The following is a 57,671-nucleotide window of genomic DNA, read 5'->3' as shown; positions in this document are numbered from 1 at the left end:
TTATGAAACGTTTGTTATTAATAAAACATCGAGTGGATATGAATCTCATATTGAGGCGAAAGAAGTCTACTTTCAATATAACTACGCACAAGCCACTATCCATTCCAACTTCTGGAATGCTGCATCTCAAGCAGGGCTAACACCAAATCAAATCATGCAATTGGCGGGGATATTTGGCTGGGATATCGACTTTGCTCTGGATATTCGCTCAGGCGATCACTTTCAATTACTGTATCAAGAAAAAGTCGTTGAAGGCGAAGTCATGGAAAGAGGAGATATTATTGCAGCCACCTTCACCAACCAAGGTAAAACGTTTACCGCAATCCGTGATGATGAATCCGGTAATTATTACGATGAAAACGGTAGAGCAATGAAAAAAGCGTTTTTACGCTCACCGGTGGATTTTCGTCGCGTATCGTCGAATTTCAATCCTCGTCGACTTCATCCCGTTACAGGACGAGTTCGTCCTCACAGAGGTACTGATTATGTAGCCCCTGTCGGAACACCTATATGGGCTGCAGGTGATGGTATCGTACAAAAAGCGGGCTATAACCAATTCAATGGTAACTACGTGTTCATTCGTCACAGCAACACGTACGTTACCAAATATTTGCATTTAAGTCGCCGGATGGTGAAAACCGGACAGAGAGTCAAACAAGGGCAGACAATTGGCACGCTAGGTGGAACAGGACGAGTAACCGGCCCTCATTTGCATTACGAATTCCTAGTTCACGGTATTCATAAAAATCCACGTACTGTTGATTTACCACTTTCCAAATCTTTGACCGGTAAAACACGTGATACTTTTATTGCTAATGCCAAATTGCGCCTTGCAAAACTGTCGCGATACAGTGAATTACTATTTGCTACCAGCCCTTCACAATAATTAATCCGTGGACGGTGCGAAAAGGAAATAAAAAAGCAGAACATCATCGATGTTCTGCTTTTTATAAATCCGGAGTAATGATTCACTGTTACTAAACGCTAAATGACGCACCACAACCGCAGGTTGTTTTAGCATTTGGGTTATTCACAAAGAATCGCGAACCTTCCAAACCTTCAGTGTAATCGACTTCACCACCAATCAAATATTGCAGACTCATTGGATCAACAACCAAAGTTACGCCTTCTTTTTCAATGGTCATGTCACCTTCGTTAACACTTTCATCAAAAGTAAAGCCGTACTGGAATCCACTACAACCACCACCAGTGATATAAACACGTAATTTTAGTGCTGGGTTATCTTCTTCTTCAATCAGAACTTTTACTCGTTTAGCTGCTGATTCAGAGAAGGTTAATGGTACATTAATTTCGCTCACGACGACCTCTCCCATTCGTGTCATCGCTTCATTACAGTTCACGTTTCAGAAGAGAACCAGCGATGATTATGATTCTTTTTACAACGGGTCATTATCTAATACCTGACTTAACCGTTCAAGTATTAGATATCCGTTATTAGCTTGCAGTGTAACCTAGCAGGAGTATTTCGCTCGTTGATTTCAGACAACTCCCACGACAGAGCTAACAAATACCAACATTACATTGATGAAAGTGATATCAAAATTTAGCCAATGCACATACTCACCTTAGCACATAACAAACCAGGTTTTCGCATCGTATAATCAGCGAATATCGTTTTTTAGCGGCACTATCTCCTTAAAAATATCGATTTTTAGTCTAACCATTTCGCATCATAGCAGAGAAGCGTACAATGCTCGCCAAGTTGGTCCAGACATTCAAAAGAGGATATATCCATGACCAAATCAGCCGATCTTTATCAACAAGCACAAAGCAAAATTCCTGGTGGTGTTAACTCACCAGTTCGTGCCTTCAACGGTGTTGGTGGTTCCCCTTTATTTATTGACCGTGCTGACGGTGCATTTATCTTTGATGCTGATGGTAAAGCGTATATCGACTATGTTGGATCATGGGGTCCAATGATTTTGGGTCACAACCATGCAGCTATTCGTGAAGCCGTTATCGACACAGCCCAAAAAGGCTTAAGTTTTGGTGCGCCAACTTCGCTTGAAATTGAAATGGCAGAGCTTGTTTCTGAGTTAGTCCCCTCTATGGAACAAGTACGGATGGTAAACTCAGGTACAGAAGCAACCATGAGTGCGATTCGTCTAGCTCGTGGATTTACTGGACGCGATAAAATTGTCAAATTTGAGGGCTGTTACCATGGTCACTCTGACGGCCTATTAGTTAAAGCAGGCTCTGGCGCACTGACCCTTGGTCAACCAAGTTCACCAGGTGTTCCCGCAGATTTTGCTAAATATACTCTCACAGCTCGCTACAATGATCTGGAATCTGTAAAAGCTCTATTTGAAGCAAACAAAGGTGAAATCGCGTGTATTATCGTGGAACCTGTTGCTGGTAATATGAACTGTATTCCTCCTATCGAGGGATTCCACGAAGGACTACGTGAACTTTGTGATCAAGAAGGCGCGTTACTGATTTTTGATGAAGTCATGACAGGTTTCCGAGTTGCTCTTGGTGGGGCTCAAGCTCATTATAATATCAAGCCTGATTTAACCACCTTAGGTAAAGTTATTGGTGGCGGCATGCCAGTGGGCGCGTTTGGTGGTCGTAAAGACATCATGCAATACATCGCTCCAACAGGGCCTGTGTATCAAGCAGGTACATTATCCGGAAACCCAATTGCGATGGCCGCAGGCCGTGCCTGTTTGTCATTACTCAAAGAAGAAGGCAATGAAAAACGTCTGGCTAACAAAGCCAAAACCTTAACTGATGGCCTTAAATCTCTTGCTACCAAGCACGGGATTGATCTCGTTGTTCATCAAGTAGGCGGGATGTTTGGGTTCTTCTTTACCGATCAAGAAAGTGTTAGTTGCTATGAAGATGTCGCAAAATGTGATGTGGAAAAATTCAAACGCTTCTTTAATCTCATGCTAGATCACGGGGTTTACTTAGCGCCTTCAGCTTTTGAAGCCGGTTTTATCTCTTTAGCACATAACGCAGAAGAAATTGATGCCACTCTTGAAGCAGCTGACCGCGCGTTTGCTCAAATGGCAAATAACTAATTATTACAAATAAAGCTAAAGCAAAATAGGCAGTCATCTGACTGCCTATTTTATTTATATACCAATAAAAAACTCTAATGCCAATTCACAACCACTAGAACGGCTAAAATGGCAATGGCTGTGCCTAACCACGGAATACGACGCTTGGGTCCGTTTTTCCCTTCACAACATTTTTTGTTGTCACTACATCCCATAGCCCCTCCTTGCACATTGCTTCATGATCAATTTATGTCCATTATATACATTATTTTTAATAGATAACTGCTCTACATCAACGTCGTTGAATGAAAACCCATTGGGATACCTATCGTGCCAGAAAAAATAAGAATATCCTCCAGCCATTGGTTGCTAATTATCGCTCTATTGGCGGCCGCGTTTGCTTGTTATTTACTTATTGAACCTTATATTAACTCTATCGTGATGGCTTTTATCATTTCGATGTTAATGTTCCCCATTCATAACCGTATCGCGACAAAACTCCCGAAACATCAAAATATCGCGGCCTTGATATCATGTTTCATTTTAACTGTTATCGTCGTATTACCTTTACTCACGGTATTTGGAGCCATTGTTCAGCAAGGCTCAAAATTTTCGCAAAGCTTGTATCACTGGGTAACACATGGCGGTATTCAAGCTTTCTTCAATCACCCGCTCGTTGATAAAGCATTCAACTTTGCTAACCACTATCTCCCTTTTGACTCATTAACACCGCAACAAATAAGTGAAAAATTAGCCAATTTCTCGACGTCTTTTGGTACTAAATTAGTGGGAATCAGTGCCAAAGTGTTAGGTGATGCAACAAATTTCATCATGGACTTCTTCCTGATGCTATTTGTGCTGTTTTTTGTTTTGCGAGATAACGACAAAATTATTGGCTCTTTGCGCCATATCATCCCGCTATCGCGTAGCCAAGAAGATCGCTTACTTACTGAAATAGAACAAGTATCTAAATCTGCGGTCATGGGATCGTTCCTTACTGCTATCGCGCAAGGATTCGCTGGCGGTATAGGAATGTGGCTTGCAGGTTTCCCTGGGCTATTTTGGGGAACAATCATGGGATTTGCCTCGTTTATTCCTGTCATCGGGACCGCGTTAGTCTGGGTGCCAGCAACCATTTACCTTTTGGTCACTGGGGACATTAATTGGGCAATCTTCCTCGCTATTTGGAGTATTGCCATTGTCGGTTCCATCGACAACCTATTACGCCCATTCTTAATGCAAGGAAGTGGCGGAATGAATACTCTGATGATCTTCTTTTCACTCTTAGGTGGTATTCAGCTATTTGGTTTAATTGGTTTAATATATGGTCCACTCATTTTTGCCATCACGGTTGTTCTGTTCAATATGTACGATGAAGAGTTTCGATCATTTCTTAGCTGGCAAGACAAAAACTAATCTATTTTGAAGGGCGCATGATGCGCCCTTTTCTTTTCAATCAACGCTTCAAGCGTTGATTGCTTTATGCGAAAATCGGCCACTTCTGAATAACACTGGAATCACCATGTCTCAATACACAGCACCAAGCCAAATTGCTCAGCGCCAGATTGAATATTTCGCAGGTAAACATGTTTTAGTCGCCGGTGAAGCTGAAGATCGCTTCCCTGCTGAACTAGAAAAACATTGTGAATCCGTACAGATTTTTACGACCAATTATGGCTATCATCGCCAATGGTTGGGCCATAAATCTATTACTAGTTTTTTTGGTGCTGAACTCACCCAAGACACACCTGCTGATTTAGTTCTTCTGTATTGGCCCAAAGCCAAACAAGAGGCACAATACTTATTGGCTATGTTATTTGCCAAATTAGGTGTTAATACTGAAATTGTTGTCGTAGGTGAAAATCGTTCTGGGGTCAAAAGTATTGAGAAGATGTTTCAACCCTATGGCATCGTGAATAAGTATGATTCTGCCCGCCGCTGCTCGTTTTACTGGGGCCAGTGTACTCAGGAAATACCCGCATTTTCATTAGATGATTGGTTTAAATCTTATCAAGTTAGCTATCAAGAACATGAGATCACCATTCGTAGTTTGCCCGGCGTATTTAGTCATGGCGAATTTGATATTGGCAGTCGCCTATTACTCGATACGCTCCCAACTCTGAGCGGTAAAGTACTGGATTTTGGATGTGGTGCAGGAGTCATTGGCACGGTCATGGCGACCTTAAATCCTAATATTGAATTACACCAATGCGATATTAGTGCCTTAGCCATTCGTTCATCCCAAGAAACCCTGAAGGTTAATCATTTGCAAGGCCATGTTTTTGCATCAGATGTTTACTCCGATACCGAACAAGATTATCGCTACCTAGTGACAAACCCTCCATTTCATTCTGGGTTAGATACCAGTTATCGTGCAACTGAAACGCTGCTGGCACAAGCTCCATCTGTATTAACAGACCGAGGAGAACTCTTTGTTGTTGCTAATAGTTTCTTAAAGTACCCACCAATTATCGAACAGAGCTTTGGGCATTGTGAAATGCCAGCTAAAACCAATAAATTCACTATCTATCATGCGAAGAAAAAGTAAGGTTAAACATTACCTTACTTTCTGGTAACAACGAATAGACATAAAAAAAACCTGCCAACATGGCAGGTTTTTTATTGTAGAAGCTTATATTACTTAACAGTAACAAACTCTGGGTAAGCATCGACACCACAGTCGTGAATATCCATACCTTCCATCTCTTCTTCTTCAGAAACGCGGATACCCATTGTTGCTTTTAGGATGCCCCAAACTACCAAGCTAGCAATAAATACCCAAGCAAAGATAACAACAGCACCTAGGATTTGCGAACCAAATGAAGCATCAGCATTACTTAGTGGTACCGCAAGAAGACCTAGTAGACCACATACACCGTGTACTGAAATCGCACCCACTGGATCATCAATTTTTAGTTTATCTAAAGTGATGATGCTAAACACAACAAGAACACCAGCAACCACACCAATCGCAACAGACATCAATGGTGATGGTGATAGAGGATCCGCAGTGATTGCAACTAGACCAGCTAACGCACCGTTAAGAATCATAGTTAGGTCAGCTTTACCCCAAGTAGTCTTACATACAAGCATTGCAGCAATTGCACCAGCCGCCGCAGCCGCATTGGTATTTAGGAAGATTTGACCAACAGCAGTGGCATTCTCAAAGTTAGAAAGAGCAAGTTGAGAACCACCATTAAAACCAAACCAGCCAAACCATAGGATAAAGGTACCTAATGTTGCTAATGGCATGTTTGAACCAGGAATTGGGTAAACTTCACCGTTTTTACCGAATTTACCTTTACGAGCACCCAGTAAAATCACACCAGCTAATGCTGCGGCAGCACCTGCCATGTGCACAATACCAGAACCAGCAAAGTCACTAAAACCAGCTTCTGAAAGGAAACCACCGCCCCAAGTCCAGTAGCCTTCTAGTGGGTAAATAAATGCGGTCAAAATAACTGAGAAAATGAGGAATGACCAAAGTTTCATACGTTCAGCAACTGCACCAGAAACTACTGACATAGAAGTCGCAACGAACACAACTTGGAAGAAGAAATCAGATTCCAATGAGTGATCAGCACCGTCAGCTTGAGTCCCAATTAATGAACCGAATGATGGCCACCAACCACCGCTAGTATTATCAACGTACATGATGTTGTAACCAACAAACAAGTACATGGTGCACGCTATCGCATAAAGTACAAAGTTTTTAGTTAAGATTTCTGTGGTGTTTTTAGAACGAACTAGACCAGCTTCAAGCATTGCAAAACCTGCTGCCATCCACATCACTAATGCGCCAGAAATCAAGAAAAAGAAAGTGTCTAATGCGTAACGTAATTCTGTTACTGTAACCGACAGTTCCATATAAGCTTCTCCGTCCTAGAAAATAACTATTAAAGGGCTTCCGTGTCCGTCTCGCCTGTGCGAATACGAACTGCGTGGCTCAAATCATAAACAAAAATTTTGCCGTCACCGATTTTACCGGTATGTGCGGCTTTAATTATCGCTTCAACTACTCGATCTACGTTTTCAGCTTGAGTAGCGATTTCTATTTTTACCTTAGGTAAGAAGTCCACTTGGTACTCCGCACCGCGGTAAAGTTCTGTATGACCTTTTTGACGACCGAAGCCTTTCACTTCAGAAACAGTCATACCTTCAATGCCCACATCAGCAAGTGCTTCGCGAACATCGTCAAGTTTAAATGGTTTAATGATTGCATTAATCAGTTTCATCGCGTCCTCTCCAAAATCCAAAATTCTGTCATCCACTTTCAGACTTTCTAATCCAAGGTGCGTGCCAACTTTTTAAGTCATTGATATATATAAAATTTAAAAAGGAAATAGCCTAAAAAACAAAAAAGCCGCACCACTAAGGTGCAGCTTTTTCCCTATAATAAAGCGCTATACCGACCACTCACCATCTGAGTGCATCATCTTGGACAGCGTGATTTAATATCGAGCAATGAACGTTTTCCACTGTTCGAGAAGGGACTCAAAATCTTCCAAACCACATTGTGCGCTACTTTCACTTTCATAAAGTGAAAACTCGCTATCAATATCTTCTTCAAAGCCAGCCATCATGGTATTTTCCTGCACAGTGACTTCAGAGTCACACAGCAGTAAGGAAATCTCTTTTCCAGACCATTTAAGCTCATTTGCTGGATATTGGTGCGCTTGTTCGATCAACTGAAAAATATGATCGATCTTTGTGCAATCGCGACCGATCTCCTCTTGAAGCCACCTTCCGACTATTTGATGTTCCATTGAACATTTAACTTGGTACTCGCCGAGTAAGGTATTTTTTGTAAATTCGAATTCCATAATTGCTGTTATTAGTAATAAATCGCGGAGAGTATATACCGAAAAGGCAGCAAGATGCAGTGTCATTCACTCAGCCATACACATTATGCTCCTACAAAAAGAGGCCGCTCAATGCGACCTCTTTACTCGTTTGAAGATAACGCTCTATTAGGCAGATGCTTGGAAAATAACAGTATCGGCTTTATCGGTATATTGTCCCATTAGATGGAAGTTGAGATATCGATAAGTATCAGCGGCGGTTGCATCTATCTGTTTCGCATATTCCATATATTCTTGTGCCGTTGGGATACGCCCCAAAATAGCGCCAACAGCAGAAAGTTCTGCTGATGCCAAGAATACATTGGCCCCATTACCTAAACGGTTCGGGAAGTTACGCGTTGATGTCGACATTACCGTTGATTTATCCGCAACACGGGCTTGGTTACCCATGCATAACGAACATCCTGGAGTTTCAATACGAACCCCAGCACGACCAAAGATACCGTAATAACCTTCTTCAATCAGTTGGTCTTTATCCATTTTAGTTGGCGGAGCAACCCATAAACGAGTGGTTAACTGACCTTTGAATTTATCCAATAGTTTGCCAGCAGCACGGAAATGACCAATGTTTGTCATACAAGAACCAATGAACACTTCATCAATGCCTGTACCTGCAACATCAGACAATGTGCGAGCATCATCAGGATCGTTCGGTGCACATAGGATAGGCTCTTTAATTTCGTTCATATCGATTTCAAGAACATGAGCGTAATCAGCATTTTCATCGGCTTCCATCAAGCTTGGGTTATCTAACCAATCTTGCATCGCCTTAACTCGTCGTTCAATGGTACGACGATCGCCATACCCTTCTGAGATCATCCACTTCAACATAGTGATATTAGAGTTTAGATACTCAGAGATGGATTTTTTAGACAATTTCACCGTACAACCGGCCGCTGAACGTTCAGCTGAAGCATCGGATAATTCAAATGCTTGCTCTACTGTTAGATGTTCTAGGCCTTCAATCTCAACGACACGACCAGAGAACTCATTAATTTTGCCTGCTTTTTCAACAGTCAAAAGGCCATTTTTAATCCCGTAATAAGGAATTGCATGCACAAGATCGCGCAAGGTAATTCCTGGCTGCATTTTACCTTTAAAACGGACTAATACAGACTCAGGCATATCTAAAGGCATTACACCGGTTGCAGCGGCAAACGCAACAAGGCCTGAGCCAGCAGGGAAAGAAATCCCTAATGGGAAACGCGTATGTGAGTCACCACCAGTACCCACCGTATCTGGGAGTAACATACGGTTGAGCCACGAGTGGATAATACCGTCACCAGGGCGTAGCGATACCCCACCTCGGTTCATAATAAAATCGGGCAAAGTATGGTGGGTTTCAACATCAACCGGTTTTGGATAAGCCGACGTATGACAGAAAGACTGCATCACCAAATCAGCAGAGAAACCTAAACACGCTAAATCTTTCAACTCGTCACGAGTCATTGGCCCTGTGGTATCTTGTGAGCCAACTGTGGTCATTTTCGGTTCGCAGTAAGTTCCCGGGCGGATACCTTCAACACCACAGGCTTTACCCACCATTTTTTGAGCCAAACTGAAACCTTTCCCGTTATCAGAAACAGGGACAGGACGAGTGAATACGGTAGAAGGTTCTAAACCTAATGATTCTCGTGCACGATCAGTCAAACCACGACCAATGATCAAAGGAATTCGACCACCCGCACGTACTTCATCAAGAATAACGTCAGTTTTTAATTTAAACGTAGAAAGTACATCACCCGTTTCATGGTTACATACCTTTCCTTCATATGGATAAACATCAATGACATCACCCATATTTAATTTGGAAACATCAAGCTCAACGGGCAAGGCTCCCGCATCTTCCATGGTGTTGAAAAAGATGGGTGCAATTTTTCCACCAAGGACATAGCCACCAGCGCGTTTATTAGGGACATAAGGAATATCTTCGCCCATAAACCACAACACAGAGTTAGTCGCTGATTTACGTGATGACCCCGTACCAACGACATCACCCACATAAGCGAGTTGATGACCTTTTGCTTTAAGAGCTTCGATCTGTTTAATCGGGCCAATATTGCCAGGATCATCAGGATTAATACCTTCACGCTCATTTTTTAACATCGCGAGGGCATGAAGAGGAATGTCGGGACGAGACCAAGCGTCAGGTGCTGGAGATAAGTCATCGGTGTTCGTTTCACCAGTCACTTTAAAAACGGTAAGAGTCACTTTATCGGCCAGTTTTGGTTTTTCTAAAAACCATTCGGCATCAGCCCAAGACTGCATGACCGTTTTAGCCGCAGAGTTGCCTGCTTTTGCTTTTTCTTCAACATCGAAGAAAGCATCGAACATAAGCAGAGTGTGCGATAACGCTTTTACTGCGATGGGAGCCAATTTATCGTTATCTAATAAATCGACGAGTGGGGCAATATTATAACCACCTTGCATTGTTCCAAGCAGCTGCGCCGCTTTTTCTGGACTAATCAAAGGCGAAGTCACTTCACCTTTTGTCACAGCAGCAAGAAATCCTGCTTTTACATAGGCCGCTTCATCAACACCTGGTGGAATGCGATTTTCAAGTAAATCAACAATAAACGCTTCTTCACCTCTGGGAGGGTTTTTCAGCAATTCAACAAGTCCTGCAACTTGTTCTGCATCTAAAGGTTTTGACACAACTCCTTCAGCGGCACGCTCTGCGACGTGTTTACGGTAGGCTTCAAGCACGACATATTCCTCTCATTGCGGTCCACTCTGGTTATTTTTGAATAGAGAGTGGACATCCTTGGAAACTTAGACTCCCTATCAGATTGAGCGTGTTCTTCATCCATTTTTGCAGAAAAACAGCACTCTAGAGAGGCTAAACTTTGGTCGACAGACTAGCAAAACTAACTATATTTTAAAATCTACTCACATTGATCAACATATCAAGTTACGCCTAAACATGCATAATACATGTGGATTTTAGACTTGGATCGCTACTCAAAGCTTGAACCAATGATTAAGTAGACTGAGCTATAATCTTGCTCTGTACGTCCATATCCGAACATTATCGGTCCAATGGGCGAGTCAACACCAGTAAACAGCGAGCCGGCTGCATACAGAGGCGCTGAACTCACATCTTCATCTGGGTCTGACCAAACTCCACCATATTCTAACGAAGCGCCCAGATAGACGGGCGACGTGAACAGGCCAAAGTCATTATCAAACCAACGATAACGATAGACTAAACTAGCAAACGCTTTATTCTGCCCAATCAGGCTATTACGCGGAATACCCGACAGGTTCAAAAAACCACCTATGGTTTTAGGGTCAATCGGGGTTGAAGTGTTTTTACTCTTCACTTGCCCGTAATCGATATGGCCAACTAACGTATGCCGATCAAAGCTATGAGCTAAGATCAGTTTAGTCGACAATTCGTTGACCGTATCAATACTATCTGAAATTAGACGCTGATCCCCATCGTAAATCTCATCATGTGAGAATAAGTATTCTAAATTAAAGTAAATACCGTCGGTTGGAAGTGCATAATTATCTAAAGTATCAATCCGGTAGTTTAAAAATATGCCCGCACGTTTAAAATTAGCATGCCCATAAGAAGGTAAAGTGGAATACTCCGCGTTTCCTTGAATCAATCGCCCACCAATCTGAGCTTCCTGCCATAAATTGCGTTGATAACCGAAAGCAACCTCACCACGCCACTCCGTGTATTCTAAGGCATAGTAGTTTTCGGTCGCTTGCAAGGAGGTATCGTCAAACCCCGTTAAAGGTACACTTCGTTTATCAATGCTATAGCGTACAGATGAGGTAAAGAAAGTCTTCTGTCCAGAAAAAAGCGGCGAGTAAAATTCTGCCTCAATGAGTTTGTCGGTTCCCATATTAAAATTCAGCGTCAACTCTGCGCCTTGTTTATTAATATCGGTGAAGTTAGTCGACATACCGATTGAATATTGACTATCACTATTAAAGTCATCTTCTAAAAAGAAACGAAAGTTGGCGTAATTAGGCCCCCAAGATTTCTCTTTAACATTAACAATCAAATCATTTTCATCATTACTGTCATCATATTCGTAACTGACTTGTTCAAAACGATCGAGTGCATATAAGCTTTCAACGCTCTGCTCAACTTGATCTTGCGGAATAACTTTACCTGATTTTAGGTCTAACCGGTTTTCTAGAAGTTCATTACTATAGTGAGACATATTATTGATAACGACTTTATCTACCTTCATGTCACTGCCGCGTTTCAGGAGCTTTCGTCGTTTCATTTTCTCCGCCACATAAGCCTGATAAGCTTTAGGGGATAACTCAAAAGACTTAAATTTTTCTTTGTTAGCCATGACCGCCTGATACCCTTTTTTAAAGGCTTGCGGCATTTTATTGAATTCTGTTGTTTCCATCATGCCGACATCTGGATGCAACAACACATCTACATCGGTCAGTGTGTCGGCTTGTTTTTGAGTCGAGCTGCGAACCAAATAATTAGATAGCTGGTCAGCGATGGAGAAAAAATTGGTAAAATCTTCAGAATCTTTATAGTCAGTACTGATATCAACAGCAATGACCTTATCTGCGCCCATTTTACGAGCAACATCGACCGGCATATTGTTAGTGACCCCACCGTCAACTAACCAATGACCATCGAGTTCATAGGGCGGCAATGCACCAGGTACAGACATACTTGCCATCATCGCATCAACCAAATAACCATGATCAAGCACCACTGGCTGCAATTTGGTTATGTCAGTAGCAACCGCACGATACGGAATCACTAAATTATCAAAGGATTTAAACGGCAATAAATTATGGGTGCTTTGGCGCAAAATTTTCAGCATGTTTTGTCCCTGCACTACGCCTTTCGGAGCACGGATCTCTCCCCAGCGAATACCTAAATCTGTATACAGTTGATAACGGTCTTCATGTTCTTTGTCCCTAACCCGACGTTCACTTCGGTCAACACGATCGCGATAACCTTCGTTCCAATCAATCGAATTAACCATAGTTTCAATTTGATCAGCATCCATACCTATCGCATAGAGGCCTGCGACATAAGCGCCCATGCTTGTGCCGGTGACAATATCAACCGGTACATGTAATTCTTCTAAGGCTTTCAGTACCCCAATATGCGCTGCACCTTTTGCTCCTCCCCCCGCTAATACCAAAGCAATTTTAGGGCGCGAACTATGCTGAACATGGTCAGTAGCTGCTAGATCGGCTGACCAAACTGAAAAAGCGGGTAATAAACACATTGCAGCCAACACATAGCGGTTCAACAACTTCACTGAAAATCCTTAGAATAATTAGAATATAAGGTGGGATATTACCCGTTGAGGTATGACTGTAGTCAGTCATACCTCAAACAATATTAAAAATTACCACTGAAATAAACGCTTAAGCCAATTAGAGGAACCTTGCTGGCACTGCTCTTTCCATTGACCTTTATCATCCCAAACCGGTAATTTCAGTTCACTGGCACAATCGACACGTAAATCACCATCAGAGGTTTTATCAAACCCTATCGTGCTGATTTCATTTGGCCAAGGCAAGACTAATTTCTGCGGGATACGACGATCGAGATAATCCGCATAAATTCGTAAAGCACCGCTTGCACCAGTTAAATAAGTGGGCTTATTGTCATCTCGTCCAACCCAAATGGTTGTCACCTCGCGACCATCAACGCCGACAAACCAACTGTCTCGAGTATCACTACTGGTGCCCGTTTTTCCAGCTAACGCAGCCCAAGAAAAATGATTCTGTAAATAGCGGCCAGTTCCTTCCAGCACGCCTCGTTTCATCGCGTACGTCGTTAACCATGCAGCCTGTTGTGGTACCGCCTGTGAAACTTTAGGGATAGATTGATACAGAACATTGCCTTTCAAATCCAATACAGAACGCAATGCCGATAGTGGTGCTTTTCGCCCTGAGTTAGTAATGGTCTGGTACATCTGGGCTACTTCCATTGGTGTTAACGTAAATGAGCCTAGGAACATACTTGGCACTGGACGAATCTCATGGTGAGGTACACCTAATTTCACTAAGGTATCCACAACATTTTCGATACCGAGAGACATACCCAGTTCGACTGTTGGTACATTCAATGACTTCGCTAACGCTAAATAAAGAGGCACATCACCGCGATAACGACGATCAAAGTTACGTGGCGACCATACGCTGCCTTCATTACCTTTCAACGTCAACGGTTTATCATGCAATGTTGTCGCTAAGCTGAATTTATCAGGTTGAGCTAACGCGGTTAAATACACAGCCCCCTTTGCCAAAGAGCCAATTTGCCGGCTCGCATTTAACGCTCGGTTAAACCCGTCATAACCTACCCGTTTTCCGCCAACCATAGCGCGAATTTCGCCGGTATTACGATCAACGGCAACAGCAGCGGCCTCTAATTCTTTGCCACCATGACGAGTTAACTGAGGAACCTTATGCTTTATTGCTCTTTCCAAATCCACCTGTGAAACAGGGTCTAAGGAAGTAAATACACGTAAGCCTGTTTCAGATTTAAAGGCATCCCCCACCTTATCATGCAATTCAATCGACAACTGCTGGAAGTAGGCAGGCTGACGGCTAGCAATATGCGGATGTTTCTGTACATCCAGTGGACGAGAAACGGTTTCTTCATATTGCTTAGCGGTAAGAATATCTCTTTCCATCATAAGCTTGAGTACTAGATTACGTCGTTCTCGCGCACGTTCAGGATAACGAACAGGATTATAATAAGAGGGACCTTTCACCATCCCGACCAAAAGAGCGATTTGATCAATACGCAGCTCCTGCAGAGGTTGCCCAAAATAGAGTCGCGAGGCTAACCCAAAACCATGTACTGCTTCACTGCCATTTTGCCCCATATACACTTCATTCATATACGCCTGCAAAATGCGATCTTTGCTATAACGATAATCAATGATCAAAGCCATATAGGCTTCACGCAATTTACGCCAGATGGTCCGATTATTAGATAAGAATATATTCTTAGCCAATTGCTGGGTTAAGGTACTGCCACCCTGCACTGTATGGCCTGCACGTAAGTTAACTAGCATTGCACGCAAGATTGCTAATGGTGCAATACCATCGTGCTGATAAAAATGGCGGTCTTCTGTGGTCAGTAGAGCATCGACCATAATTTCTGGGAACTGATCCCGGCGCAGGAATAAACGTGTTTCCGGAGTATTTTTCTCCAACATACCAAGCATCTTAGGGTCAAGACGCAAATAACCAAGTTCCCCACGTTTTTCTAGTGATTGAATATGGGTTAAACCACCATCATCAAACGTTAGCATCACGTGGCGATCAGGCTCGGGGCCATCAGCAAATTCAAAGGGACGACGAATTAATTCAATACGGCTAGAAGAAGCGGAATATTCTCCTGGATAGTGTGGTTGACGAACCTTACGGTATTTCAATACATCCAGTTCATTGCGGACCTCTTCCAAACTGATGTCCATACCGGGTTCCAGTTGCAAGATACGAGCATATACCACCGTAGGTAACTGAAAAAGTTGTCCGTCAAATCTCTGCTTGATGACACTGTTTAGATAAATACCAACAAACAAAAGCACCGCTGCTACGGCAATCGAAAGTTTCCACCCGATGCTCCATAACTTACGCCATATTCCTTTTTTTACCGGTTGCTTGTGGCTGGCAGCTTTGTCTTTTGACTGCTTTTTGCTGTTTTTCGGTGTTGTTTTTTTAGTCATGAATTCAATTGTCGTTTTGTTTTCGTTGTCGCTACGTGATTCGCCGGATCATCAGGCCAAACATGTTTGGGATAACGTCCTTTCATCTCCTTTTGCACTTCGCGATATGCACCATGCCAAAATCCCGCGAGATCTTGCGTGACTTGCAAAGGTCTTTGCGCCGGAGACAGTAATTCCATTACAACAGTTTGTGTTCCTTGAGCAATCACTGGTGATTGTTTTTCACCAAAAACTTCCTGCATTCGAACTGAAAGTACGGGTGACATGCCTTGCTGATAGCGAATCTTTTTCTTTGTTCCTGTCGGCATTTGATGATGAGTAGGCAGCCATTCATCAATCTTTTGATTAAGAGGCCAACCTAAGCGAGCACTTAACGCTTCTAGAACCGATACTTTGTGCAATTGCTTGGCTGAAGTACACCCCAGTAAATAAGGCGCTAACCAGTCGTCGACGCTAGAGCGTAGGCTATCATCATCCATCGCAGGCCATCCCTCGTGTGGTAACCACTCAATACCACACCTCACTCGCTCTAACCATGCCAAGGTATCCTGTGTCCAATTTAATACGCCTAATCCTTTGCGTGAGACATAATTGAGCAAAGCTTGCGTCATTTTTTCCTTACTGGGCTCAGGGAGCGCAATGCGCTGAATGACGAGTTGACCCATTTTGGTCTGTTTCTCAGCGGTAAGTCTGCCTGATTTATCATCCCAATCAACCACTTCACTAGTTTTAAATAAAGCGCCAAAGGTATTTTCTAGCTGTTGAATATCCAGTGCTATTGCTGAAAAAATTTGACTAGCCTGCTGTTGATGACGCATTAACTCAGTCACCACTAAATAGTGCTCATTAGCTAATGGCTCACTTTCATGAATCCACGCACCGTGGCCGTTACTTAAACGGAATTGGCCTAATGAATTATCGCGTAACTGAGCAATGCGATCAGGATAAGCCATCGCCACTACCAGCGAGAGTTGACTAGCCGTCACCGTTGCAAGGTTAAATTCGTTATCACAGGCAAAACACAATTGTTGGGCCCGTTTATACAACCATGATGATTTAGGATGGCGTTTTTCCTGCCAGCGATACAAACTATGGCTGATATCAAGACTATTTTTTTCCGGCTCTTCTAATAAGACAGCCGCAGCCACAGCGGCAGAGAAATACAGGGGATCATCTTGAACCTGCAGCAGCATCGCCGCAGTGCGCGGAGGCAAACCGAGTTGATGAGCATCTTGCCCCATAGCCGTTAATTGATAATCTGAACGCATCAAGCATAATTGCTGAAGTAACTCTCTTCCCTGCTGTAACGACGCTTTAGGTGGCGTATCTAGCCAAGATAAACTGGTTTCATCCGTTGTTCCCCATGCAGCTAATTCCATCGCTAACGGAGCCAAATCACTTTGCAAAATTTCAGGCGTGGGAACTTTCGGTTGCTGCTGATACTGACTTTCACTGTAGAGCCTAACACACAGGCCGGGTTCCAAACGTCCAGCCCGCCCTGCTCTTTGTTGTGCAGAAGATTGAGCTATCTTAGTTTCTTGAAGGCGGGTAATGCCTGTTTTTAAATCAAAACTGGCGGTACGTTCTAAGCCGGAATCAACGACTAAACGAATGCCTTCTATAGTTAATGAGGTCTCTGCAATATTGGTCGCCAATACCACTTTTCGCCGACCATCTTTAGCCGGTGAAATCGCTTTTTGCTGTTGCTTGAAATCGAGCTGCCCATAAAGAGGACATACATCGACAACATCATCTAATGTTCCTAACAGTTGCTCTTCTACCTGCTTAATCGCACTAACCCCGGGCAAAAAGGCCAATAGCGACCCTTGCTCAGAATTGAGCAGAGAGCGAATCAACTTGACCATAGCTGGCGCTAAACGCTCCCCCTGCTTGATAGGGTTATAACGCAGTTCGACTGGATATTGCCGTCCTGATGATTCCACATAAGCTGACTCAGGGAGCAACCGACCTAATGACTGTTGATCTAACGTTGCAGACATGACAACGATTTTTAGATCGTCTCTTAATACCGATTGAGCTTCAAGACTCAACGCTAACGCAGTATCTGCATGAATACTTCGCTCGTGAAATTCATCAAAAATGACCATGTCCACGCCATCAAGCTCAGGGTCATTCTGAATGATGCGTGTCATGATGCCTTCTGTCACAATTTCAAGCTGAGTCGCAGATGATACCTTTGTTTCACCACGGACTCGAAAACCAACACGTTGCCCGACAGGTTCATTGAGTTGCTTTGCTAAATAAGCAGCAATATTTCTGGCCGCCAAACGTCTTGGCTCCAACATGATAATTCTTCCAGAAATACAACCCGATAAAAGTAATTGCAATGGAAAATAAGTGGATTTACCTGCGCCAGGCTCCGCTTTTAAAATGACTTGAGGACGATGTGTTATCTGTTCAATTAACAACGGTAATACATCGGCGATAGGCAATTGTGACAAGTCACGCTCCTTATGCTTAAATGACCAGACTATTGTACAGAAAAACAGTATATACCCAAACTTTCGCAAAATAAGCGGGGGATATGTCATCCCATATATCCGTATCAGGCTACTGAAATGAAATTTATTCCACCATTAAAAAAAGCCAAATTAATCAAACGCTATAAACGATTTTTGGCGGATGTTGAAACGGAAAGTGGCGAGCAGTTTACGCTTCATTGCGCCAATACCGGCGCAATGACTGGCTGTGCGGAGCCAGGTTCGACGATTTGGTACTCCACCTCAGACAATCCAAAACGAAAATATCCACATAGTTGGGAAATAACCCAAACCGCCCAAGGCGATAAAATTGGCATCAATACCTCTCGTGCAAATCAATTAGCAGTGGAAGCTATTGAAAATGGAACTATTCTAGAACTACAAAACTATGATCAGCTCCACACTGAGGTGAAGTACGGGATTGAAAATAGTCGGATAGATATACTACTGACCTCTCAAACTGAACCAAAATGTTACATCGAAGTAAAAAGTGTTACTCTGCTAGACGATAATGTGTTGGCAGTAGAAGAAAATTCGGAGTTAAGAGGACAAGGCTTCTTTCCCGATGCTAAAACGCTTCGCGGACAAAAACACCTTAGAGAACTGACTGAGATGGTTAAAAATGAGAGCAGGGCCGTACTTTTATACGTTGTTTTGCATTCAGGGATTGAAAAAGTCTCTCCTGCTCTCCATATAGACGCGGAATATTCGCGATTGTTAACAATGGCGCAAGAAGCTGGAGTAGAAGTACTATGCTACAAGGCAGCGTTTTCTGAAAATGAGATTCAACTAGAGTCTCGTGTCGAATTCGTCCCTCATACAGCAAAAAACTGTTGATATCTTCACATTGACGATAAGTTTGCTAATGAATGATTGCCACTCTGTCTTCTTTTTGCTATAGATACCCGCCTTAATTTAACTGCTATCGCAGTTGACTAGGTGTTAGTAGGAGATGCTGTATGCTTGAGTCCAAAAAGAAAACGCTAGGCATCCTAGCCATTGCTGGTGTTGAACCATATCAAGAAAAACCGGGTGAAGAGTACATGTCACCTGGCCAAGTTGAACATTTTACTAAAATTCTTGAAGCATGGCGTGACCAGCTCAGGGCCGAAGTAAACCGTACCGTTCACCACATGCAAGACGAAGCGTCAAACTTCCCCGATCCTGTTGACCGTGCGTCACAGGAAGAAGAGTTTAGCTTAGAACTGCGTAACCGTGACCGTGAGCGTCGCCTGATCAAAAAAATTGAGAAAACACTCGATAAGATCAAGGATGAAGATTTCGGGTACTGTGAATCATGTGGCGTCGAGATTGGTGTTCGTCGCTTAGAAGCTCGCCCTACAGCTGATTTATGTATCGACTGTAAAACGCTAGCTGAGATGAAAGAAAAGCAAATGCTAGGATAAAATCCAATTGAAAAGGGAGCGTAATGCTCCCTTTTTTATTACTAAAGCGGTGGTGCCAAGCAAAACTTTAGTAATGTCCTCTTAGCTTCTCCCATCAGGGCAGAAGCCAGGCTCTCTGCACCCTCAAAGATTTCTCTTCTCTGTATATCGCGATAGATACATTCCCCAAGCTATCAGGTCAATGGGTTTTATAGCTGCATCATGGTCTTCATTTCGCTACAATGGCGCGTCATTATAAAGGTGTAAGTTACAAACATGAGTTATATTGGTCGCTTTGCTCCCTCTCCATCAGGGCTATTACACTTTGGCTCTTTGGTAGCAGCACTGGGTAGCTACTTCCAAGCACGTTCACAGCAAGGAAAATGGCTGGTAAGAATTGAAGACCTCGACCCACCAAGAGAAATGCCTGGGGCAGCGGATAAAATTCTTCGAACGCTTGAACGTTATCAGCTGCATTGGGATGGTGAAGTGGTATATCAAAGCCAACGGCATCACTTATACCAGCAACAAATTGATACTTGGTTAGAAGAAGGGCAAGCCTATTTTTGCGAATGTACACGCAAACAAATTAAGGCGTCTGGAGGATATTATTTAGGAACCTGCAGAAATAAGCGTTTAACTCACAGTGATCATTGTTCTGTGCGACTGCGTATGGATAACCCGGTTGAGTCATTTATCGATTTAAGACAAGGGGAAATTCACATCCCTAAAGCACTCGCGCATGAAGATTTCATTATCAAACGACGTGATGGCTTGTTTGCTTATAACTTAGCGGTAGTGATTGACGATATTACTCAAGGTGTCACAGAAGTAGTACGCGGCGCAGATTTGATAGAACCAACGGGTCGTCAAATCAGTCTCTATCATACACTTCATCAGACACCGATTAGCTACTTACATCTACCTTTGGCTGTCGATGAACATGGGAATAAGTTTTCCAAACAGAATCATGCGACAGCAATAAGTGATGACCATCCTAAACAGGATCTACAACGGGCCATGAAGTTTTTAGGTTTTGATTTACCTGAAGATTTTTCAGATTTAACCGTAGAAAACATGATCGACTGGGGATGTAGAACGTGGTGCCTACAACAGTTACCATCAGAGATCAAGATCATCGCATGATTCTCAAATGGCACCGTCTAGGCTATTATTAGCCGCAAATTCGTCCTGTTCCCCCTCGTGTCACGTGAAGTTCACGAACGAAATGGGTAACACCAATCATTGTCAGATGCACATGAATAACAACGATTTACAACAACGCGGACACCGCGTATACCCAAACTTAGCTTTGAACATTATCACGCGCCAAGAGCACTCTGTTTCTCGCCAGTTGATCAGTGAAAATGCGCTAAAAGTGTTGTATCGCTTACATGGTGCTGGGTACGAAGCCTACCTTGTTGGAGGCGGTGTTCGTGATTTAATGCTCGGCGGTACACCAAAAGATTTTGATGTAGCGACAAATGCGACTCCAGAACAAATTCGTCAGTTATTTCGTAACTGTCGCTTAATCGGTCGCCGCTTTCGTCTTGCCCACATCATGTTCGGTCGCGATATTATAGAAGTGGCGACCTTCCGTGGACACCATCAAGAGCAAAATACTCAGTTATCCGTACAATCCGATCAGGGTATGTTATTACGTGATAACGTATACGGCACCAAAGATGAAGACGCAGAGCGTCGTGATTTCACTATCAATGCAATGTATTACAACATTGCCGATTACAGCATTCACGATTACGCAGGTGGCGTCGAAGATTTAGAAGATCGCTTGGTTCGACTTATTGGCGATCCCAAGACTCGCTATCGTGAAGATCCGGTACGCATGCTGCGTGCAATTCGTTTTGCAGTAAAACTAGATTTTGATATCGAAGAAGATACTGCAGAGCCTATCGAACGCCTCGCTTATCTATTAAGTGATATTCCAGCGGCACGCCTTTACGAAGAATCCTTAAAGATGCTGCAATCGGGATACGGTTTAGAAACCTATCACTTGATGCGCGAATACAATGTTTTTGAACAGTTGTTCCCTGTAATTAGTGAGCATTTCACTCCTGATTACAGCTCAAATACCGAACATATACTGGATCTCTCATTGGATTCCACCGATATTCGCGTTGAAGAAAACAAACGCATTAATCCCGCTTTTATGTTCGCAGCGATACTCTGGTATCCAATGATCGAACGTGCTAATAAATTGGTAGAAGAAACCAATATCAATTTCTATGATGCCGTGATGGAAGCGAGTAACCAAGTACTTGATCGAGTAGTAAAACGTATTGCGATTCCACGTCGTCATACGGCAACAATTCGCGAAATTTGGCAGTTACAACTGCGCTTACCTCGTCGTAATGGTAAACGTGCTTTTCGTTTAATGGAGCTAAATAAATTCCGTGCAGGCTTTGACTTCCTAAAAATGCGAGGTGAAGTCGAAGGGGGCGAAATTAAAGAACTGGCCTTGTGGTGGGATACATTCCAATCAGCAGGACGCAATATGCGTCAAGCGATGGTAAATGACCTCAATCAGGCTAGCACGCAAAAGCCACGAGCTCGTCGTCGCAAACCTGCGAACAAAAAAAAGAGCAAAACTGAGTCATGATCACAGTATATATTGCGGTAGGCAGTAATCTTGGCGAACCTGTTGCACAAGCAAACGAAGCCATCGAAGCACTAAAATCGTTGCCTCGCTCAACGTTTATTGCCACATCCTCTTTGTATAGTAGTACGCCAATGGGGCCACAGGATCAACCAGACTACATCAATGCCGTGGTGAAAATTACAACTGAGCTTTCACCACTGGAACTATTAGATTGCACACAGTCAATCGAACAACAACATGGTAGAGTACGTAAAAAAGAGCGCTGGGGTCCTCGTACGCTTGATCTCGATATCATACTCTACGGTCAGGAAGTGATTGAAAACGAACGCCTGACGCTCCCTCACTATGGAATGAAAGTACGGGAATTTGTCCTTTATCCTCTGGCAGAAATAGCGTCTGAGTTGTGTCTACCAGATGGAACCGCACTAAAGGATCTACTGGAAGCAGTACCGCTAAATGGGCTTAAAATCTGGCAATAGTCAGCGCCTTATCTAGTAAGGAACAGTAATGAAAAAAATCACAATAAACGACCTAATGAAATGGAAACAAGAAGGTCGTAAATTTGCGAGCGTCACGGCCTACGATGCCAGCTTCGCTCAACTATTTGAAAGCCAGGAAATGCCGGTTCTTCTTGTCGGCGATTCTTTAGGCATGGTTTTGCAGGGTGAAAATGATACCCTGCCCGTCACAGTAGAAGATATTGCCTACCATACAAAAGCTGTGCGTAAAGGTAGCCCAAATGCCTTACTCATGGCCGATATGCCGTTTATGAGTTATGCAACGCCAGAGCAAGCTTGCCAAGAAGCAGCTAAGCTCATGCGTGCTGGTGCTAACATGGTAAAAATTGAAGGTGGAGGTTGGTTAGCAGATACCATAACGATGTTAACTGAACGCTCTGTACCTGTCTGCGCTCATTTGGGGCTAACCCCTCAAGCAGTGAATATTTTTGGTGGTTATAAAGTACAAGGCCGAGAACAAGATCAAGCTGAAAAAATGCTTAATGATGCTCTGGCACTCCAACAAGCTGGCGCACAAATTGTGGTACTTGAATGTGTACCAGCCGCTTTGGCTGAAACGATCACAAAAGTGTTAGATATTCCTGTCATCGGTATTGGTGCTGGTAATCAAACTGATGGTCAAATTTTGGTAATGCACGACATGTTTGGCATTTCCGCAAATTATATGCCTAAGTTCTCTAAGAATTTCTTAGTTGAAACTGGGGATATGCGCCAAGCTGTCGCAAAATACATCGCCGATGTTGCCAGTGGAGAATTCCCTGGTTTAGCACATACCATTGCTTAAGGAGTCATTCATGCAAACATTTTCTGACATTGCGTCACTACGTGAGCAAATCAAACAATATAAGCGTGAAGGCCGTAATATCGCGTTTGTACCAACAATGGGTAACTTACACGAAGGACACTTAACTTTAATGCGTAAAGCACACGAAGAAGGTGACATCGTTGTAGCCAGTATTTTTGTAAACCCACTACAATTCGATCGAGCGGATGACTTAAATAGCTATCCACGCACATTAGATGATGATCTGAATAAACTCAATGGTGAGGGCGTTGATCTCGTATTTACCCCTACCCCTGAGATCATTTACCCTAACGGCTTAGATAAACAGACATTTGTTGAGGTTCCTGGCTTATCTCATATGTTAGAAGGCGCTGCTCGCCCAGGGCACTTTCGCGGTGTTGCTACCATTCTGACTAAGCTGTTTAATATCGTTCAACCGGACGTGGCTTGTTTTGGCGAAAAAGACTTTCAGCAATTAGCTGTGATTCGTCAAATGGTCGAAGATCTGGCAATGGATATTGAAATTATTGGGGTACCAATCGTACGTGAATTAGATGGCTTAGCCATGAGCTCGCGTAATAATCTATTAACAGTGGCTGAGCGCCAACTCGCCCCTGTATTGGCAAGAACGATGCGCTGGATGAGCAGTGCGATGCGTAATGGTCGCGATGATTATGCCTCTATCGCAGAAGATGCCAGCGATCAACTCCGCGCTGCTGATCTTATTCCTGATCAGATCTTTATTCGTGATGCCAAAACGCTCCAACCAATTAGCGAAACCACCACACAAGCCGTTATTCTTATTTCGGCTTACTTGGGACATGTTCGTTTAATCGATAACCAAGTTCTAGACTTCTCGGTTGAAAGTAAACCGAGTCAAGAAGAAGAATAATCCAGTTCTTCACGGTGATAACAATAAGGGCAGCACACAGTGCTGCCCTTTTTTTCACGGTAATATACTAATTAGGCTCTTAGACCTTTGCCACTAGTAATCAGATAGTGCGCAACACAATATAAACCCACGACAAAAATTCCCAGCACACCAAATGACGTACCAATCCCCACGTCAGAAACACCAAGGAACCCATAACGGAAGGCATTTACCATGTACACAATTGGGTTGATTTTAGATACTCCTTGCCAAAATTCAGGCAACAGACTGATCGAGTAGAAAACACCACCTAAATAAGTCAGCGGCGTTAAAACAAAGGTAGGCACGATAGAGATATCATCAAAACTTTTCGCGAATACGGCATTGATTAAGCCGCCTAAAGCAAACACGACGGAAGTCAGAAATACCGTAGCGACCACAATCCACCAGTGCTGAACTTGCAAATCAACGAAAAATAGCGACACACCAGTAACCATAGCGCCAACTAATAAACCTCGTGAAACTCCGCCCATCACATAACCCGCAATAATTACGTAATTAGGCACAGGAGCAACTAATAACTCTTCAATGTTTTTTTGAAATTTGGCGCTAAAAAAAGACGATGCAACATTGGAATAAGAGTTAGTAATGACTGACATCATAATCAGGCCAGGAACTATGTACTCCATGTAGGTAAAGCCGTTCATTTGGCCAATTCGAGAACCAATCAGATTACCAAATATGATGAAATACAACGTCATGGTAATCGCTGGTGGAACGACAGTTTGTACCCAAATGCGAGTAAATCGTTTCACTTCTTTGTGCAGCAAACTACAAAATGCTGTCCAGTAAATCTGATACATGTTTATCCTCAATCTGCTTGGTGAATAATGCTGACAAACAGCTCTTCAAGACGGTTAGCTTTATTACGCATTGATAGCACTTTAACGCCATGTTCACTCAATTGAGCAAATACGTGATTAAGCCCTTGTTCTTTATCCAATTCAATTTCAAGTGAACCGTCTACAATGTCCTGTGAACGCACACCTTCTAGCTGAGGAATCGTCTCTGTTTCATTGACATCCAAAATAAACGTCTCAACCGCTAACTTACCTAATAGACCTTTCATCGTGGTATTTTCAATTAATTCGCCATGATTGATGATGCCTATATGACGACATAACATCTCAGCTTCTTCGAGATAGTGAGTTGTTAAAATAATCGTAATGCCATCTTCACGATTAATTCGCTCTAAAAACTCCCACATCGAACGACGCAGTTCGATATCTACCCCAGCGGTAGGTTCATCAAGAATCAACAAATGAGGCTCATGCATAAGCGCACGTGCAATCATCAAACGACGCTTCATACCACCAGAAAGATTACGCGCCCGTTCATGACGTTTACCCCATAAATCCAACTGAGATAAATATTTCTTCGCGCGTTCTTTAGCTAGCGCTTTTTTCACCCCGTAATAACCGGCTTGCTGCATCACAATCTGCTCAACGGTTTCAAACGGGTTGAAGTTAAATTCTTGAGGCACCAGGCCCAAGTTTTGTTTAGCTAATTCTAAATCTTTATCAATATCGTAGCCAAAGACCTTCACGGAACCTGAGGTCTTATTCACTAAAGAAGAAATAATCCCTATTGTGGTTGATTTCCCTGCCCCATTAGGACCAAGTAATGCGTAAAAATCGCCTTTTTTAACGGACAGACTGATCCCTTTCAATGCTTCAAAACCACCGGAATAGGTCTTGCGTAATTGATCTAATTCTAAAGCGTACATAACATTCTCATATCGTCTAAAAGAACAACATTGAGATAACAATATCTCAATCGCCAAGGCTATTCGCCTAACGAGTATATGGTTTAATAATGAACTTAAATAGTAGAGTATTTACTCTGCTGTTTTATTGATATACCCAAATGACCTCAAGATACAGGATTCAGAGCTTCATCAACGAGCCTAGGTCAAGCTCAACCACGGCAGGAATGGTCATTCCCTTTCAACGTGATTGAGCGCAGAAATAGGTTTGTTGATGAGCTCCCGAAGGGCGAGTTTTATTCGCTCCTAGGCTGTGTTACTGATTTTCAACGTAGAATGACTATGTCCTCAAATCAGTGCCTTGCCTATGAGCGAATACATTCTCGCTGAAACCGCATCTTGAGGTTACTTGGGTATAACAACGAAGAATAATCCCGTCACCTTATCACTGAGCCCAAAAGAGACAAGAGGTAACAATGAATTCTTTGTAAAAAACACTTTTGCGTATATTGTGGGTGACCGCCGACAAAATAACCGCAAAAAGATTAAGTATAATATCTGTGCTTGGCGCCTATCATTGTGTATAGTTGGCATCGTTAATGAAGGGAATTAGAATGCCAGAATTAAAACAATTATTCGATAATAACTCGAAATGGTCAGCTTCCATAAAAGCTGAACGCCCTGAGTATTTTACTAAGTTAGCCAAAGGACAAAATCCTGATTTTCTATGGATTGGGTGTTCAGATAGTCGAGTTCCCGCAGAACGACTAACTGGACTATATTCTGGTGAACTATTCGTGCATCGTAATGTTGCCAACCAAGTGGTTCATACCGACCTTAACTGCTTGTCGGTTGTTCAGTATGCAGTCGACGTTCTTAAAGTCAAACACATCATCATTTGTGGCCACTATGGATGTGGTGGTATTACTGCCGCTATCGATAATCCTAAACTCGGACTCATCAATAACTGGTTGCTGCACATCCGCGATCTCTATTTCAAACATCGCACATATCTAGACAAGATGTCGGGAATAAATCAATCGGACAAACTCGCTGAGATCAACGTAGCAGAGCAAGTGTATAACATCGGTAATTCTACGGTATTACAAAATGCGTGGGAACGTGGTCAAGATGTCGAACTACATGGTGTGGTCTATGGTATTGAAGATGGCCATTTAGAATACCTTGGTGAGCGTTGTACGTCTCCAGAAACGGTTGATACAAGCTACCAAAAATCCATGGAAAGTATTTTGAATCCCGACTATGCCCTATTATGTCGGTAATCCATTAACCAAGATCCAAGAAAGGAGCGTTTTCACGCTCCTTTCTTATTTCACTCTCGATTACATAAGATATTATGCAAGAGGAACCACTTTACCGATATAAGGTAAATGACGATATTTCTGCGCGTAATCGATCCCGACACCCACGACAAATTCGTCAGGAATTGAGAAACCAATCCATTGCACATCCACTTCTACTTCACGACGAGAAGGTTTGTCTAGTAAAGTACAGATTTCAATCGAGTTAGGCTCACGTAGTGCCAGAACTTCTTTCACACGACTTAATGTATTACCCGTATCGATAATATCTTCAACAAGCAGCACATCTTTACCTTTGATGTCATCATCAAGGTCTTTCAAAATACGTACATCACGAGAGCTTTCCATGCTATTGCCGTAGCTAGAAGCGGTCATAAAATCGACTTGGTGAGTAACATCAATAGCACGGGCAAGATCGGCCATAAAGACAAAGGAACCGCGCAGTAAACCTACTAATACTAGATTTTCACTTTCTTTATAGTGCTGCGAAATTTGTTTCCCTAATTCACGAACTCGCTCTTGAACTTCCTGCTCAGAGATCATCACTTCAACTTTATGTTTCATACCGCTCTCGTTGTTTTTGAGCCATTACCATAAGCATCTTATGGAAAACTGCTTAAAATTACTCCAAAATAATAGCCGCGTATAGTATCATTCCTTTTGCTTCAGGAAAACGTTTCCCTCCGGCAAACAGAGTGAGAGAATACTCACCAAAAAATTATAAGTAACATAAATCTTAATTTAATATGGCATAAGCAAGTTTTAGTCGTTGACCTGATAAATATGCATCAGTACACTCAAAATTGCTTTATGCAAATAATAAAATAATTACTAGTAAACATTCGTTTCACAAATTAACAACGTAAGTCATCAAGGCAAGGATTAACTATATGGATGCTTCAATAGAAAAACGCCCAAGAACCCGTCTATCTCCTCAAAAACGTAAACACCAGCTAATGGAAATTGCATTGGAAGTGTTTGCTAAACGAGGGATTGGTCGTGGCGGTCACGCAGACATCGCAGATATTGCGCAAGTGTCTGTTGCTACAGTATTTAACTACTTTCCAACTCGCGAAGATTTGGTCGACGATGTCCTCACTTTTGTTGTACGACAGTTTTCCAACTTCTTAACCGACAACATTGACTTAGATCTTCCGGCACGAGAAAACCTAACTAACATCGCTGATGGCATGGTAAATCTTGCTATTGATGATTGTCATTGGCTAAAAGTTTGGTTTGAATGGAGCGCTTCAACTCGTGATGAAGTTTGGCCTCTATTTGTTTCCACTAACCGTACTAACCAATTACTGCTGAAAAACATGTTTGCTAAAGCCATTGAACGTGGTGAGCTTGATAGCAACTACGATGCAGAAGACATGGCAACATTATTCCACGGTATCTGCTACTCACTATTTGTGCAAGCGAACCGTGTTCGTAACGAAAATAGCGTCCATAAATTGGTTAACCATTACCTAGATATGCTTTGTATCTATAATAGCGAAGCTGCTGCTTAATCAGCTCGCAATTCGAGGCTTACGGCTTTAAGCCTCGATTAATTAGATAATCGGCCTTGTTGTTATTCAAGGCATAAAAAAACCGCTGAATCTCAGCGGTTTTTTTGATCATAGAGAAAGTAGATTACTTTTTCTTTTTCGCTTTTGCATTTGGAAGGTCAGTGATTGAACCTTCAAATACTTCAGCGGCTAGACCGATAGACTCATGTAGAGTTGGGTGAGCGTGAACAGTTAGAGCGATATCTTCTGCATCACAACCCATCTCGATAGCCAAACCGATTTCGCCAAGTAGTTCACCACCGTTAGTACCAACGATAGCACCACCAACGATACGGTGAGTGTCTTTATCAAAGATCAGTTTAGTCATACCATCTGAACAGTCAGATGCGATTGCACGACCTGAAGCAGCCCATGGGAATACGGATACTTCGTAGTTGATACCTTCTGCTTTCGCTTCTTTCTCAGTTTTACCAACCCAAGCCACTTCAGGCTCAGTGTAAGCGATTGATGGAATCACTTTAGGATCGAAGTAGTGTTTCTTACCAGAGATAACTTCTGCTGCAACGTGGCCTTCATGCACACCTTTGTGAGCAAGCATTGGTTGACCAACGATATCACCGATAGCGAAGATATGAGGAACGTTAGTACGCATCTGCTTATCAACGTTGATGAAGCCGCGCTCGTCTACTTCTAGGCCCGCTTTTTCTGCATCCAGAAGTTTACCGTTTGGTACACGACCGATCGCAACTAGAACTGCGTCGTAGCGTTCTGGTTCAGCAGGTGCTTTTTTGCCTTCCATAGATACGTAGATGCCGTCTTCTTTCGCTTCAACTGCTGTTACTTTCGTTTCCAGCATCATGTTGAATTTCTTAGCAACACGTTTAGTGAATACTTTCACTACGTCTTTATCAGCAGCAGGAATCACTTGATCGAACATTTCAACAACGTCGATTTGAGAACCTAGTGCATGGTAAACCGTACCCATTTCCAGACCGATGATACCACCGCCCATGATAAGCAGTTTTTCAGGAACTTCTTTCAGCTCTAGAGCATCAGTTGAGTCCCAAATACGTGGATCTTCATGTGGGATGAATGGCAGTTTGATTGGACGAGAACCAGCTGCAACGATAGCGTTGTCGAAGTTCACAACTGTTTTGCCATCTTCGCCTTCAACTTCGATTGAGTTAGGGCCAGTGAATTTACCAAAACCGTTAACTACGTTAACTTTACGCATCTTAGCCATACCGCCAAGACCGCCAGTTAATTGGTTAATCACTTTTTCTTTCCACAAACGAATTTTATCGATATCAGTTTGTGGCTCACCAAACACGATGCCGTGCTCAGAAAGTGCTTTTGCTTCTTCGATAACTTTCGCAACGTGAAGTAATGCTTTCGATGGGATACAACCCACGTTTAGACATACACCACCTAGGGTGCTGTAGCGTTCAATAAGAACAGTGTCCAGACCTAAGTCTGCACAACGGAATGCAGCGGAGTAACCAGCAGGACCGGCACCAAGTACAACAACTTGGGCTTTAATTTCTTTGCTCATTTCGACCTCTTGTAGTCAAATATCCCTTACAGGCTGAGAAGCGACCTTTCCAATGTGGATGCGTGACGCAAATCCTTTTCCAACTTAATAATACAAATTGCAACATATTTCAGTGTAACTGCATGTGCTAAGTGAGAAAAGAGAATCCCCGTAGCCTGTGAGCTAGACGACAATTCATTTAGGGTATTTTGTTATCCCTTACCTAATCGGCAAGATAAAACTGAATCAAGGCGGCGTTTATGCCGCCTTATTTATCTTGAACTTACTGATTACAGTACTAGACGACGAATGTCGCTTAGGCAACCGTTCAAGTAAGTGATGAAGCGTGCACCTTCCGCACCATCGATCACACGGTGGTCGTATGATAATGATAGTGGAAGCTGTAGACGTGGAACGAATTCTTTACCATTCCATACAGGCTTCATTTCTGATTTAGATACGCCAAGGATACCCACTTCAGGTGCGTTTACGATTGGAGTAAACGCTGTACCACCGATACCGCCTAGGCTAGAGATAGTGAAACAACCACCTTGCATGTCAGACGCAGTCAGTTTACCTGCACGTGCTTTCTTAGACATTGCTTTCAGTTCGTCAGATAACTCGTGAATGCCTTTGTTGTTCACGTCTTTAAATACAGGAACAACTAGACCATTTGGAGTATCTACTGCGATACCGATGTTCACGTATTTCTTCACGATTAGGCTTTCACCGTCTTCAGAAAGAGAAGAGTTGAACGATGGGAATGCTTCTAGCGCTTTCGCTGCTGCTTTCATGATGAACACAAGTGGAGTGATCTTCATGCCAGACTCTTTCTTCGCTTCGATAGCATTCTGTTCTTTACGGAACGCTTCTAGTTCAGTGATATCTGCATTATCCCATTGTGTAACGTGAGGGATCATTACCCAGTTACGGTGTAGGTTTGCACCTGAGATTTTCTTAATGCGAGATAGCGGTTGAACTTCAGTTTCGCCGAACTTGCTGAAGTCAACTTTTGGCCAAGGAAGAAGACCAAGAGCTGCGCCGTCACCTTTGCCTGATGCAGCACCAGACTCAAGGCGTTTAAGCGCTTCTTTCACGTAGTTTTGTACGTCTTCTTTTTGGATACGGCTCTTACGACCAGTACCTTTAACCTTAGCAAGGTTAACGCCAAATTCACGAGCTAGACGACGAACAACTGGAGACGCGTGAGCATACTCGTTGTTTTCTTGGAAATCGCCAGTTGCCGCAGGCGCTGCTGCTTTAGGTGCTTCAGCTTTTGCTGGAGCCGCCGCTGCTGGAGCAGGTGCTGCTGCCGCTGGAGCCGCTGCAGGTGCTGCACCCGCCACTTCGAATACCATGATCAAAGAGCCAGTTGATACTTTATCGCCTTCCGCTACTTTGATTTCTTTTACAGTACCCGCAAATGGTGCAGGAACTTCCATCGATGCTTTGTCGCCTTCAACAGTGATTAGAGATTGCTCTTCTTCTACTGTATCGCCAACTGCAACCATAATTTCAGTAACGTCTACTTCGTCGCCACCGATATCAGGTACGTGCACATCTTTCGCTGCCGCTGCCGCTGGAGCCGCCGCAGGTGCTGCTTCTGCAGCAGGAGCGGCTGCTGGCGCTGCGCCTGCAGTTTCGAATACCATGATGAAAGAACCAGTTTTAACTTTGTCGCCTTCAGCCACTTTGATTTCTTTCACCGTACCCGCGAATGGTGCAGGAACTTCCATCGATGCTTTGTCGCCTTCAACAGTAATTAGAGATTGCTCTTCTTCTACTGTATCGCCAACTTTAACCATGATTTCAGTAACGTCTACTTCATCATCGCCGATATCTGGTACGTTAACTTCTAGCGTTGCAGAAGCTGCCGCTGGTGCTGCTGCAGGAGCCGCTTCAGCCTCAGGAGCAGGTGCTGCTGCAGCACCTTCTTCTTCGAATACCATGATGAAAGAACCAGTAGACACTTTGTCGCCTTCTGATACTTTAATTTCTTTAACCACACCAGCTTGAGGCGCAGGAACTTCCATTGAAGCTTTATCGCCTTCAACAGTGATTAGTGACTGTTCTTCTTCAACTTTGTCACCAACTTGCACAAGAATTTCAGTAACGTCTACTTCATCCGCGCCGATGTCAGGTACATTAATTTCAATTGCCATTACTTTAAACCTTCAATTAAGCGTGTAGTGGGTTAGTTTTAGTCACGTCGATGTTGAATTTCTTAATTGCTTCTGCAACTACAGATTTTTCAACGTCGCCGCGTTTCGCTAGTTCGTTAAGCGCTGCAACAACAACGTATTCCGCGTTCACTTCAAAGTGACGGCGTAGGTTGTCACGGCTGTCTGAACGACCGAAGCCATCAGTACCAAGTACTTTGTAAGATTCCGCAGGTAGGAATGCACGTACTTGTTCTGCATAGTTCTTCATGTAGTCAGTCGCAGCGATTGCAGGCTCAGTACCCATTACCTGTGCAATGTATGGTACTTGCTCTTCAGCTTCAGGGTTTAGCATGTTGTTACGTTCAACTTCTTGACCTTCACGAGTCAATTCGTTGAATGATGTTACAGAGTAAACATCAGAAGCAATGCCGTAGTCATCGCTAAGGATTTGAGCCGCTTTGCGTACTTCGTTCATGATAGTACCAGAGCTCATTAGCTGAACTTTACCTTTCGCACCAGTGTAAGTTTCTAGCTTGTAGATACCTTTACGGATGCCTTCTTCAGCACCTTCTGGCATTGCAGGCATTGGGTAGTTTTCGTTCATTAGCGTTAGGTAGTAGAACACGTTTTCTTGGTTCTCACCGTACATGCGACGGATACCATCTTGAACGATAACAGCAACTTCGTAAGCGAATGTTGGGTCGTAAGAAACACAGTTAGGGATAGTGTTCGCTTGAATATGGCTGTGACCATCTTCGTGCTGTAGACCTTCACCGTTTAGTGTTGTACGACCTGCAGTACCACCTAATAGGAAACCACGTGCTTGTTGGTCACCTGCCATCCACGCCATGTCGCCTACACGTTGGAAGCCGAACATTGAGTAGTAGATGTAGAATGGGATCATTGGCAGGTTGTTTGTGCTGTATGAAGTTGACGCAGCAACCCATGAAGACATAGCACCTAGCTCGTTGATACCTTCTTGTAGTACTTGACCAGAAGTCGCTTCTTTGTAGTAAGACACTACGCCGCGGTCTTCTGGAGTGTATTCTTGACCATTCGGGTTGTAGATACCGATTTGACGGAACAAACCTTCCATACCGAATGTACGTGCTTCGTCAGCAATGATTGGCACGATACGGTCACCGACGCTCTTGTTCTTAAGAAGAGTATTCAGTGTACGTACAAACGCCATTGTTGATGAGATATCACGTTTTTGAGCTTCTAGAAGTGGTTTGAACTCTTCTAGTGCTGGAACTTGTAGCTCTTCAGAGAAGTGAGTACGACGCTGAGGAGTGTAACCATGAAGAGCGTTACGACGAGCGTGCAAGTATTCGTACTCTTTAGAACCTTCTTCAAGTTTCAAGTAAGGTAGAGATTTTACATCTTCATCAGATACTAGGTCTTGAAGCCCTAGACGGTCGCGCATTTGTTGCACGTGAGTCATATCTAGTTTCTTAACTTGGTGCGCGATGTTCTTACCTTCTGCCGCATCACCCATGCCGTAACCTTTTACTGTTTTCGCTAGGATTACAGTTGGACGACCTTTAGTGTCTTGTGCGTTTTTGAACGCTGCGTACAGTTTAGAAGACTCATGACCACCACGTTTTAGAGCGAAGATTTGCTCGTCAGTCATATCAGCAACAAGTGCTGCAGTCTCTGGGTATTTACCAAAGAAGTGTTCACGTACGTAAGCACCGTCTTTAGATTTGAATGTTTGGTAATCGCCATCCACAGTTTCGTTCATAAGCTGTAGAAGTTTACCTGAAGTGTCTTTCGCGATTAGAGAATCCCAGTTGTTACCCCATAGGACTTTCACTACGTTCCAACCAGCACCTTTAAATAGGCCTTCAAGTTCTTGAACGATCTTACCGTTACCCATTACAGGGCCATCTAGACGCTGAAGGTTACAGTTGATTACGAAGCATAGGTTGTCCAGTTTTTCACGTGCAGCGAAAGAAATAGCACCACGTGATTCTGGCTCATCCATTTCACCGTCACCTAGGAACGCGTATACACGCTGTTCTGACGTGTCTTTAAGACCACGGCCTTCTAGGTATTTCAAGAAACGAGCTTGATAGATAGACGCGATTGGACCTAGACCCATTGATACTGTTGGGAACTGCCAGAATTCAGGCATCAATTTAGGGTGTGGGTATGAAGGGATACCTTTACCATCAACTTCTTGACGGAAATGATCCAATTGCTCTTCAGTTAAACGGCCTTCAACGAATGCACGTGCGTAAATCCCAGGAGAAATGTGACCTTGGTAGTATACCAAATCGCCGCCATCTTTCTCGTTAGGAGCACGGAAGAAATGGTTGAAACAAGTCTCGTAAAACGCTGCTGAAGATTGGAAAGAAGCCATGTGGCCACCTAGTTCCAAGTCTTTCTTAGATGCGCGTAATACAATCATTACTGCGTTCCAACGGATGATGGAACGAATACGTTTTTCTAGAGTTGTATCACCAGGGTAAGCCGGCTCTTGGTCGGCAGGGATGGTGTTGATGTAGTTAGTCGTTGTGCCGGTTGGCATATCAACGCCTTCTAAACGAGCTTGTCCAAGAACTTCTTCTAACAAGAACTGAGCACGCTCTACGCCTTCTTCACGTACAACTGACTCAAGAGATTCTAACCACTCCTGAGTTTCCAGTGCATCTACGTCATGCTTCATGTCAGACATGGCGATCTATCCTTCTGTTGGTTGGATTATTGAATCGCAATGGGCCACACTACTGTGACTCATTACCCTGCTGAATTCGACGTAGAGAACGCTCGCGGCGAGACTCTTCCCGACCCAAATCCAACAATGTTTCTTCGATATAAGCTAAATGAGAATGGGACATCTCATGGGCTTTCTCTGGCTGCCCGGAAACAATCGCATCCACGATATTAGCTCGGTGTTTACTTACTTTCTCCACCGCTTCAGGGCGGCGGCGTAATAACTTAAAATTCTGTGTGATATTTTGCTCTAGCAATGGTGAAAGGCTACGGATGATATGAAGTAACACGACATTATGTGCCGCTTCAGCGATAGACACTAAAAACGCCATCACAAGTGGCGTTTCACGTTCAACATCTGATTCTTCTTTGATATCGCCGATTTTTTCTACACATGCTCGAATAACAGCAAAATCTTCTTCGGTACCACGTAGTGCAGCAAAATAAGCAGCAATCCCTTCTAATGCATGACGCGCTTCAAGCAAGTCAAGTTGGGTTTCAGGGTGGCTAGATAATAAATTAATGAGAGGATCGGAGAAACTTTTCCAAATATTTTCACTGACAAACGTACCTCCACCTTGACGGCGAGTTAGGAGACGTTTGGCTTCTAAACGTTGAATAGCTTCTCGGACAGAAGGACGAGACACATCAAATTGTTTCGCTAATTCACGCTCAGGTGGTAACTGATGACCAGGTGCTAGCGTGCCTTCTACAATCAACCGTTCCAATTCTTGTTCAATCACATCAGAAAGTTTTGGCTGACGAATCCTTTGATAAGCCATAATTTATTATTCTTTGCTCTTTTATTTATGCAGGCAATTGGTAATACCAATTTCACGATGGGGGGCAAATTAACATAAATTCAACGTAAGTGTCCAGCCAAAAATTGACCAAAATCATTGTTCAGAGAACCACTCAACACTTTGGTAACAAATCATTTCTTAATTGATTATTAAATTGGTAAGACCAATTACAATTTTTATACACCCTCACTCTCAAACCTATTTAAATGCACAATAATTGTTAATCCCTTGAAAAAGTGTGGTGAAAAAATAAAAACAAATAAAAAAGAGCAACTTAAAAAAGTTGCTCTTTTTTGTACACACAGAACTTAACGCTCTATTTCGGTTCAATGTACTCAACCATAAGTTGTAGTGATTGATTACCACGAAATTCGTTAATATCAAGCCGATAGGCTAAACGCACAATTTTTACTGATGCATCAGGCCAGCGACGTAAATCAATATTGAAGGCAATACCATCAATCATGATGTTCGTCGGGTGCCCTTTGTACAAAGGCTCCAACATAAGCTTAAGGTGTTTTTCACCGACTAACTTTTGATGAAGCACTTTAAACTCACCATCAAAAATAGGTTCAGGGAATGCTTGCCCCCACGGTCCACCAGCACGAATCAATTCAGCAACATGCATGGAAAACTGTTCCGGTAGTAGCTCTCCGTCACTAAGCACAACGCCTTTTAATAAGCTGTCGTCCAGTTCTTGCTGTACTGCTTGATCAAACAAAGTAGAAAAGCGCTCGAATTCGCTTTCAACAATAGTCAAACCCGCAGCCATCGCATGGCCACCAAATTTCAAAATCATACCTGGAGCCTGCTTATCAATACGATCTAACGTATCACGCATGTGCAAACCCGGAATAGAGCGACACGACCCCTTGATCGTGCCTTCGCCACCATCAGCAAAAGCGATCACAGGGCGGTGAAATTGCTCTTTGATTCGTGACGCTAAAATACCAATCACACCTTGGTGCCAATCTCGCTGAAATAACACCAAACCATGAGGCAATACTTTATCACCACCTAACTGCAATCTTTCACAAAAAGCCATCGCTTCTTGCTTCATGCCCTCTTCAATCTCTTTGCGGGTTTGATTGAGTCCGTCTAATTCATTGGCCATACGACGTGCAGCATGGATATTGTTACTCATCAAGAGCTCAACCCCAAACGACATATCGTCTAGGCGTCCAGCGGCATTAATGCGTGGGCCAAGAGCGAAACCAAAATCAGCAGCAACTAAACGGCGCGCATCTCGCTTGGCCACTTCAATCAGCGCTTGTATACCCGGCCTGGCTTTACCCGCCCGAATTCTCTGTAAACCTTGATGGACCAAAATTCGATTATTGTCATCTAAAGGAACCACATCAGCGACTGTTCCTAAGGCAACCAGATCGATCAATTCCATCAATTTAGGTTCTTGCATGCCCTGACGTACAAACCAGTTTTGTTTGCGCATATATACGCATAGTGCCATCATCAGATAGAAAGCGACGCCAACACCAGCAAGAGCTTTGGATGGGAAGTGACACTCTTGTAGATTAGGGTTGACGATAGCATCGGCTTCAGGGAGCTCTTGACCAGGCAAGTGGTGATCGGTGACTAAAACCGTTAACCCATGCTCTTTGGCTACTTTTACTCCTGAAATAGATGAAACACCGTTGTCCACGGTCATGATCATTTCGGCACCAAGCTGCTGAGCTTGTTCAACCACTTCAGGGCTAAGGCCATAACCATCTTCAAAGCGGTTTGGAACCAGATAATCGACGTTGCGGCTGCCTAACATTCTTAAGGCAAGCACTGATAATGCCGAACTGGTTGCGCCATCAGCATCAAAATCACCGACCACAATAATGCGTTTTTGCTCTTCAATAGAAGCAAAAAGCAGTTCTACCGCCTTATCTATGCCATAAAGCTTTTGATAGGATTGCAGGCCACGCGCACTTTTTTCGAGTTGCTCTTCACTTTGAACACCGCGGTTCAAATACAAGCGACGCAACAATTCAGGAATGGTATCAGGAAGTAAGGAAAGGTCTGGTTCAGGTCTTCTTTGTATTTCTATCATAATATTTATAGGCCTTACCGTAGCAAGGCCTAAACTCATTCATACTTAAATTTGTTTTAAACGAGCAAGTAGCTGCTGCGGAGGAAGGTACCCACCAACCATTTCACCATTGGGTAAGAAAATAGACGGTGTACCATTTACGCCTAACTCACGACCAAGCTGATAATGCTCCGCGACCTTCTTCTCACATACCTGTAGATTGTCTGGTTTAGGCGGTAACTTATGCTCGCTTTTCGCGATATTCATCGACTCAGCGGGATCTTTAGAACACCAGATTGCTGCCATTTGTGTCGCAACCTGCCCTTGTGGCCCCTGACGAGGGAAAGCAAGATAACGAACGGTAATCCCCGCGTCATTATATTCTTTCATTTGGCTATGTAATTTTGCACAGTAGCCGCAAGTAATATCAGTGAACACGGTTACTGCGTATTTTTCATGCGGAGCTTTATACTCAATCATGTCACCGCGATATTGGGCAATTTTTTTAGCATTTATTGGCGCTTGGCGTTTCGCTAACACATCCACATATTGGCCATTATTATCTAGCCCATATAATTTGCCAGCAATAAATTGGCTGGCATCTGGTGTGGAAAAAAGTACCCCGCCATTGGTGTGTACTTCAACTAGGCCATCGATGTCAGAAGGAATAACTTCACTGACTTGTAAACCGAGTTTAGCAAAATGTTCTTTAAACAAATTCACATCAATTTGGGTATGCTTTAATACTCCTGATTCTGATGCGGTAGAAGCGGCCATCGTTGTAGGTACATAACTGGTTAGGGCCAGAATCGGTAGCGTTAAAAAGAGAATCCTACGTAATAAATTCATTAATATCACCTTGTTATCAAGCCCTTGGATGGTGCTCATGATGAAGTTGTTTAAGTCGCTCGGTGGCAACGTGAGTATAAATCTGAGTGGTCGACAAATCACTGTGTCCCAACAACATTTGTACGACGCGCAAATCCGCCCCATAGTTCAATAAATGCGTCGCAAATGCGTGACGCAACACGTGCGGAGACAATTTTTCCACATCAATACCCGCAATCACTGCATAATGCTTAATTCGATGCCAGAACGTTTGACGCGTCATCTGTTTTGCTCGGCGGCTAGGGAACACCACATCAGAAGTCTGTTCACCCAGCAAAATTGCCCTACCACTATGAATGAATTTGTCGATCCATTCCACTGCGTTTTCACCCATTGGCACTAAACGCTCTTTACCACCTTTACCAATAACACGCACAACCCCTTGCCTTAAGCTGATATTTTCCATTGTTAAAGACACCAATTCAGTAACACGGAGTCCTGTTGCGTAAAGTAACTCCAACATGGCTTTATCACGCAATTCTAACGGGTCATTGGGATCTGGCGCTTCAAGTAAAGAGTCAACTTGAGATTCACTCAGATCTTTAGGTAAACGCTTGGGAAGTTTAGGGCTCACTAATAGAGCGCTTGGATCATCGGCGCGCATTTTTTCCCGGTGTAAGTATTGAAATAAACGACGAATAGCAGACAACATCCTCGCACGTGAAGTTTGTTTATAACCACAATCCACTAGCCAAGATTGAAACTCTTGCAAACCATTTAAACTTATAAAATCAAGTCGATAGTTGTTATTAGACATCCACGTTAATAACTTGGTTAAATCATTACGATAAGATGAAAGAGTGTTTTCTGATAATCCTCTTTCCATCCACATAGCATCTAAAAATTGTTCGACCAGCCCTTGGTCAGGTGAAAAAGCGTCTGTCACTTCGGCCTCGATTTTTTACAGTTACTAATTGCATAACGTAGTGTAAGAATTCTCTATAAAAACCACCAGAAGAAGGCTTACAGATAGGAAAGCATGCCACGTTTTTTGCATTTTTATAGGTTGACTCAATTATAAAGTTTTATCCTAGAATCAATTTCCCTGTCTTCAATTTATGGTTAGAATTCCCGCCATCAAAGATAAACCAAGAAGACTCAATCATGAAAATCGGCCTATTTTATGGATCGACTACCTGTTACACCGAGATGGCAGCAGAGAAAATGCGGGCTATCTTAGGTGAAGACCTAGTGGATATCTACAACGTTAAAGAAAGCCCTCTCACATTAATGAATGACTATGATTTTTTAATCTTAGGTATTTCCACTTGGGACTTTGGCGAAATCCAAGAAGATTGGAATGACATTTGGGACCAAATTAGTGGCGTTGATCTTACTGGTAAATACGTTGCACTTTTTGGTCTAGGCGACCAAGAGGGTTACGGAGAGTGGTTCCTAGACGCGATGGGACTGTTACATGATGAAGTGAAAAAAGTCGGAGCAAACCTACTCGGTTACTGGCCGAATCAGGGCTACGAATTTGACGCATCAAAAGCATTAACGGCTGACGGCACCCAATTTGTGGGCCTCGCCCTTGATGAAGACTCACAATATGAATTAAGTGACGAACGCATCGCGACATGGATTGAACAGATCCTAACTGAATATCAAGACGCGCTCTAAACCGCTCCAGTACTATCCGTGATGAGAGCTTGCTCCATCACGGTTTACTCGCCCTATCTCTACGTTAATAAACTGCGATAACGACGCCAATCAAATGACAACCCCGGATCAGTTTTACGTGCAGGTGCGATATATTGATGCCCGGTGATCCTCGGTAATGTAATCGCTGGATACTGCAGCATAATCTCACGCGTAAGTTCTGCCAAGGCTTGATATTGTTCATCGGTATAAGCCACCAAGTCCGTCCCTTCTAGCTCAATACCAATTGAGTAATCATTACAACGCTCAACTCCCGCAAAAGAAGATTGGCCAGCATGCCATGCCCTCGCAGAAAATGGCACAAACTGCACGACTTCACCATCACGACGAATCAAGCAATGTGCAGAAACCCCCATGTTATGAATAACTTGAAAAAATGGATGCTCATTAGGATCTAACTGCCCTGTAAAAAACTGTTCGATATAAGGCCCACCAAATTGACCTGGTGGCAGGCTAATATTATGTACAACCAATAAAGAAATAGGCGTTTGAGCATCTCGTTGATCATAAAATGGCGAAGGCACCTGACGCGCATGACTCCACCAACCAGATTGATTAATCATCATCCCCTCTCTTCTCATTATTTCTTTCTCGATTTTACTGTTCAATCAAACAAAAGCGAGAATTATGGCTGGATTTGCACCACATTAACCGTATGATTCATTCTTCAAACCCATAACTAACGAATTTGTCATGAAAAAAGCACATAACAGTGAACAACGATTAGACTACTTGAAACAACATTTAACTGACGACGTCGTTCGCACCGTTAGTGATGCATTACGCGAAGATCTCGGTGGGGACATTGCTTTAACTAATGACATCACCGCAAGTTTGATTCCAGCCGAAATGCGTAATCAAGCGACGATCATAACTCGAGAAGATGGCGTATTTTGTGGGCAATTATGGGCAGATGAAGTTTTCAAACAATTAGGTGGTGAAGTTTCGATAGAATGGCACGTGCAAGATGGTGACCACGTACAGGCCAATCAAACTCTATGTATTCTCTCAGGGCCATCCCGAGCACTGTTAACGGGTGAGCGCAATGCCATGAATTTTATTCAGACTCTATCAGGCTGTGCCACCGAAACTGCAAGATATGTAACAGAATTAGAAGGCACCAACTGCCGCTTACTAGATACTCGTAAAACGATTCCAGGACTACGTAGTGCTCTGAAATATGCCGTCGCTTGTGGGGGTGGTTTTAACCATAGAATTGGGGTGTTTGATGCCTATTTGATCAAAGAAAATCACATTATGGCATGTGGTGGCATTGAGCAAGCCATTCAAACAGCGAAGCAATTGAATCCGGGGAAACCGGTAGAAATAGAAACCGAGACATTAAAAGAGCTCACTGCTGCTATCGAAGCCGGCGCTGATATTGTCATGTTAGATAACTTCACCCTTGAAATGATGCGTGAAGCCGTCAAAATCAATTCAGGCCGTGTAGCATTAGAAAACTCCGGCAACATCACCATTGAAACATTAAGAGAGTATGCCGAAACGGGCGTTGACTATATTTCGGTCGGAGCACTAACAAAGCACATTCGCGCTATGGATCTTTCAATGCGCTTGATCTGATCACGGTGATCACTTAGGTCACTATACTTAGTGGCCTATTTCATTCTTATCCACTTTTCGACCCACACCAATCATTCTACTTCAATTGTTGTAACGCTAGTTTTAATAACCTTAGCTGAATCGCAATTTATTAGTATTTACCTAGGCAGCCACTCACGATCTTCTTAATTTACCCGTTCGAGTAAACATGAGGAGCAATGGTCATGCCCAATCAAAAATCAAAAGGATTCAGCTTGATCGAGCTAATGATCGTCGTCGCTATCATTGCCACGTTATCAGCCATTGCGATTCCCGCTTACCGTAATTATGTAACGAAAAGTCAGTTAACCGCAGGAATTACCGTACTACGTAACCTCATCACCCCGGCAGAACTCTATTTACAAGAGCATGGTCATTTAGTCACTGGAACCGATTTAACTTACTTAGGTATCAGCAAAGACAGCTCAAAACTTGGCACCCTCAGTATTGAAAATGATGGCACTCTTTCGTTCCATTATGTCTCTCCTGCAGGAGCAGTCGCGCATCTTAATCGTGATGAGGTCACCGGATGGCAATGCCAGTTATCACTACCCAATGATATTGATCCTGCATTAACACCAGTGAGCTGCCGCTAATGAGTCATTTAATTCCGTTACTTTCACACCATCAGTTGCTCACCGCAGAGCAAGCGAAAAACGCACAACAAGTTAAGAAAAACAAAAACATTTCAGCCATCGACGCTTTACTTCAGTCACAGTTTTTAACCAGTAAAGTCATTCAACAATTTCTCAGTCACCAACTCAAATTGCCTACCGTTGAACTGAGTTATATTGCGCCGATTATCGATGAAATTGCCCTTCCTATGGCTTTACTTCGTCATTACCAAATTATACCGATTGAGCAATCGGTATCTCACATCATCATGGCCGTTTCCGACCCGACTCAAGAGCAGCTACAGCAAGAATGCCAGTTAGCAACAGGTAAACAAATCCAGCTACAGGTTGCCGATCATCACCAGCTAAAAGCATTACTTAAGCAATATGTTCCCTCCGCAACAGATTCAAGCAACACCATTCAAGAACAGCGCTTACTGTATTTAATGGAAGAAACAGAATCTCCAGAACAAGAAGAAGCCGCAGGAACAAGCTCTCCCATCGCTCAATCCATTGATGAACTGCTCATCACTGCGTTTGAACAACATGCTTCCGATATCCATTTTGAACCGCATCAACACCACTATAGGATCCGTTTTCGTCGCGATGGTTTGCTAAGTGAACATCTTTCGTTACCCATTAAGCTCCATCGTCGCTTTGTAGCACGGTTAAAAATCATGGCTCACATGGATATAGCGGAGCGTCGTCGTCCACAAGATGGGCGGATCTTATTCACATTACCCGATAAAAAGGCATTAGATTTAAGGCTATCAACCCTACCGACCCAATGGGGCGAAAAAGTTGTCATAAGGCTGCTGGCGACCGAGCAACAGCAGCTTTCATTATCGCTTCTGGGAATGACAGCTGAACAGCAACAAATTTATTTTAACGCCCTGCAAAACCCTCAAGGTTTTATCTTAGTCACCGGCCCTACGGGAAGTGGCAAAACACAGACACTGTACACAGGATTAAACTCACTTGATCGCCATACTTTAAATATCTCCACCGTTGAAGATCCGATTGAGATCACCTTAGATAACATTAACCAAGTTGCAGTTAACCCAGCGATTGAACTTAACTTCACCCAAGTACTACGCGCTTTATTACGCCAAGATCCTGATGTGCTGATGGTGGGAGAAATTCGTGATACCGAAACCGCTCGAATCGCAATCAAAGCAGCCCAAACTGGTCACTTAGTTCTTTCTACCCTACATACCAATTCCGCCGTTGAAACATTAATTCGGCTTCACCATATCGGTATTGAGAATTACCATATCAGTGCCTCTTTAACTCTGATTATTGCTCAACGGTTGATAAGAAAGCTCTGTCCTGAATGTAAACAGCCACATGCGCCGACACCAACGGAAAGCCAGTGGTTAAATATTGAACCATCCATTTCCATATTTACTGCTAACTCACAAGGATGCTCTAAATGCCATATGGGTTATCAAGGACGTATAGGCATCTATGAACTACTTCCAGTTTCTCCAGAAATTCAATCTTTACTGCTCATCAATGCCTCACAACAACAGTTAGAACAGCAGGCAACAGCTCAAGGAATAATGACGCTCAAATCTAGTGCGGCAGCGTTAGTCATTCAAGGTATTTCATCCATCGCTGAGTGTCGAAGAGTATTAGCTATGCAAGAATCATTACTATGATCACAGCGACTGCCTCATTATGGCAATTTCATTGGCGAGGGGTCGATCGTCAAGGGCAACATCATCACGGACGTTACTTAGCTCAGCACGAGAACGAAGTTGCAAGCTATCTACAACAACAAGGCATTAAATTACTCACTCTAGAAGCCCATGCAACCTCCTTACTGACTCGCTGGAAAGAGAGTGCCACACCTAAAGATATTGCTTTGATGACGAGACAAATTGCCACATTACTCGACAGTGGCATTCCACTTGGACAAGCACTGCAGTTGATCCGATTACGTCATCGTAAAGCACAAATGCGTTCACTGATTAGTACGATTCAGACGGATATAGGCCAAGGCTACACGTTAGCGGATAGCCTAGAAAAATACCCACTTCATTTTGACCCGGTCTACATCAGTCTCATTCGCTCAGCCGAACAGCATGGACAGCTCAGTGCTATGTTTGAACGTATTTGCCACTACCAACAACAAAGAGAGCAATTTAAGAAAAAGATTGTCCGCGCTAGTCTCTATCCAATGTTAGTGGTCGTCGTCTCCATCATCGTCACTTACATTATGTTGGTTATGGTCATTCCTCAATTTTCAGAACTATTTAACAGTTTTCAAGCCTCGCTCCCCTGGCTAACACAGCAGGTAATGTCACTTTCTCATAACGTGCAAAAATACAGTTGGCTACTAATAATCTTCACCCTATTAAGTGGAAGTATCGCCACCTACAGCTATGTACATTCCCCACGAATAAAAATGCGTGTGAGTTACTGGACATTACGCCTCCCCATTTTAGGCAAGCTCTATTCTCGTGCTGCATTTGCTCGCTTCTGCTATACCTGCGCCACCAGCTTAAAAGCCGGTGTGCCCATTATGACAACGTTTACAATCTCTACTCACAGCATCGGCAACTGTTATCTAGCCAGTTTGATTCCAACCATTACACAAAGAATCGCCGATGGTGAATCGATTCATCAGGCTATCGCAATGCAACCCGAGTTTCCGGAAACCATGAAACAACTCATAATGGTTGGGGAGGAAACAGGTTGCCTTGATGTGATGTTCAGCCGAATTGCCGCTATATATGAACAAGAAGTAAAAAATCAGCTCGATACTATAGAAAAACTCATCGAACCCACCATGATTCTCTTTTTGGGCTTGATGATTGGTGGTTTAGTCCTCGCTATGTATTTGCCTGTGTTTAACTTAGCGGGAGTATTGAGTTAAAATAACTTTATCGACTTGTAATCAGTTCTCCGGACTTTAATGGACATTTTTTATTATTATCCTTGGCTTTTTGTCTTCTTTGCCACTCTATTGGGGCTGATTATTGGCAGTTTTCTGAACGTCGTTATCTATCGGCTACCCGTGATTATGGAGCGCGAATGGCGCCAAGAATGTGCGGATAGCTTTCCCGAATACAAGATAGCACCACCGGAAGGACACTTAAGCCTAAGTACACCTCGTTCAACTTGCCCTCACTGTCATACTCAATTACGTATCATCGATAATATCCCAGTGATCAGCTGGTTATATCTACGCGGTAAGTGCCATCACTGCCATGCTCCAATTTCAATTCGCTACCCATGTGTCGAACTCCTTACGGCAGGGTTAAGCTATGTGGTTGCAACACATTTTGGACCGACACCTTATAGTATTGGGCTGCTCTTTTTCACTTATGTACTTATCGCAGCCACGTTTATCGATCTCGATACTTTATTACTCCCCGATCAACTAACGATACCGCTGATGTGGGCTGGTCTTGTCTTCGCTCTACTTGGTTGGTCTTCTGTTTCATTACAAGATGCTGTCATCGGCGCTATTGCAGGATATCTTATTCTTTGGTCTTTGTTCTGGGGGTTTAAGTTACTTACCGGTAAAGAAGGAATGGGATACGGAGACTTTAAACTACTCGCTGCGTTAGGAGCCTGGTTGGGATGGCAACAGCTTCCGGTCATCGTATTACTGTCCTCGGTAGTTGGGGTGATATTTGGTGTCATACAACTGAGAATGCAACGTAAAGGATTAGATAAGGCCTTTCCTTTTGGCCCATACCTCGCGATAGCCGGATGGATCAGTGTATTATGGGGACAGGATATAATTGTTTGGTATTTGAGTTCATTTTTAGGTTGGTAATATGTCTTTTATCATTGGTTTGACTGGCGGTATTGCAAGTGGAAAAACAACCGTTGCCAACATTTTTCACCAACATTTTGCAATTGATATTGTTGATGCTGATATTGTAGCACGAGAAGTCGTTGCACCAGGTACGCCTGGCCTTAAAGCAATCGTCGACCATTTTGGTGAAGCAATTTTAACAGAGCAACACGAACTGAACCGGGCCAAATTGAGAGAAAAGATTTTTCTAAATACAGATGAAAAAGAATGGCTTAATAAGCTATTGCATCCCATGATTCGGCAACAAATGCACGTTGAATTGGCTCAAGTTACCTCACCTTATGCGCTACTTGTTGTTCCGCTGTTGGTCGAAAATAACCTTGGTTCAATGGCCAATCGTATATTAGTGGTTGATGTTCCAGAAGCAGTTCAACTGCGACGAACCATGCAACGAGACAATGTCGATGAACATCAGGCCAGATCAATTCTCGCAGCGCAAGCGAGTCGAGATGAACGTTTAGCCTGCGCTGATGATGTAATAAACAATAATTTAGGAAACGATCAACTTTTGCCACAAATCACAGAATTGCACCCAAAGTACCTAGCACTTAGTAAGGTAAATCGGTGACAATAAGTCCAAAGACACAAAGGCTCGCTCGATGACAACACACAAGTTTGAACATCCACTGAATGAAAAAACACGTATCTATCTACGTGTAGAGGCTCTGCTTAATCAGATGTTTCAATCATCGCAATTTCGCGATGCCATTCAGCATCAGTTGTTCTTCCGTTCGCTGTTTGATTTACTCGAAATCTTTGAGCAAATTCAGTTAAAAAGTGAGCTAGCTAAAGACATTGAAAAACAACGTCAAACCTATCGTAGCTGGTTAAATGTTGAAGGTGTCGATCAAGATATGTTACTCACCCTACTTCAAGAAGTTGATGGAGTGCATCGTAGCTTGATGAATGCTGAACGCTTTGGTCAATCACTTAAAGATGACCGCTTTCTCAGTGCAATACGCCAACGTTTTAACCTGCCTGGAGGCTCATGCTGTTTCGACCTACCGGCACTGCACTACTGGCTGCATCTTCCTTTTGAACATAAAGTGAATGATGCTAGCGAGTGGATGAGTACATTAAAGCCTCTTTCTGACGCCTTACACTTATGGTTAAGACTGACCAGAGAAACGGGCAACTACCGCGACAAAATGGCTCAAGCTGGTTTTTATCAAGGTGACGCTGTAGACGCTAATATCATTCGATTATCTATTCCTATGGAATACGGTGTTTATCCAATGATTTCTGGTCACAAAAATCGCTTTGCCATAAAATTCATTGAATTTAAATCTGGCCAAGCTAGCACTCAAGATGTTGCTTTTCAGTTAGCGGTTTGCAGCTAAACCCACACTAAACAAGATTACACAGGAAATACCCATGTCAAAGAAGCCAACCGTGGTAAAATGCCCACAATGTGGAACCGAGGTTGAATGGAGTGAAAAAAGTCCTTATCGACCATTCTGTAGCAAACAGTGCCAAATGATCGATTTTGGTGAATGGGCTGATGAACAAAAATCCATCCCAGGTGCACCAGATATGTCGGATTCAGAAGGCTGGACAGAAAATCAATAACAAGACACTTTCTGTATAACGCTCCCCCTTAGTGAGTATTTCACTTATTTATCATCTTAACTGTCACTAATCTTCCTCTGCTTTCGTCTAAACTCATAAAGACCTTAAGCAGAGGAAGATCATTTTGAACGCATCCGAGCCCTATTCAATTCATTCTACATCCGATCCTCTCAGCCACTTTGCTGGTGCCGAGTATGAACAGCTACGAGAACAAATGTTACGTTTTGCTATATTGCAAATCAAAGACACTCAATTAGCTGAAGATGCCGTTCAAGAAGCCATGTTTGCAGCATTTCAACATCGAGAAAAATTCTCACGTAAAGCAGCACTTAAAACTTGGGTATTTGCCATCTTAAAAAATAAGCTCATCGATATTTTACGTAAAGAAAGACGCTTTACCGCAGCCGAAGATCTCGCGGAAGGGAAAGGTCTCCATGGCGACGAGTTATTAGAGAAACTCTTTAGTGATAACGGTCATTGGCAAAAAGCAGAACGTCCGGTTCAATGGCAAGAACCTGAACAATATATGGAGAACGACCATTTTTGGCGTATATTCGATACTTGTTTGCGCATGATGCCTGAAAATTACAGTCGTCTCTTCATGATGCGAGAATTTCTAGAATTAGACAGTGACGAAATTTGCAGTAATGAGGCAATATCCGGCAATCATTTAAACGTCACCCTTTATCGAGCAAGAATTCGTTTACGAGAATGCTTAGAAATCCGTTGGTTTAGTAAGGAGTCATAATGATGATGAACTGTAAACAAGCGACCCGCTTACTATCGGAAAAACAAGACCGCCCTTTAACGACTAAGGAAAAGATCACATTGCATATGCATACAGCGATGTGTAAAGCCTGCCGGCGCTTTGGTCAGCAAATGGTGCAAATTAGAATGATGTCTAAAAGCTACCTAGCCCCGACTGAAGATCGTAAGCAAAATAAAAAATAACAAATAAAAAGCGGAGCTTAATCGCTCCGCTTTAGTCTCAACAAATAAGATTTACTCTTCTTCAGAGCTATTCGCAGTATTAATTTCCAAGCTGGATACGCGCTGTAAACCACGAGGTAATAGCCCACCACGACGACCACGTTCTCCACGATAATTATCGAGATCAGCCGGTTTCAACCCGAGTTTACGTTTACCTGCATATAGGGTCACTGAAGCACCTTGCGGCAGAACGACAAGTTGGGAAACAACTTCTTCACGAGATTTTGCCTTCGCTGCAGGAATATTAATAATCTTATTCCCTTTACCCTTACTTAAATGCGGTAAATCTTTAATTGGGAACAGTAACATACGGCCTTGATCGGTAATCGCTAAGATTTCATCTTGATCGAGATCGTTAATCACCTGTGGTTCCATGATTTCAGCATTTTCAGGTAGATTCACTAGTGCCTTACCACTACGGTTTTTCGACAGTAGATCAGCCCCTTTACAGACAAAACCGTAACCAGCATCAGAACCTACTAACCATAATTGGTTTTCTTCGCCCATGATCACTTGGCGAATCGAAGAACCTTCTGAAATATTTAGTCGACCGGTTATTGGCTCACCTTGCCCACGAGCAGATGGCAAGGTGTGAGATTCTAACGAATAACTACGTCCATCACTGCCTAAGAAAACAGCCGGCAAGTTACTCTTACCACAAGCGTGCGCTAAATACTTATCACCAGACTTGTAGTTCATCGCCTCACAGTCAACCTCATGCCCTTTCGCATGACGAATCCAGCCTTTTTCAGACAATACAACGGTAATGGCTTCACTTGGCAATAAATCACGCTCTGTAAGCGCTTTTGCTTCTTCTCGTTCCACTAGTGGAGAACGGCGATCGTCGCCATATTTTTCGGCATCAGCTTTGATCTCTTTCTTGATCAAAGTGTTTAAACGACGCTCAGAACCTAGGATCTGCTCTAGTTTTTCACGTTCTTTCTCTAGTTCTTCTTGCTCAGCGCGAATTTTAAATTCTTCTAATTTCGCTAAGTGACGCAATTTCGTATCTAAAATGGCATCAGCCTGAATATCCGTAATGCCAAAACGAGCCATCAATACTGGCTTAGGCTCATCTTCACTACGGATGATCTCAATCACTTCATCAATATTTAAGTAAGCGACCAACAAACCTTCTAAGATATGCAGGCGAGCAAGTACTTTATCGAGACGATGCTGCAAACGAGAACGAACGGTCGTACGACGATATTCCAACCATTCAGTAAGAATTTGTACCATGCCTTTTACTTGAGGTCGGCCATCAAGACCAATCATATTCAAGTTAACACGATAGCTTTTTTCCAAATCAGTAGAGGCAAATAGGTGATTCATCACCACATCGCAGTTTACACGGTTTGATTTTGGCACTAACACAATGCGAGTAGGATTTTCATGATCGGATTCATCACGTAAATCATCAATCATCGGTAGCTTTTTCGCACGCATTTGATTAGCGATTTGCTCAATCAATTTTGAACCAGAAACTTGATGAGGTAATGCGGTGATTACAATATCTGACTCTTCTTTATGCCACACGGCGCGCATCTTAACGCTGCCACGACCGGTGGTATATATCTTATTCAAATCGCTTTTAGGTGAAATGATTTCGGCTTCAGTCGGGTAATCCGGACCTTGCACATATTCCATCAAATCACTTAATTCAGATTTAGGGTTATCCAAAAGATGAACTGCAGCATTTGCCACTTCACGCACATTATGTGGCGGGATATCGGTCGCCATACCAACAGCGATACCAGTCACACCATTTAACAAAATATGCGGTAAGCGCGCTGGCAACATTTTTGGCTCTTTCATCGTGCCATCAAAGTTAGGCTGCCACTCGACTGTACCTTGACCTAACTCACCAAGTAATACTTCCGCAAACTTAGACAACTTAGCTTCGGTATAACGCATCGCCGCAAATGATTTAGGATCATCTGGAGCACCCCAGTTCCCCTGACCATCCACTAATGGATAACGGTATGAGAATGGCTGAGCCATCAACACCATCGCTTCATAACACGCAGAGTCACCATGTGGGTGGTATTTACCCAACACGTCACCTACGGTACGAGCTGATTTCTTATATTTTGCCGCAGCTGATAAGCCCAGCTCCGACATTGCATAAATAATACGGCGTTGTACTGGTTTTAGTCCGTCACCAATGTAAGGCAATGCACGGTCCATAATGACGTACATTGAATAGTTTAAATAGGCGTCTTCAGTAAACCGACGTAGCGGTATCTGTTCAACGCCATCATAGTTAATCTCTGACATTCACTACACCTCTACTTCAGCTTGATCGCCATTTTTCTGTAGCCAGCTGCGACGATCATCGGCACGCTTTTTACCTAACAGCATATCCATCATTTCTTTGGTTTCTTGAGCATCGTCGATGGTCAACTGCACCAAACGTCGCGTGTTGGGATCCATAGTGGTTTCACGAAGCTGAATTGGGTTCATTTCACCTAGACCTTTGAATCGCTGCACATTGATCTTGGCTTTTTTCTTACTCAAGCGCTCGATAATGCTCGCCTTTTCTTGTTCATCAAGTGCGTAATGAACTTCCTTACCACAGTCAATACGATATAGAGGAGGCATTGCCACATAAACGTGCCCCTCTGCGACTAAACCAGGGAAATGACGTGTAAACAGAGCACAAAGCAGAGTTGCAATGTGTAATCCATCCGAGTCCGCATCCGCGAGGATACAAACCTTACCGTAACGTAGTGTATCAAGATTGTCAGAGTCAGGATCAATCCCTAACGCCACAGAAATATCATGCACTTCTTGTGATGCCAGAACCTGATCGCCCGCGACTTCCCAAGTATTAAGAATCTTACCGCGTAGTGGCATGATGGCTTGAAACTCTCGATCGCGAGCCTGCTTAGCACTACCGCCCGCAGAGTCACCTTCCACTAAAAACAGTTCAGTACGGCTTAAGTCTTGTTGCGAACAATCGGTCAATTTACCAGGCAAAGCGGGTCCAGACGTCACTTTCTTGCGCACCACTTTTTTGCTCGCACGCATGCGCTTGTGAGCATTCGCGATACATACTTCAGCGAGGAGTTCTGCAAGCTGTGGCTTTTCGTTTAGCCATAAACTAAACGCGTCTTTCACCACTCCTGATACAAAACCAGACATTTGGCGAGAAGATAAACGCTCTTTGGTTTGACCGGCAAATTGAGGGTCTAACATTTTAACCGAAAGTACATAAGCACAGCGGTCAAACACATCCTCACCAGTCAGTTTCACACCACGTGGTAACAAGTTACGAAACTCACAAAATTCTCGCATTGCGTCTAACAAGCCTTGGCGTAACCCGTTAACATGCGTCCCGCCCAAGGCTGTTGGAATTAAGTTTACGTAGCTTTCAGTGATCAAATCACCACCTTCAGGCAACCAAATAAGTGCCCAATCAGCCGCTTCTGTTTCTGAAGAAAACTTACCGGTAAATGGCTCTTCAGGAAGAACAGGGAAACCTTTAACGCCTTCAGCCAAATAATCTTTTAAGCCATCTTGATAGCACCAATGGTGTTCTTTGTCGTTCACTTTATCAGTAAACACCACTTCTAAGCCTGGACATAATACGGCTTTAGCACGCAAGTTATTAATCAGCTTGCTAACAGAGAAATTCGGAGAATCAAAGTATTTGGCTTCTGGCCAGAAATGTACGCTAGTCCCTTTATTACGGCGCCCGCACGTACCAGTAACAGTAAGTTCTGACACTTTGCTACCATGCTCAAAAGCAATTTCATACACTTGTCCATCACGGCGAACGGTGACTTCAACGCGATCAGATAACGCGTTAACAACCGAAATACCTACCCCGTGAAGACCACCAGAGAATTGATAGTTTTTGTTAGAAAACTTACCGCCAGCATGCAACTTGCACATGATGAGTTCAACACCGGAGACTTTTTCTACCGGGTGAATATCTACAGGCATTCCCCGGCCATCATCAATTACTTCAAGGGATTGATCTGCATGGAGAATAACTTGAACCTTAGTTGCATACCCAGCCAACGCTTCATCGACACTGTTGTCGATGACTTCTTGCCCTAAGTGGTTAGGACGGTTGGTTTCCGTATACATCCCAGGTCTGCGACGTACTGGCTCTAAACCATTAAGAACCTCAATGGCTCCAGCATTATATTGTTCTGTCATAATACGGAATGCTTTTATCGATAAATTATGTATAACTTCACAGCTACCCTAAACATTGAACTGACACCAAATCACAACGAGTTTGATTGATGAAAAACATCTATATGTGCCTTCTTGTTCAGGGAAACGATGAAAGTCTAAGGGGGACATAGTCTGGATAAGACCATATGTTGTCAAGCGTCATCAATCAGCAACGATTAAATTTTATGACGTTTCCCGCATTGAAAACTCAAAGATTTAAGAAGTGGATGATTTTTTCGGGGTAGCGCTCAAAATCAATAAAGCTATGATCACCACCTTGCTCAATAGTTTGAACTGCATCACTGTACTTGTCCACTGCTTGCTGAAAATCTAGCACCTCGTCGCCCGTTTGCATAATTAACCAAACAGATTTTGGATGAGTTAATGTTGGACAATCCAACGCTTTTAATTCAGCAATATGTGACTTATCTAAAACATACTGTTCATGAGTATAGGGATTGGTTTGCGGTCCGAGATAATCAACCAATAATTCATAAGGTCTTACCGCTGGATTCACTAAAACAGCGGGTAAACCATACTCTTGATGTAACCACGCTGAAAAATACCCGCCTAACGAACTGCCAATAATGCCAACATTATGTGTGGACAATAGAGGTTCAACAATTTGACGCAAGTATTCAGCGGCTTGCAATGGGAATGACGGTAATTTAGGCACGATAACTTGGATATCTGGTCGATACTGAGCACAGTATTGCGCCATTACCTGAGCTTTGTGGGACAACGGTGAACTGTTAAAACCATGGATATAAATCAGAACAGAGGGTTGAGACATAAAGACTTAATCTCCCAAAAAGCACATTCACTTTTGATAAAGTAAGAAAGTAAAAAAACGGTCAATAGCCGTTAGCATTATAATCAGGTAAATACATACTGTTAGCTAATCGTTTCACTTTTGTCGTGATGGAGCCATCGGCCATTAACTCTAACTCTCGCCAACCAGGAGAACGTTTATCAACCGAAAATTCATTCGACTTAGGTTTGAATTGCACGCACGTAGAGGGCGTAGCTAACACTCTCACCCCTTGGTGAATTAAGTCTAACTCTTGATGAATATGACCACAAAGCACGGCTTTAACATTAGTATGGCGACTGACCACAGACCAAAAAGCCTCACTAGCTTTCAAGGTGTGTTGATCCAACCATTCGCTATCCACAAGAACGGGGTGGTGATGCAAAACAACCAACGACCAACGCTCGGGATACTGGCTGAGTGCTTTTTCAAGTAACTCTAGTTGCTGATCGTTCAAATACCCATGGGGGACACCGGAAACCTGAGAATCGAGCATGATGACTTGCCAATGCTTACCAAGCAAGATTTGTACTTCATCATGAATTTGGGGAGAAGGTAACACCCCCCCCATATTCGGCTTGAAATCGTGGTTGCCAGGTAACCAAAAGCACGGTTTACTTAAACAAGATATTCCCTCGGCAAAACGCTGATAAGATTCTAAGCTATGATCTTGCGAGATATCTCCCGTAGCCAAAATAGCGTCATACTCTACTTTGTTGTGCTGAATTTCATTCACAACAGCGGTAAAGCTATCAGCCGTATTCACACCTAATAATCCACCATCATCAGGCGCAAATAAATGCGTATCAGTAATCTGCAATAGCTTGACGCTATCTAAATTCTCTAAACCGGACGACACGTTCAAAATCGATAAACCTAAAGTAATTATTGAGGACTGATATTAATAGGAGCTCGGCTGATGCCATGTCTTAGGCAAAAAGATAGCCAGTCTCCTAAAAATCGATTTACTTGAGCTTTCTCGTCTTTCTGTACCATTTTATCGTTAGGATAACAGTAGCGAGGCTCAACTCGAGTGAGTTGATCAGTCGAAAACACTTCTGCTACTCGTGCATCGTGATATAGCCTGACAGACATCGTTGGCAAAGGAAACACTGCAATCTCATCACTTTGACAAATGTCGACTAATGTCGTGTATTTCGTGACTTCAGACACTTCCAATTGATATGTCATGTGCGCCGCTTGATAACAACGAACCTCACCCACCTCAGGTTTATGAGGCAAGAGAGCATTAAGCTTAGCGTAATTCGTTTCATAAACGCGCATAAGCTCTTTCAAGTCAACATGATAAGAATTGTGAAAAGTTATTTTTGCCATTGCTTTCGTAAAGTTTCATAGTTCAGTTGTAACCATTGCAACGCAATAATAGATGCCCCATTTTCAATACGGCCTTCTCGCACTAGCTGATAGGCTTGTTCGCGACTTATTACATGCACTTTAATATCCTCTCCTTCATAGTCTAAACCATGAATGCCTTTTGCAAGAGATGCATCCACTTCACCGACATAAACTTCGAGTTTTTCATTACAACCGCCCGAAGAAGGATAATACGCAGTAATACGCTCAACGTTACCAATAGTAATGCCCGCTTCTTCTTGGGCTTCACGGCGAACAATCTCTTCGGGCTCTTCATCACGATCCAAAATACCAGCAACAATTTCTAATTGCCACGGATGAGCATGCTCAAGTGCTCCAACCCGAATCTGTTCAATAATCACGACAGAATCGGTCACTGGGTCATAAGGTAGTACCGCTGCGGCAACACCACGAACAAACATTTCTCGTTCAATAGGTTGGCTCCAGCCACCTTCAAACAAGCGATGCTTAAAACGGTATTTCACCATACGGAAAAATCCCTGAAACAGAGTCTCTTTAGACAAGATTTCGAGATCTTGAGACGAAAATTTCTCTCCGATTGGCTGATTGTCTTGCATTGGTATCCCCCTTCAGTGAATCGTATAGTTTACTCATGGAACTAAGGTTGAACCAAGGACATGGCTCAACTTTTTATACAATTTTTAAATTTTTATTTAGAAAATTCATACTAAGTACATCTATGCAACATAGTGTAAACAGAAAAAATCTGGAAACTTTAGCATCAATTAAACCTAATTTACGATAAACTCACTTCAACAAAGAACTTAAAATTTTTTAATGGCGGAATAGGACCAATGAAGAAACTGCTACCTATTTTTTTTATTAGTGCAGCATTCGGAAGCCTAAGTGCTTCTGCTTGGGCGGACAACCTGGCCCAAATTTATGAACTCGCGAAAAAGAATGATCCTCAGTTACTCGGTATTGAAGCTGTTCGCGATAACGCCTTTGAAGCAGTGAACTCAAGCCGCAGCTCGCTCTTACCACAAATCAACTTAACTGCTGGTTACAAAATCAACGAGAGTGATGAAAGCATTCGTAATAGCAAAGCATACAGTGCTGGTATTAACTTTACTCAAGAGCTTTATCAGCGCTCAAGCTGGCTATCGCTAGGTACAGCAGAGAAAAAAGCACGCCAAGCCGATGCAAGATACGCGGCAGCGCAACAAAACTTAATCATGCGAGTTTCAAATGCATATTTCGAAGTATTAAGAGCGAAAGATAATCTGGCCTTCGTTCAATCCGAAAAAAATGCGGTGGGTCGCCAGCTTGATCAAACCAAACAGCGTTTCGAAGTAGGTTTGTCTGCTATCACGGATGTGCACGATGCTCAAGCTCAGTACGATGCCGTTTTAGCCGATGAAATTTTGGCGAAAAACAAGCTGACCAACAGCTATGAATCACTACGCGAAATCACAGGTGAAGAGCCAACTCACCTAAGCGTCCTTGATACAGAACGCTTTTCAACATCTCGCACAGAAGAAACGGTTCACCAACTGCTAGAACAAGCAGAGAAGAAAAACCTAACACTGCTTGCTAGCCGCATTGGTAAAGATATCGCTAAGGATCAAATTGCTTTAGCAAAATCGAAAAACTTACCTTCTTTAACACTCGATGGCGGCTACAACTACAATAGCGAACAAGACTCTGATTACGCTTACTACGATACATACGCAGGTCATGACACAAAAGATCTGAGTGTAGGCATTAATCTATCTGTACCACTTTATACTGGTGGTAATCTTACATCACTGAGTAAACAAGCTGAGTTTTCTTTCGTCAAAGCAAGCCAAGATCTTGAAGCTCAATACCGTAGTGTGATTAAAGATGTTCGCGCATATAATAACAACATCAGTGCTTCTGTCGGTGCAGTTAAAGCGTACCAACAAGCATTGGTTTCTGCGAAATCAGCATTAAAAGCGACCCAAGCAGGGTTTGAGGTCGGTACACGTACTATTGTGGATGTTTTAGACGCCACTCGTCGCCTGTACGACGCCAACAAAAACCTTGCCGATGCACGCTAT

49 protein-coding genes and 1 pseudogene (2 of these 50 running past the window's edge) are annotated in these 57,671 nt (G+C 43.1%); 25 read left to right on the top strand and 25 right to left on the bottom strand.

What is annotated here, in order from left to right; translation table 11 throughout:
- Positions 1-886: the 3' portion of a peptidoglycan DD-endopeptidase ShyC gene (shyC, locus tag F9817_RS05065; protein WP_161153873.1), read on the top strand. It extends 416 nt beyond the left edge of the window; 886 of the gene's 1,302 nt are visible here — the last part of the coding sequence; its start codon lies off the left edge, out of view; the stop codon is at positions 884-886.
- Between the two features lie 91 nt (positions 887-977).
- Here the strand turns inward: shyC and erpA are convergent, their stop codons facing one another.
- The gene (gene erpA, locus F9817_RS05060; RefSeq protein WP_161153872.1) at positions 978-1,319 is read right to left on the bottom strand and encodes an iron-sulfur cluster insertion protein ErpA; all 342 of its coding nucleotides are present in this window, start codon (positions 1,317-1,319) and stop codon (positions 978-980) included.
- Between the two features lie 435 nt (positions 1,320-1,754).
- Between erpA and hemL the strand changes: the two genes are divergently transcribed.
- The 3 genes from hemL to rsmC all read left to right on the top strand — a co-directional run bounded on the left by hemL (position 1,755) and on the right by rsmC (position 5,571).
- Positions 1,755-3,044: a glutamate-1-semialdehyde 2,1-aminomutase gene (gene hemL / locus F9817_RS05055; RefSeq protein WP_161153871.1), complete on the top strand. Its 1,290-nt coding sequence runs from the start codon at positions 1,755-1,757 to the stop codon at positions 3,042-3,044.
- 309 nt (positions 3,045-3,353) lie between these two features.
- Positions 3,354-4,439, top strand: coding sequence for an AI-2E family transporter (locus F9817_RS05050; protein ID WP_161153870.1), 1,086 nt, complete (start codon positions 3,354-3,356; stop codon positions 4,437-4,439).
- Between the two features lie 106 nt (positions 4,440-4,545).
- Positions 4,546-5,571 (top strand): 16S rRNA (guanine(1207)-N(2))-methyltransferase RsmC, encoded by a 1,026-nt coding sequence (rsmC, locus tag F9817_RS05045; protein ID WP_161153869.1) that lies wholly within the window; start codon positions 4,546-4,548, stop codon positions 5,569-5,571.
- Positions 5,572-5,660: 89 nt separating this feature from the next.
- Here the strand turns inward: rsmC and F9817_RS05040 are convergent, their stop codons facing one another.
- The 7 genes from F9817_RS05040 to hrpB form a co-directional block, all read right to left on the bottom strand.
- Entirely contained in the window at positions 5,661-6,890 is a 1,230-nt protein-coding gene (locus F9817_RS05040) for an ammonium transporter (RefSeq protein ID WP_161153868.1), read from the bottom strand.
- 29 nt (positions 6,891-6,919) lie between these two features.
- The gene (glnK, locus tag F9817_RS05035; RefSeq protein WP_161153867.1) at positions 6,920-7,258 is read right to left on the bottom strand and encodes a P-II family nitrogen regulator; all 339 of its coding nucleotides are present in this window, start codon (positions 7,256-7,258) and stop codon (positions 6,920-6,922) included.
- 216 nt (positions 7,259-7,474) lie between these two features.
- The gene (locus F9817_RS05030) at positions 7,475-7,846 is read right to left on the bottom strand and encodes a YacL family protein (RefSeq protein WP_161153866.1); all 372 of its coding nucleotides are present in this window, start codon (positions 7,844-7,846) and stop codon (positions 7,475-7,477) included.
- A 147-nt stretch (positions 7,847-7,993) separates the two neighbouring features.
- Positions 7,994-10,591, bottom strand: coding sequence for a bifunctional aconitate hydratase 2/2-methylisocitrate dehydratase (gene acnB, locus F9817_RS05025; RefSeq protein WP_161153865.1), 2,598 nt, complete (start codon positions 10,589-10,591; stop codon positions 7,994-7,996).
- Between the two features lie 251 nt (positions 10,592-10,842).
- Positions 10,843-13,113, bottom strand: coding sequence for a patatin-like phospholipase family protein (locus F9817_RS05020; protein ID WP_161153913.1), 2,271 nt, complete (start codon positions 13,111-13,113; stop codon positions 10,843-10,845).
- 123 nt (positions 13,114-13,236) lie between these two features.
- Positions 13,237-15,573 carry a penicillin-binding protein 1B gene (gene mrcB, locus F9817_RS05015; RefSeq protein ID WP_161153864.1) on the bottom strand — a complete coding sequence of 779 codons (2,337 nt, stop codon included), beginning with the start codon at positions 15,571-15,573 and terminating at the stop codon, positions 13,237-13,239.
- A complete protein-coding gene (hrpB, locus tag F9817_RS05010) occupies positions 15,570-18,035 on the bottom strand; it encodes an ATP-dependent helicase HrpB (protein WP_161153863.1) in 2,466 nt (821 codons plus the stop codon). Before hrpB ends, mrcB begins: the two co-directional genes overlap by 4 nt.
- Positions 18,036-18,152: 117 nt before the next feature.
- Here hrpB and sfsA point away from each other — a divergent pair, with 117 nt between their 5' ends.
- The 7 genes from sfsA to panC all read left to right on the top strand — a co-directional run bounded on the left by sfsA (position 18,153) and on the right by panC (position 24,273).
- On the top strand, positions 18,153-18,911 hold the full coding sequence (sfsA, locus tag F9817_RS05005; RefSeq protein ID WP_161153862.1) for a DNA/RNA nuclease SfsA: 759 nt from the start codon (positions 18,153-18,155) through the stop codon (positions 18,909-18,911).
- A 122-nt stretch (positions 18,912-19,033) separates the two neighbouring features.
- Complete coding sequence (gene dksA / locus F9817_RS05000; protein ID WP_161153861.1) at positions 19,034-19,480, top strand: RNA polymerase-binding protein DksA; 447 nt, start codon at positions 19,034-19,036, stop codon at positions 19,478-19,480.
- Between the two features lie 255 nt (positions 19,481-19,735).
- A complete protein-coding gene (gene gluQRS / locus F9817_RS04995) occupies positions 19,736-20,605 on the top strand; it encodes a tRNA glutamyl-Q(34) synthetase GluQRS (RefSeq protein WP_161153860.1) in 870 nt (289 codons plus the stop codon).
- 112 nt (positions 20,606-20,717) lie between these two features.
- Positions 20,718-22,079, top strand: coding sequence for a polynucleotide adenylyltransferase PcnB (gene pcnB / locus F9817_RS04990; protein ID WP_161153859.1), 1,362 nt, complete (start codon positions 20,718-20,720; stop codon positions 22,077-22,079).
- Positions 22,076-22,558 (top strand): 2-amino-4-hydroxy-6-hydroxymethyldihydropteridine diphosphokinase, encoded by a 483-nt coding sequence (gene folK, locus F9817_RS04985; RefSeq protein ID WP_161153858.1) that lies wholly within the window; start codon positions 22,076-22,078, stop codon positions 22,556-22,558. Before pcnB ends, folK begins: the two co-directional genes overlap by 4 nt.
- Positions 22,559-22,586: 28 nt before the next feature.
- A complete protein-coding gene (panB, locus tag F9817_RS04980) occupies positions 22,587-23,381 on the top strand; it encodes a 3-methyl-2-oxobutanoate hydroxymethyltransferase (RefSeq protein ID WP_161153857.1) in 795 nt (264 codons plus the stop codon).
- A 10-nt stretch (positions 23,382-23,391) separates the two neighbouring features.
- On the top strand, positions 23,392-24,273 hold the full coding sequence (gene panC / locus F9817_RS04975; protein ID WP_161153856.1) for a pantoate--beta-alanine ligase: 882 nt from the start codon (positions 23,392-23,394) through the stop codon (positions 24,271-24,273).
- Positions 24,274-24,344: 71 nt separating this feature from the next.
- Here the strand turns inward: panC and F9817_RS04970 are convergent, their stop codons facing one another.
- Entirely contained in the window at positions 24,345-25,115 is a 771-nt protein-coding gene (locus F9817_RS04970) for an ABC transporter permease (RefSeq protein WP_161153855.1), read from the bottom strand.
- A gap of 8 nt (positions 25,116-25,123) precedes the next feature.
- Entirely contained in the window at positions 25,124-26,038 is a 915-nt protein-coding gene (locus F9817_RS04965; protein ID WP_161153854.1) for an ABC transporter ATP-binding protein, read from the bottom strand.
- 593 nt (positions 26,039-26,631) lie between these two features.
- Between F9817_RS04965 and can the strand changes: the two genes are divergently transcribed.
- Entirely contained in the window at positions 26,632-27,300 is a 669-nt protein-coding gene (gene can / locus F9817_RS04960; RefSeq protein WP_161153853.1) for a carbonate dehydratase, read from the top strand.
- Between the two features lie 72 nt (positions 27,301-27,372).
- On the opposite strand, the gene hpt is transcribed toward can, so the two are convergent.
- Entirely contained in the window at positions 27,373-27,903 is a 531-nt protein-coding gene (gene hpt, locus F9817_RS04955; RefSeq protein ID WP_161153852.1) for a hypoxanthine phosphoribosyltransferase, read from the bottom strand.
- A 326-nt stretch (positions 27,904-28,229) separates the two neighbouring features.
- On the opposite strand from hpt, the gene F9817_RS04950 reads away from it, so the two are divergent.
- Positions 28,230-28,853 carry a LuxR/HapR/OpaR family quorum-sensing transcriptional regulator gene (locus F9817_RS04950; RefSeq protein ID WP_161153851.1) on the top strand — a complete coding sequence of 208 codons (624 nt, stop codon included), beginning with the start codon at positions 28,230-28,232 and terminating at the stop codon, positions 28,851-28,853.
- A gap of 124 nt (positions 28,854-28,977) precedes the next feature.
- Here F9817_RS04950 and lpdA read toward each other — a convergent pair whose 3' ends face one another.
- The 7 genes and pseudogenes from lpdA to xerD form a co-directional block, all read right to left on the bottom strand.
- Positions 28,978-30,405, bottom strand: coding sequence for a dihydrolipoyl dehydrogenase (gene lpdA, locus F9817_RS04945; RefSeq protein ID WP_161153850.1), 1,428 nt, complete (start codon positions 30,403-30,405; stop codon positions 28,978-28,980).
- A gap of 269 nt (positions 30,406-30,674) precedes the next feature.
- A complete protein-coding gene (gene aceF / locus F9817_RS04940) occupies positions 30,675-32,546 on the bottom strand; it encodes a pyruvate dehydrogenase complex dihydrolipoyllysine-residue acetyltransferase (protein ID WP_161153849.1) in 1,872 nt (623 codons plus the stop codon).
- A gap of 16 nt (positions 32,547-32,562) precedes the next feature.
- Positions 32,563-35,226 carry a pyruvate dehydrogenase (acetyl-transferring), homodimeric type gene (aceE, locus tag F9817_RS04935; protein ID WP_161153848.1) on the bottom strand — a complete coding sequence of 888 codons (2,664 nt, stop codon included), beginning with the start codon at positions 35,224-35,226 and terminating at the stop codon, positions 32,563-32,565.
- A 49-nt stretch (positions 35,227-35,275) separates the two neighbouring features.
- Positions 35,276-36,046 carry a pyruvate dehydrogenase complex transcriptional repressor PdhR gene (gene pdhR / locus F9817_RS04930; protein ID WP_161153847.1) on the bottom strand — a complete coding sequence of 257 codons (771 nt, stop codon included), beginning with the start codon at positions 36,044-36,046 and terminating at the stop codon, positions 35,276-35,278.
- A gap of 337 nt (positions 36,047-36,383) precedes the next feature.
- Positions 36,384-38,123: a single-stranded-DNA-specific exonuclease RecJ gene (gene recJ, locus F9817_RS04925; protein ID WP_161153846.1), complete on the bottom strand. Its 1,740-nt coding sequence runs from the start codon at positions 38,121-38,123 to the stop codon at positions 36,384-36,386.
- A 45-nt stretch (positions 38,124-38,168) separates the two neighbouring features.
- Positions 38,169-38,807, bottom strand: a pseudogene (locus F9817_RS04920) (thioredoxin fold domain-containing protein); the annotation flags it as partial.
- Positions 38,808-38,967: 160 nt separating this feature from the next.
- Positions 38,968-39,876, bottom strand: coding sequence for a site-specific tyrosine recombinase XerD (gene xerD / locus F9817_RS04915; protein WP_161153844.1), 909 nt, complete (start codon positions 39,874-39,876; stop codon positions 38,968-38,970).
- Positions 39,877-40,094: 218 nt separating this feature from the next.
- On the opposite strand from xerD, the gene fldB reads away from it, so the two are divergent.
- On the top strand, positions 40,095-40,613 hold the full coding sequence (fldB, locus tag F9817_RS04910) for a flavodoxin FldB (protein WP_161153843.1): 519 nt from the start codon (positions 40,095-40,097) through the stop codon (positions 40,611-40,613).
- A gap of 59 nt (positions 40,614-40,672) precedes the next feature.
- On the opposite strand, the gene ampD is transcribed toward fldB, so the two are convergent.
- The gene (ampD, locus tag F9817_RS04905; RefSeq protein ID WP_161153912.1) at positions 40,673-41,215 is read right to left on the bottom strand and encodes a 1,6-anhydro-N-acetylmuramyl-L-alanine amidase AmpD; all 543 of its coding nucleotides are present in this window, start codon (positions 41,213-41,215) and stop codon (positions 40,673-40,675) included.
- 130 nt (positions 41,216-41,345) lie between these two features.
- Here ampD and nadC point away from each other — a divergent pair, with 130 nt between their 5' ends.
- The 10 genes from nadC (at position 41,346) to F9817_RS04855 (ending at position 49,217) form a co-directional block, all read left to right on the top strand.
- Positions 41,346-42,233, top strand: coding sequence for a carboxylating nicotinate-nucleotide diphosphorylase (gene nadC / locus F9817_RS04900; protein ID WP_161153842.1), 888 nt, complete (start codon positions 41,346-41,348; stop codon positions 42,231-42,233).
- 203 nt (positions 42,234-42,436) lie between these two features.
- Positions 42,437-42,847, top strand: a complete 411-nt coding sequence (locus tag F9817_RS24245; protein ID WP_202436339.1) for a pilin — start codon at positions 42,437-42,439, stop codon at positions 42,845-42,847.
- Positions 42,847-44,526 (top strand): GspE/PulE family protein, encoded by a 1,680-nt coding sequence (locus tag F9817_RS04890; RefSeq protein ID WP_161153840.1) that lies wholly within the window; start codon positions 42,847-42,849, stop codon positions 44,524-44,526. The genes F9817_RS24245 and F9817_RS04890 overlap by 1 nt, the downstream gene beginning before the upstream one ends.
- Positions 44,523-45,746 (top strand): type II secretion system F family protein, encoded by a 1,224-nt coding sequence (locus F9817_RS04885; protein ID WP_161153839.1) that lies wholly within the window; start codon positions 44,523-44,525, stop codon positions 45,744-45,746. Before F9817_RS04890 ends, F9817_RS04885 begins: the two co-directional genes overlap by 4 nt.
- Positions 45,747-45,785: 39 nt before the next feature.
- Positions 45,786-46,655, top strand: coding sequence for a prepilin peptidase (locus tag F9817_RS04880; RefSeq protein WP_161153838.1), 870 nt, complete (start codon positions 45,786-45,788; stop codon positions 46,653-46,655).
- A 1-nt stretch (position 46,656) separates the two neighbouring features.
- Positions 46,657-47,265, top strand: coding sequence for a dephospho-CoA kinase (gene coaE / locus F9817_RS04875; protein ID WP_161153837.1), 609 nt, complete (start codon positions 46,657-46,659; stop codon positions 47,263-47,265).
- 31 nt (positions 47,266-47,296) lie between these two features.
- Positions 47,297-48,037, top strand: coding sequence for a cell division protein ZapD (zapD, locus tag F9817_RS04870; protein ID WP_161153836.1), 741 nt, complete (start codon positions 47,297-47,299; stop codon positions 48,035-48,037).
- Positions 48,038-48,071: 34 nt separating this feature from the next.
- Positions 48,072-48,266 (top strand): DNA gyrase inhibitor YacG, encoded by a 195-nt coding sequence (yacG, locus tag F9817_RS04865; protein ID WP_161153835.1) that lies wholly within the window; start codon positions 48,072-48,074, stop codon positions 48,264-48,266.
- 124 nt (positions 48,267-48,390) lie between these two features.
- A complete protein-coding gene (locus F9817_RS04860) occupies positions 48,391-49,014 on the top strand; it encodes a sigma-70 family RNA polymerase sigma factor (protein WP_202436338.1) in 624 nt (207 codons plus the stop codon).
- Positions 49,014-49,217, top strand: coding sequence for a zf-HC2 domain-containing protein (locus F9817_RS04855; RefSeq protein ID WP_202436337.1), 204 nt, complete (start codon positions 49,014-49,016; stop codon positions 49,215-49,217). The genes F9817_RS04860 and F9817_RS04855 overlap by 1 nt, the downstream gene beginning before the upstream one ends.
- A 51-nt stretch (positions 49,218-49,268) precedes the next feature.
- On the opposite strand, the gene parC is transcribed toward F9817_RS04855, so the two are convergent.
- The 6 genes from parC to nudF form a co-directional block, all read right to left on the bottom strand.
- A complete protein-coding gene (gene parC / locus F9817_RS04850; protein WP_161153834.1) occupies positions 49,269-51,533 on the bottom strand; it encodes a DNA topoisomerase IV subunit A in 2,265 nt (754 codons plus the stop codon).
- 3 nt (positions 51,534-51,536) lie between these two features.
- Positions 51,537-53,423: a DNA topoisomerase IV subunit B gene (parE, locus tag F9817_RS04845; protein ID WP_161153833.1), complete on the bottom strand. Its 1,887-nt coding sequence runs from the start codon at positions 53,421-53,423 to the stop codon at positions 51,537-51,539.
- Positions 53,424-53,652: 229 nt separating this feature from the next.
- Positions 53,653-54,237: an esterase YqiA gene (yqiA, locus tag F9817_RS04840; RefSeq protein WP_161153832.1), complete on the bottom strand. Its 585-nt coding sequence runs from the start codon at positions 54,235-54,237 to the stop codon at positions 53,653-53,655.
- 61 nt (positions 54,238-54,298) lie between these two features.
- Entirely contained in the window at positions 54,299-55,120 is an 822-nt protein-coding gene (gene cpdA / locus F9817_RS04835; RefSeq protein ID WP_161153831.1) for a 3',5'-cyclic-AMP phosphodiesterase, read from the bottom strand.
- 20 nt (positions 55,121-55,140) lie between these two features.
- Positions 55,141-55,590: a DUF1249 family protein gene (locus F9817_RS04830; RefSeq protein ID WP_161153830.1), complete on the bottom strand. Its 450-nt coding sequence runs from the start codon at positions 55,588-55,590 to the stop codon at positions 55,141-55,143.
- Positions 55,578-56,207, bottom strand: a complete 630-nt coding sequence (gene nudF, locus F9817_RS04825; protein WP_161153829.1) for an ADP-ribose diphosphatase — start codon at positions 56,205-56,207, stop codon at positions 55,578-55,580. The genes F9817_RS04830 and nudF overlap by 13 nt, the downstream gene beginning before the upstream one ends.
- Before the next feature lie 237 nt (positions 56,208-56,444).
- Here nudF and tolC point away from each other — a divergent pair, with 237 nt between their 5' ends.
- On the top strand, positions 56,445-57,671 hold the 5' portion of the coding sequence (gene tolC, locus F9817_RS04820) for an outer membrane channel protein TolC (RefSeq protein ID WP_161153828.1). The gene runs 96 nt beyond the window's last position; the window shows 1,227 of its 1,323 coding nt (coding positions 1-1,227); its start codon is at positions 56,445-56,447; its stop codon lies off the right edge, out of view.

The organism is Vibrio eleionomae, from assembly GCF_009874545.1.
In the GTDB taxonomy this organism is placed as follows: domain Bacteria; phylum Pseudomonadota; class Gammaproteobacteria; order Enterobacterales; family Vibrionaceae; genus Vibrio; species Vibrio nitrifigilis.
This window is presented reverse-complemented; position numbering and strand designations above follow the sequence as displayed.

What these genes read in the sequence shown, in the direction of transcription:
- hemL (WP_161153871.1), top strand. Translation starts at nt 1,755, where the DNA reads ATGACCAAATCAGCCGATCTTTATCAACAAGCACAAAGCAAAATTCCT.
- rsmC (WP_161153869.1), top strand. Translation starts at nt 4,546, where the DNA reads ATGTCTCAATACACAGCACCAAGCCAAATTGCTCAGCGCCAGATTGAA.
- F9817_RS05040 (WP_161153868.1), bottom strand. Translation starts at nt 6,890, where the DNA reads ATGGAACTGTCGGTTACAGTAACAGAATTACGTTACGCATTAGACACT.
- glnK (WP_161153867.1), bottom strand. Translation starts at nt 7,258, where the DNA reads ATGAAACTGATTAATGCAATCATTAAACCATTTAAACTTGACGATGTT.
- F9817_RS05030 (WP_161153866.1), bottom strand. Translation starts at nt 7,846, where the DNA reads ATGGAATTCGAATTTACAAAAAATACCTTACTCGGCGAGTACCAAGTT.
- F9817_RS05020 (WP_161153913.1), bottom strand. Translation starts at nt 13,113, where the DNA reads ATGTGTTTATTACCCGCTTTTTCAGTTTGGTCAGCCGATCTAGCAGCT.
- mrcB (WP_161153864.1), bottom strand. Translation starts at nt 15,573, where the DNA reads ATGACTAAAAAAACAACACCGAAAAACAGCAAAAAGCAGTCAAAAGAC.
- sfsA (WP_161153862.1), top strand. Translation starts at nt 18,153, where the DNA reads ATGAAATTTATTCCACCATTAAAAAAAGCCAAATTAATCAAACGCTAT.
- dksA (WP_161153861.1), top strand. Translation starts at nt 19,034, where the DNA reads ATGCTTGAGTCCAAAAAGAAAACGCTAGGCATCCTAGCCATTGCTGGT.
- gluQRS (WP_161153860.1), top strand. Translation starts at nt 19,736, where the DNA reads ATGAGTTATATTGGTCGCTTTGCTCCCTCTCCATCAGGGCTATTACAC.
- pcnB (WP_161153859.1), top strand. Translation starts at nt 20,718, where the DNA reads ATGAATAACAACGATTTACAACAACGCGGACACCGCGTATACCCAAAC.
- folK (WP_161153858.1), top strand. Translation starts at nt 22,076, where the DNA reads ATGATCACAGTATATATTGCGGTAGGCAGTAATCTTGGCGAACCTGTT.
- panB (WP_161153857.1), top strand. Translation starts at nt 22,587, where the DNA reads ATGAAAAAAATCACAATAAACGACCTAATGAAATGGAAACAAGAAGGT.
- panC (WP_161153856.1), top strand. Translation starts at nt 23,392, where the DNA reads ATGCAAACATTTTCTGACATTGCGTCACTACGTGAGCAAATCAAACAA.
- F9817_RS04970 (WP_161153855.1), bottom strand. Translation starts at nt 25,115, where the DNA reads ATGTATCAGATTTACTGGACAGCATTTTGTAGTTTGCTGCACAAAGAA.
- F9817_RS04965 (WP_161153854.1), bottom strand. Translation starts at nt 26,038, where the DNA reads ATGTACGCTTTAGAATTAGATCAATTACGCAAGACCTATTCCGGTGGT.
- can (WP_161153853.1), top strand. Translation starts at nt 26,632, where the DNA reads ATGCCAGAATTAAAACAATTATTCGATAATAACTCGAAATGGTCAGCT.
- hpt (WP_161153852.1), bottom strand. Translation starts at nt 27,903, where the DNA reads ATGAAACATAAAGTTGAAGTGATGATCTCTGAGCAGGAAGTTCAAGAG.
- F9817_RS04950 (WP_161153851.1), top strand. Translation starts at nt 28,230, where the DNA reads ATGGATGCTTCAATAGAAAAACGCCCAAGAACCCGTCTATCTCCTCAA.
- lpdA (WP_161153850.1), bottom strand. Translation starts at nt 30,405, where the DNA reads ATGAGCAAAGAAATTAAAGCCCAAGTTGTTGTACTTGGTGCCGGTCCT.
- aceF (WP_161153849.1), bottom strand. Translation starts at nt 32,546, where the DNA reads ATGGCAATTGAAATTAATGTACCTGACATCGGCGCGGATGAAGTAGAC.
- aceE (WP_161153848.1), bottom strand. Translation starts at nt 35,226, where the DNA reads ATGTCTGACATGAAGCATGACGTAGATGCACTGGAAACTCAGGAGTGG.
- pdhR (WP_161153847.1), bottom strand. Translation starts at nt 36,046, where the DNA reads ATGGCTTATCAAAGGATTCGTCAGCCAAAACTTTCTGATGTGATTGAA.
- recJ (WP_161153846.1), bottom strand. Translation starts at nt 38,123, where the DNA reads ATGATAGAAATACAAAGAAGACCTGAACCAGACCTTTCCTTACTTCCT.
- fldB (WP_161153843.1), top strand. Translation starts at nt 40,095, where the DNA reads ATGAAAATCGGCCTATTTTATGGATCGACTACCTGTTACACCGAGATG.
- ampD (WP_161153912.1), bottom strand. Translation starts at nt 41,215, where the DNA reads ATGATTAATCAATCTGGTTGGTGGAGTCATGCGCGTCAGGTGCCTTCG.
- nadC (WP_161153842.1), top strand. Translation starts at nt 41,346, where the DNA reads ATGAAAAAAGCACATAACAGTGAACAACGATTAGACTACTTGAAACAA.
- F9817_RS24245 (WP_202436339.1), top strand. Translation starts at nt 42,437, where the DNA reads ATGCCCAATCAAAAATCAAAAGGATTCAGCTTGATCGAGCTAATGATC.
- F9817_RS04890 (WP_161153840.1), top strand. Translation starts at nt 42,847, where the DNA reads ATGAGTCATTTAATTCCGTTACTTTCACACCATCAGTTGCTCACCGCA.
- F9817_RS04885 (WP_161153839.1), top strand. Translation starts at nt 44,523, where the DNA reads ATGATCACAGCGACTGCCTCATTATGGCAATTTCATTGGCGAGGGGTC.
- F9817_RS04880 (WP_161153838.1), top strand. Translation starts at nt 45,786, where the DNA reads ATGGACATTTTTTATTATTATCCTTGGCTTTTTGTCTTCTTTGCCACT.
- coaE (WP_161153837.1), top strand. Translation starts at nt 46,657, where the DNA reads ATGTCTTTTATCATTGGTTTGACTGGCGGTATTGCAAGTGGAAAAACA.
- zapD (WP_161153836.1), top strand. Translation starts at nt 47,297, where the DNA reads ATGACAACACACAAGTTTGAACATCCACTGAATGAAAAAACACGTATC.
- yacG (WP_161153835.1), top strand. Translation starts at nt 48,072, where the DNA reads ATGTCAAAGAAGCCAACCGTGGTAAAATGCCCACAATGTGGAACCGAG.
- F9817_RS04855 (WP_202436337.1), top strand. Translation starts at nt 49,014, where the DNA reads ATGATGATGAACTGTAAACAAGCGACCCGCTTACTATCGGAAAAACAA.
- parC (WP_161153834.1), bottom strand. Translation starts at nt 51,533, where the DNA reads ATGTCAGAGATTAACTATGATGGCGTTGAACAGATACCGCTACGTCGG.
- parE (WP_161153833.1), bottom strand. Translation starts at nt 53,423, where the DNA reads ATGACAGAACAATATAATGCTGGAGCCATTGAGGTTCTTAATGGTTTA.
- yqiA (WP_161153832.1), bottom strand. Translation starts at nt 54,237, where the DNA reads ATGTCTCAACCCTCTGTTCTGATTTATATCCATGGTTTTAACAGTTCA.
- F9817_RS04830 (WP_161153830.1), bottom strand. Translation starts at nt 55,590, where the DNA reads ATGGCAAAAATAACTTTTCACAATTCTTATCATGTTGACTTGAAAGAG.
- nudF (WP_161153829.1), bottom strand. Translation starts at nt 56,207, where the DNA reads ATGCAAGACAATCAGCCAATCGGAGAGAAATTTTCGTCTCAAGATCTC.